We start from the raw sequence: 55,988 nt of genomic DNA on the forward strand, positions 1-55,988 counted from the left end.
GGGGGTTTGGGCTGGGCAACGAGAGCGTCTTGCATGGGAGCGCGTCCGGGCGGGGTGGCCCATGGTAGAGGATTGGCATGCCGATTCCGCGTGCAGGATGAACGGGCATTTCACCCTCGTTCGGCGGCGGCGGTGCCGCACTCACTCGCCGTAGCTGGCCGTGTTCTTGCCCTGCCGCTTGGCGTGGTACAGCGCGCGGTCGGCCAGTGCCAACCAGTCCTCGACACTGCCGCCACGCGGTGTGGCGGCAATGCCGATACTGACGCTGAACTCCACGCCCGGCGTGGCCTGCTGCGCGGCCTCCAGCAGGTGCAGGCGCACCCGCTCGGCCACGTGCATCGCATCGACGGGTGCGCAGTCGCGCAGCAGCACCACGAACTCATCGCCCCCCAGCCGCGCGGGCGTATCACCGGGCCGGGCAAAGGTGCGCAATGTCGCCGCGATATGCCGCAGTACCTCGTCACCGGCGCGGTGGCCATGCGAGTCATTGATGCGCTTGAAATCATCCACATCGAGCATCAGCAGGCAGGCAAAACCGCCCTGGCCCTGTGCCCGGTCCAGCGCCTGCTGCGCACGCAGGATCAGGAAGCCACGGTTGGCCAGCTCGACCAGCGGGTCCATCCGGCTGAGCCGCTGCAGCTGACGGTTCTGCGATTTGACCCGGCGCGCCAGCTGCCAGCTGAGAATGCTGAGGCCGATGCCATACACGAACAGGAACGGGACACTCAGCACGATCGTGCGCTGCGAGGTGACCGGCTGGTAAGGGAAGCCGAGCAACCACCAGGTGAGTGCGAAGCCCAGCAGCAGGGCCAGCGTGGCGCGCATCGCCAGGCGCACGCCACCGGCGGCGATCTTGTCGGCCACCAGCAGCGCGGCGAACAGTGCGCTGGGCACCGCGCTCAACGCCATGAAGGCGATCCAGCCACCGCCGAAGAAGGAGTCGGCCACCATGCAACGGAACTGGACGACCGCCGGCTGGCGGGAGCGCTGGGTCAGCCGCAGTGCCAGTGCCGGCCACGCCAGCGCGTTGAGCAGCAGCAGGACCCAGGCCAGCCCGCCGTCATGGCGTTCAAGCATGATCGAAGCGATGGGGATCGCCCCCAGCCCATTGCCGACGAAACGCATCCAGCCGATGCGACGTGCCGCGCCAATGCCTTCGACCGCGCCTTCCGCCGAATCGGTGAAGAATGGCATTGCCGACCCCCTTGCGCGATCGCACCTGGTGCTACGGCCCTTGCCGGGCTGCCTGCGATGAGTCTGACAGCTTTGCGTCAATTCGGGATCAAGGTTGCGCGATATCGCGCGGGCCGCTGCCGCTGCCCCTCCCGCTCCCGTGGTTACCCGGGGCGGGGCGCAGCCGTCGAGCCACGCAGCTTGAAGCTGAACTCCAGCGTCTGCTGAAGCGGCACATCGACGTGCTCGATGATGGCGAGCAGCAGGTTGACCGCACGCTCGCCAATCTCCCGCATCGGCTGCCGGATGGTCGTCAGCGGGGGCGTGAGGTAGCGGGAGGACGCCAGATCATCGAAGCCGACTACGGACAGCTCGTCCGGCACGCGGATGCCCAGGTCCCGGCAAGCGGCCAGGGTTCCCAGTGCCATCTGGTCACTGAAGCAGAACACCGCGGTCGGCGCGGCCGTGCCATCCAGCAGCGCCATCGCCGCTGCATGGCCGGATTCCACGGAAAAGTCACCCGGCACGATGCTCAGCTGGCGCAGGCGGCCACGCGCCTTGCCGGCCGCGCGGACCCCTTCCAGCCGTTGCTGGTGCAGGGGGTTGTCAGGCGGCCCGCCGACCACCGCAATCCGTTCGTGTCCCAGCCCGTACAGATGCTCCATCACCGCGCGTGCGGCGGCGGCGTTGTCGATGTGGACGCTGGGGATGCCCAGCGCGGGGTCGAACTCGCAGCCGTTGACCACCGGTGCGGCGGCGCCGCGCTGCTCGACGATCTCGCGCGCGGTCGGTGGCAGGCGATGGCCCAGCACGATCATGCCGTCGGCCTCGTTGCGCCGGAGCATCTGCGCGTAGCGCTCCTCGCGGTCGGGTTGATGCTGGGTATCGCCCAGCAGGACCGCATAGCCCACCGCCTGCGCGGCCTCCTCCGCCCCCTGCAGGATCTGCGCGAAGAACGGATTGGCGATGTCCGGGACGGTGACCAGGATCTTGCCGCTGCGCTGGGTCTTGAGCGTGCGCGCCACCGTGTTGGGCACATAGCCCAGTGCGGCGGCGGCCTGCTCGATGCGCGCGCGGGTGGCCGGCAGCACCTTGTCCGGCCGGGAAAGCGCGCGCGACACCGTACCGGCGGACACGCCGACGTGTTTTGCGATGTCGTAGATGGTGGCCATGGCGTTAGTCCTCCTGCCCGCTGTGCACTGCACAACAGGTCCTGCGTAAGCCCCTGCTAGGATAATGCAATCGATTGCATCGAGGGCGAATCACGTTGAAGACGCTCAAGGGTCCAGCGCTGTTCCTGGCGCAGTTCATCGGCGACACAGCTCCTTTTGATCGGCTGGACACGCTGGCCGGATGGGCCGCGGGTCTGGGCTATTCTGGCGTACAAGTCCCCACCTCCGCGCCCCACCTGTTCGACCTGGCGGAGGCGGCGCGCAGCCAGGCGTACTGCGACGACATTGCCGGCATGCTGGCCGGGCACGGCCTGCAGATCACCGAACTGTCGACCCACCTGCAGGGGCAGTTGGTTGCCGTCCATCCTGCCTACGACAGCCTGTTCGACGGATTCGCGCCACCGGACAAGCGCGGCAACCCGGCCGCCCGCCAGGCCTGGGCGGTGGAGCAGCTGCGGCTGGCGGCGCAGGCCAGCCAGCGCCTGGGGCTGACCGCGCATGCCACGTTCTCCGGTGCATTGGCCTGGCCCTACTTCTACCCCTGGCCGCAGCGCCCGCCGGGACTGGTGGAAGAAGCCTTCGCCGAACTCGGCCGTCGCTGGCGCCCGATCCTGGATGCGTTCGATGCCTGCGGCGTTGACCTGTGCTTCGAGATCCACCCGGGCGAGGACCTGCACGATGGTGCGACCTTCGAGCGCTTCCTCGATGAGGTCGACCACCATCCCCGCGCGAAGATCCTGTACGACCCCAGCCACCTGCTGCTGCAGCAGATGGATTACCTCGGTTTCATCGACCGCTACCACGCGCGCATCGGCATCTTCCACGTCAAGGACGCGGAACATCGCCCCAGCGCAAGCAGCGGCGTGTACGGCGGCTACCAGGACTGGATCGACCGTCCGGGCCGGTTCCGTTCACCCGGTGACGGCCAGATCGACTTCAAGGCGATCTTCTCGAAGTTCGCGCAGTACGACTTCCCCGGCTGGGCGGTACTGGAATGGGAGTGCTGCCTGAAGCACCCGGAAGACGGCGCGCGCGAGGGTGCCGCCTTCATCCGCGACCACCTCATCCGCGTGACCGAACGCGCCTTCGATGACTTCGCCGACAGTGGCACCGACGCCGCATCACTGCACCGCATGCTGGGAATCTGAGCCAAGACCGCCCCGGGAGGGCAAGCCATGACGCACGCCATGTCGCGCCTGGGCGCGATGATGTTTCTGCAGTTCTTCATCTGGGGGGCGTGGTTCGTCACCCTGGGCACCTACCTGGTGCAGGGCCCGCTGCAGGCCAGCGCGAGCCAGGTGGCGACCGCGTTCCTCAGCCAGTCGATCGGTGCCATCGTGGCGCCGTTCCTGGTCGGGCTGATCGCGGATCGCTACTTCGCGGCGCAGCGCATTCTTGCGGTACTGCATCTGGCCGGTGCCGCGCTGATGTGGCTGGCGTCCACGGCAACCAGCTTCAGCATGTTCTCTGCGTGCGTCATGGGCTACATGTTGCTGTTCATGCCGACCCTGGCACTGGCCAACAGCGTGGCCATGCGGCACATGCAATCACCCGAGAAGCAGTTCCCGCTGGTCCGCGTGGCCGGCAGCATCGGCTGGATCGTGGCGGGCGTGCTGATCGGCTGGCTGGGCTGGGAACAGGCGCATCGGCTTGAGCTGACGTTCCGGATGGCGGCGGCGGCGTCGCTGGTGCTCGGGCTGTATGCGTTCACCCTGCCGCACACACCGCCACTGGCGCAGCAGCGCGATGCCGGGCTGGGGCAGATCCTGGGGCTGGATTCGCTGCGGCTGCTGAAGTCGCGCGCCTACCTGGTGTTCTTCCTGGCCTCCATCGCCATCTGCATCCCGCTGTCGTTCTACTACAACTTCACCAATCCCTATCTCAACGACCTCGGCGTGCGCGGCGCGGCGGGCCTGCAGTCGCTGGGCCAGGTTTCCGAAGTGCTGCTGATGCTGGCCATGCCGTTCCTGTTCGTTCGGCTGGGGGTGAAAACCATGCTGGCGGTCGGCATGGCCGCCTGGGTGGTGCGCTACGCGCTGTTCGCCTTCGGCGATGCAGGTGGCGGTTTCCCGCTGCTGGTGATCGGCATCGTGCTGCACGGCATCTGCTACGACTTCTTCTTCGTCACCGGCCAGATCTACACCGATGCACATGCCGGCCCTGCCGCGCGCAGCAGCGCACAGGGGTTCATCACCCTGGCCACCTATGGCGTGGGCATGTTGATCGGCACCTTCCTGTCCGGCGCGGTGGTGGAGCACTTCACCACCGAGGCCGGTCCCGACTGGCAGCAGATCTGGCTGTTCCCGGCCGCTGTTGCGCTGGTGGTGCTGGTCGCCTTCCTGCTGCTGTTCCGCGACCGGCCGGCGGCTGCGGCCGCGCCCTCCACACCCTGAGGATCCCCGTCGATGCCCAAGCTTGGAATCGCCATCGTCGGCACCGGCATGATCGGCGCCGTGCACCGCCGCGCGGCCTTGCTCGCCGGCGCCGAGGTACGCGGCGTGGCCGCCTCGTCACCGCAGCGCGCGCATGAGGCAGCGCACTCCTGGAATGTCCCGCGCGCCTACCGGGATATCGAGGAGGTGATCGCCGATCCGCAGGTACAGGTGGTGCACGTGTGCACGCCCAACCATCTGCACCGCGCCATGGCACAGGCTGCGCTGGAAGCCGGCAAGCACGTGATCTGCGAGAAGCCGCTGGCGACGACGCTGGACGATGCGCAGGCGCTGGCGGTACTGGCCGCCTCGACCGGATTGGTTGCCACCGTCCCCTTCGTCTACCGCTACCACCCGGTGGTGCGCGAGGCCCGTGCACGCATCGCCCAGGGTGACCTGGGGCCGCTGCACCTGATCCATGGCAGTTACCTGCAGGATTGGCTGCTGGACCCGGCCAGCAACAACTGGCGCGTGGACCCGGCGCTGGGCGGCACCTCGCGCGTGTTCGCCGACATTGGTTCGCACTGGTGCGACCTGGTCGAATGGGTCAGTGGCGAGCGCTTCACCGAAGTGAACGCGGCGTTTGCCACGGTGATCGCCGAACGCAGCGCCGTCACCGGCCAGAGCTTCAGCACACCGGCAGCGAACGGCGCGACGCAGGCGGTCGCGAGCGAGGACGTGGCAACGGCGATGTTCAGGACCGGCGCCGGTACGCTGGCGTCGTTGACGGTGAGCCAGGTTTCGGCCGGACGCCGCAACCGCCTCTGGTTCGAGATCGACGGCGCCAACGCCAGCATCGCCTTCGACCAGGAGGACGCCGAGCGGCTGTGGATCGGCCTGCCCGACCAGCGCGAGGAAATCTTCGTGCGCGGGCCCGGCGCGGGCACTGCCGAACAGCGCCGGCTGTCGGTGCTGCCGGCCGGGCACGCGCAGGGCTACGCCCAGTGCTTCGAGGCGTTTGTCGCCGACACCTATCGCGCTATCGACGGCGAGCAACCGGACGGCCTGCCCACCTTCGAGGACGGCATGCGTTCGGCGCGGATCGTTGATCGTGTCATTGCATCGGCCAGGTCACGCGCCTGGACCACCATCGGTTGAATCCCGGGAGGATCTGTTGATGAAAGCCCTTGTCCGTCGAAGTGCAAGCCTCGTCCTGCTGCTCGCGGCGCTGCCCGCCTTCGCAGTCGAAGCCGCCAGCGCGCAGAAGCCGATCGCGGTGCAGATGTACACCCTGCGCAATGCCGGCTCGCTCGAGCAACAGTTGAAGATCGTCCACGATGCCGGTGTGCACGCGGTGGAAACCGTCGGCACGCAGAACGTCAGTGCCGCGGAACTGAAGCAGCTGCTGGACCGGTATTCGATCAAGGCCATTTCATCGCATGTGCCGCTGGCCGAGCTGCGCAGCAACCTGGATGGGGTGGTGACCTTCAACCGGTCGATCGGCAACACCACGCTGGTGGTGCCGTACCTGGACAGGAAGGAACGCCCGAGCGATGCCGCCGGCTGGACCGCCCTGGGACAGGAACTGGGCCGGATCGCGAAACAGGTGCGCGGCAAGGGCATGCGCCTGGCCTATCACAACCACGACTTCGAGCTGGTCGACTTCGATGGCAGGACCGGGCTGGAACTGCTGTTTGCCGCCGCCGGCCCCGACCTGCAGACCGAGCTGGACTTGGCCTGGGTCGCGCGTGCGGGCCTGGACCCGGCGGTGATGCTGGGAAAGTTCCGCGGCCACGTATTCGCGGTACACGCCAAGGACAATGCGCTCAAGGGCCAGGCCGAAGACGAAGGCGGATTCGCTGCGGTCGGCCAGGGCGTACTGGACTGGAACACGATCCTGCCTGCTGCGAGGGGCGCCGGCGTGCATTGGTACATCATCGAGCACGACCAGCCACGCGAGCCGGCCAAGGTCGTCCAGGCCGGCGCCGACTATCTGCGTGAACACCTGACCACCAATACGCCTGCCCGTGCGCGGCGCTGACGCATCAAGGAGCCCCACATGAAAATGATCCTGGCAATGGCGGTGGCCCTGGGCGGCATGAGTGTTGCGACAGCCGCCTGGTGCAAGGGCGACCCGGCTGCGGGAGCAAAGCTCTACACCGCGAACTGCGTGGCCTGCCACGGCGCCGATCGCGCGGGCATGCCGGGCGCGTTCCCGGCACTCACCGACATCGGCAAGCGCATGGCACCTGCACAGATCAAGGAAAAGATCAGCAAGGGCGGCGGCCTGATGCCGCCCTTCTCCCAGCTGTCACAGCAGGAGATAGACGATATCGCCAGCTACCTGGCGAAGTAAGCGGCCGGCGGCCACGCCAGCCGCATGCCACTACAGCTCGCGCACCCAGATGTTGCGGTAACTGACCCTGGAGTCATGCTCCTGCAGATAGAGCGGCGCACACGCATGGGGCGAATACGAGGGCGCCCCGATGTACTCGGTCTTGCCTGCCAGCACGGTGTCATCCTGCACCAGCACGCCGTTGTGCAGCACCGTGATGCGCGCGGGCGACACAAGCCCACCGCCCACCGAGAAGCGCGGTGCCTTCCAGATGATGTCGTAGGCCTGCCACTGGCCCGGCGCGCGCGAGGCATTCACCCGCGGCATGGCCTGCTTGTAGATGGAGCCCGCCTGGCCATTGGCATAGGTCGGGTTGTTGTAGCTGTCGAGCACCTGCAGTTCATACAGTTCCTGCAGGAAGATCCCGCTGTTGCCCCGGTTCTGGCCGTCGAAGCCCTTCGTGTCAATGGGCGTGCGCCACTCCACATGCAGCTGGACATCGCAGAAGCGTTGCCGGGTGCGGATGCCCTTGCTGCCCGGAACGACGGTCATGGCGCCCCCGGCAACCTTCCAGGGCACGCGTCCGCCCTGCTCCGATTCCCACGCGGAGACATCCTTGCCATCGAACAGCACGATCGCGTCGGAGGGGGCCTTGCCTGGCGGCGTGGCCACGACAGCGGGCACGGGGGTCCACACTTCGGTCTTCTTCGGGTCGCGCGCAGCGTCGGCACTGTCCTGCGCGAATGCAGATGCAGCGGCCAGCAGGCCAACAGTGATCAACGCAGGGCGGATCATCAGGGTGGTGTCCATCAGCTGGTCCCCCACGCGGGCGTACCGGGGACATAGGCGAGGTCGCCGTCGTAGCGGCCGGGCACCGCGACGTACTGCAGCACGCCGGTCGCCCCGACCTTGGAGGTGAAGAAGCCGAAGATGGCCAGCTGCTTGATCATCGTGAAGTAATGCGGCATCGCCTCGCCCTCTTCAGGCGTACCGGTCTCGGTCACGTCGGCAGAGCGCGCCTTGGCTTCGGCGTCCAGCGTTCGCAGCAACTGGGTGCGGGCTTCCGGCGCAAGCGCCACAAACCGGCCGCCGGCGCGCTTGTCGATATCGACCAGGCCTGCCCGGAACGTTGCCTGCTGCCGGGCGGTGTAGCAATCGCTGACGAAGGTCGCCATGAACAGGCCAGCGCCGGCATCCTTCGCCCCTGGCGTCCGGGTCCGCGGCAGGATGGTCTCGGCGATCTCGTCCAGCGTGCCGATGTCGGCATCGGAGAACAGGGTCTTCACCGGTGCCGCAGCGGCGTTTCCCTGCGCGAGCGCAGGCAGGCCGACCATGGCCGCGCCGGTGGCGGCAACGATCATCTTCAACAGTTCGCGGCGATCCATCAGAGGTTCCCCGCTTTCAGTTCGCGTACCGCGTGGTCGGCCGCGCGCGCGGTCAGCGCCATATAGGTCAGCGAAGGATTCACGCAGGCGCTGGAGGTCATGCAGGCACCGTCGGTCACATAGACGTTGGGCGCATCCCAGACCTGGTTGTGCGCGTTCAATACCGAGCTCTTCCGGTCACGTCCCATGCGTGCGGTCCCCATCTCGTGGATGCCCTTGCCCGGGGCATAGTCGTGGTCGTGCATCTTCACGTCCTTGACGCCAGCCGCCTCCAGCATCTCGGCAGCATCGGCGGCCATGTCCTTGCGCATCGCCAGTTCGTTGGCGCGCATGGACACGTCCATCGCCAGCACCGGCAGCCCCCATTTGTCCTTGCGGTCGTGGTCCAGGCGGATCGTATTGTCGTGGTGCGGCAGCATTTCACCGAACCCGGTCATGCCGATGCGCCAGTCGCCCGGTACGGTCAGCGCCTCCTTCAGGTCGGCACCGATGTTGAGCTCGGCGATCTCGCGCGACCAGCCGGTGCGGCTGGCACCGCCCTGGTAACCGAACCCGCGCAGGTAGCCGCGCTTGTCGGCCGCGACGTTGCGGAAGCGCGGAATGTAGAAACCGCACGGACGGCGGCCGAAGTAGTACTTGTCTTCGTAGCCCTCGACCCGGCCCGAGGCGCCCGCACCGAAATGATGGTCCATCACGTTGTGCCCCAGCTCGCCCGACGAAGAACCCAGTCCCCCCTCCCACACATCGGTCGCCGAGTTCATCAGCAGCCAGGTCGAATTGAACGACGATGCATTGAGGAAGATGACCTTGGCGGTGTACTGGTAGGTCTGCCCGGTCTCGGCATCGATCACCTCCACGCCGCGCGCACGCTTGCGATCCTTGTCGTAGAGCACTTCCTTGACGATCGAGAACGGCCGCAAGGTCAGGTTGCCGGTCTTCATCGCCGCTGGCAGCGTCGCCGCCTGGGTCGAGAAATAGGCACCGAAGGGACAGCCCAGGATGCACTTGTTGCGGTACTGGCAGTTCACGCGCCCCTGCTCGGGCATCGGCTGGGTGATGTTGGCGGTGCGCGAGTGGATCATGTGCCGCGTTCCGCCGAAGGCCTTCTTGATCCGCGCGGCCACGTCCTTCTCGACGATGTTCAACGGGATCGGCGGCAGGAACTCGCCGTCCGGCAGCACGTCCAGTCCTTCGCGCGTGCCGGCGATGCCGGCGAACCTCTCTACATGGTCGTACCACGGCGCGATGTCGGCATAGCGGATCGGCCAGTCGGTGGCGATGCCATCCTTGAGGTTCGCTTCGAAGTCCAGGTCGGAAAACCGATAGCTCTGCCGGCCCCACATCAGCGAGCGCCCGCCTACGTGGTAGCCACGGAACCAGTCGAAGCGCTTGGTTTCGATGTAGGGTGAGTCCTGCTCGTTGGCCCACATTCCTTCCAGGTTCTCGGCCAGGCCGTAGTCGCGCATCAGCACCGGGAAGGCGGCCTTCATCGCCTGCGTCGGCCGGTTGCGATGCGGGAAGTCCCACGCTTCCTTCATCGCATTGACGTAGTCCTTGACGTGCTCGATGTTGCGCCCGCGTTCCAGCATCAGGACCTTCAGGCCCTTCTCGGTCAGCTCCTTCGCTGCCCAACCGCCACTGATTCCCGAGCCAACAACAATGGCGTCGTAGTGATTATCTGCCATGGTCTCTCACCTGGGTGGATATCGTTTCAGACGTCGCAGAGGCGGATCGCCTCGCGCAATGAGGCAACGGGATCGGGCGCTGCAGGCGTGAATTCCTGCGCCAGATACCCCTTGAAACCGGTGTCGCGGATCGCGCGACAGATGGCCGGATAGTGGAGCTCCTGCTGGTCTCCAATCTCGTTCCGGCCCGGCACGCCTGCAGTGTGGTAATGCTTGAAGCAGGCGTGATGCTTGCCGATGGTGGCGATGATGTCGCCCTCCATGATCTGCATGTGGTAGATGTCGTAGAGCAGGCCGAAGTTGTCCGAGCCGAGCCGCTGGCACAGCTCCACGCCCCAGGCCGAGTGATCGCACAGGTAGTCGTGGTGATCGACCCTGGAGTTCAGTAGCTCCATCACCAGCACCACGCCGCGCTTCTCGGCATGCCCGAGGATGCGCTTGAGGCCCGCCTCGGCATTGGCCATGCCGTCCTGCGGGTCCATGCCGTTGCGATTGCCGGAGAAGCAGATGAGGTTGCGGTAACCGGCATCGGCGACCAGGTCGATGTGCCGCGTGTAGCGCTCCACCAGCGGGTCGTGGAATTCGCGGCCGGCAAAGCCCTTGGTCAGGCCCAGCTCCGCGCCATTGCACATCGAGCTGTAGACGCCGTTCGCCTTCAGCGTGGGCCAGTCTTCCGGGCCGACCAGGTCGATGGCGGCGAAGCCGATGTCCTTCACCGTCGTGCAGAGCTGGGCGACCGACAGCTGCGGGAAGGTCCAGCGTGCGACGGAGTGCTTCAGGTTGCCCTTGAGCGCTGCGGTGGCGGCGAATGCAGGCAACGCTCCCGCAGTACCCAGGGCTACGCCTCCAGCAACCGCCATGCGCAACGCATCACGCCGCGTGAGGCCCGTCGCCGGAGCCGGTCTGATCGAATGGATGGACATCCACCTGCCGGCCTCCCAACCGACATCAAACACTGAGGATTCACGGCAATGCAATCGATTGCACCATAGGGGAGGAATTTGTGTGTTTGCAAGTCGCAGTGCACGAAAATCAATGCTGCGAGGCACAACTCCGCAACCGACCTGGAAAACAAAAGCCCCGCGTGAGCGGGGCTTTCCTTCTGGCGGTGGGAGCAGGACGACGCCTGTTGGCTACAGGGTCGAAACCGTGCCGCCGTCGATCCGATACTCCGTTCCGGCAATCGACGCCGACCGGGGAGACGCCAGGAACACAATCAGATCGGCCACCTCCTGCGGTGCCGCGGGCCGTCCCACCGGGATCCCGCCGAGCCAGTCCATGACCACCTTCTTGCCTCCTTCATAGTCGGTTCCCGCTTCCGCAGCGATCCGTTCTGCAAATTCCCTGGATGCTTCTGTCTCGATCCAGCCCGGCGCTACGCTCAGCACCCGCACGCCCTTGGGGGTGACCTCTCGTGAAAGCGACTTGCTGTAGGTCGTGAGTGCCGCTTTGGCGGCGGCGTAGGCGGTGGTGGACTCCGGCAGAGGCAGCATGCGCTGGATCGAACTGACGTGGATGATCACGCCAGCGCTCTGCGCGAGCATGGATGGCAGCAAGGCACGATCCAGGCGGACCGCCGGCATCAGATTCAGGTTCAGCTCGGCAAGCCAGTGCGCATCACTGATCGCTGCGAAGCCACCGGCAGGTGTCTTTGATCCCCCCAGCACATTGACCAGGATGTCTGCGCCGCCCCATGCCTGCAGCACGGCGTGGGCGAAAATGCCGGTGCCCTCGGCCGTCGACAGATCGGCGGCTACGTAGGCGACTCCTTCCACCGGGCGTGCCGGCAGGCTGCGCGCCGACGTCATTACCCTGGCCCCGGCCTCGGCGAGGGTCCTGACCACGGCCGCCCCCACACCGGCCGTGCCGCCGGTCACCACGGCCCGCAGGCCACCGAGTTGAAGATCGAAGCTCATGCCGTGATCTCCAGCGATGCGATCAGGCCCCGTTCCAGTTCGAAACGGTAGCTCAGCAGAATCGGACTGCCGGGGAAGTTACCGCTCACGATGGCACGGACAACGTGGTGTTTCTCCTTCCGTTCGATGGCGCTCGGCACGCTGGTGGCGCTGTATTTGGCCGATGCCTCGGCCAGGAAGGCTTTGATGGCGTCGACGCCGACGAGGGTGTGCCCGTCGTCCTTCAGCACAGCCTGGGCGGCAAAACAACGCGCCAGCAGTTCAGGGTCATGTTCGGCCGCGAAGTACGCGGCAATGGGTTCTGGGAGGGTCAACGCATTCATTCCTGGCTCCTGCAGTGGTCAGGCGCTCAGGATGTGCACGCTGATCGGTTAAGTGAATGCCCTATAATCCGAATGGGTTATGTCAAGAATCTCACATAATGCGCGGATCCGAGTTCGCTGAACTGAAGGCCTTCGTGGCGGTAGTGGAACGTCAGAGCTTCGCGCGGGCGGCGGAACATCTGGGGGTATCGCCCTCGGCCCTGAGCCAGACCATCCGCCAACTGGAAGGCCGTCTCGGCACCCGCCTTCTCAATCGCACGACACGAAGCGTGGCGCCCTCGGCAAGCGGCGGGCGACTGTACGCGCGCATCGCGCCGCTGTTCCAGGAGTTGGCCGTCGCGGTCGCTGAAACCAGCGAAGCCAGCGGACGGATCAACGGGACCCTGCGAATCAATACGCTGGGCATCGCCGCGAGAACACTGATTGCCCCGCGGCTTGCCCGCTTCCACCAGGCCTACCCTGATGTCGTTGTCGACATCGTGGTCGACGACGCGCTCAGCGACATCGTCAGTGGCCGGTTTGATGCGGGCATCCGCGTGGGTGGTCAGCTCGAGAAGGACATGGTGGCCATCCGCCTCACCCCGGACCTGAACATGGTGGCCGTGGCGTCACCGGATTACCTGGCACGCCGCGGAACACCGCGAACTCCCGCGGAACTGCAGGATCACGCCTGCATCAACTGGCGGCTGCAGAGCGATGGCAGGCAGTACCGATGGGAGTTCAAGAAGCGAGGTCGCCACCTCGAGGTCGCCGTGGACGGTCCTGTCGTCACCAATCACGCTGACATCGGGATTGCGTCGGCCCTGGCCGGCCTTGGAATCGCCTATCACTTCGAACAGGATGGTGTGGGCGAACTGTTGGCACAGGGACTGCTGGTGCGGGTACTGGCGGATTGGTCGGTCTCGCGGCCCGGGCTTTTTCTCTACTACCCGAACAGGCGGCATCGCCCCGCCCTGCTGGGCGCGTTCATTGACTGCCTGCTGGACCAGGGAATGTTCGGCAATCGGTGACGAGGTCGACGAACGTCCGCATCCTGCCGCCGGGCAATGGGATCCTGCCACGTCGCCTGTAACGAGAAGGGCCCCGGGCACGCGTGCCAGGAGCCCTTGTCGGGATAAACGGAAGGTACGCTTAGAACGGAATATCGTCGTCAGCGAAGTCGTCCATCGGCGGCGCCTGCTGCGGCTGCGGGCGCTGGTTGCCGCCCTGGTTGCCGTAACCCCCGCCCTGGTTGCCGCCCTGGTTGCCATAGCCACCGCCCTGGCCGCCACGCTGGCCACCGCCGCCACCGCCATACTCCTGGCGCGGCGCCTGCTGGCGCTGCGGACGATCGCCGCCGTAGTTGCCACCACCACCGCCACCGCCTTCACCGCGGCCGCCCAGCATCTGCATTTCATCGGCGATGATGTCGGTGGAGTACTTCTCCACGCCGTCCTGGCCGGTGTACTTGTCGTAGCGCAGGCTGCCTTCGACGTAGACCGAGCTGCCCTTGCGCAGGTACTCGCCGGCGATCTCGCCGAGCTTGCCGAAGAACACCACGCGGTGCCATTCGGTGCGCTCCTGCTGGTTGCCATCCTTGTCCTTGCGGACGCTGGTGGTGGCCAGGCTGATGCGGGTGATCGCCATGCCGCCCTGGGTGTACTTCACGTCCGGGTCGTTGCCGAGATTGCCGACCAGGATGACTTTGTTGATGCCGCGCGCCATAGGTACCTTCGTCCGTTGTCCAGGGGCAGACCGCCAGTGATAGCACAGCCCCGGGCGGGGTGCAGTACGCTGAGCCGCCCCTGGTGAAATTTGGGGGAATGCGAGAACGACGCATCTTACCATTGCCGCCGCCTTCCGCCCGGTCAGGAGACCCCGACCGCACCGAAGGATCAGGCTGATTTCCTTGTCCGGCAATAACTTACCTGCGCCCAGGCCGACGCCCGGAGGGGCATTCGCGTCTGCGCATGGCATCATGCCCGGGCACCTCCCACATGCCCGCTCCGCCCACACATGACGATCAAAGGCAAAGCCACCTCCCTGGACATCGCCCACCTGGCCGGGGTCTCCCAGCCGACCGTGTCGCGGGCCCTGCGTGGCAGCCCGATGGTCAACGCCGAGACCCGTGAGCGCATCCTGCGCATTGCCCGCGAGCTGAACTACAAGGTCGACAAGAATGCCTCCAGCCTGCGCCTGCGCAATGCCGGCACGCTGGCCCTGCTGTTCTTCGAGGACCCGACCAACGACGACTCGCTGATCAACCCGTTCTTCCATTCGATGCTGGGCTCGATCACCCGCGCCTGCGCCCTGCACGGGCAGGACCTGCTGGTCTCGTTCCAGCAGCTGTCCACCGACTGGCAGGCCGATTACGAGGACAGCAACAAGGCCGACGGCATCATCCTGCTCGGCTACGGCGACTATCACGAATCGCGCGACCGCCTGCAGCGGCTGGTCGAACAGGGCACGCACTTCGTGCGCTGGGGCGCCGCCCTGCCCGGCCAGCCCGGTGTCTCGATCGGCAGCGACAACTTCCAGGGCGGGCATGACATCACCACCCACCTGCTGCAGCAGGGCTGCCGCCGCATCGCCTTCCTCGGCCATGCCTCCAGCCACTACCCCGAATTCCAGGAGCGCTACCGCGGCCACGTCGCGGCCCTGCAGGACCACGGCCTGGCCGCCGAACCGGCGCTGCAGCACGATGCGATCACCACTGAAGCCTCCGGCCAGGAAGCCTGCCAGGCCCTGTTGGCGCGCGGCGAGCCGATCGATGCGATCTGCGCGGCCAGCGACCTGATCGCCATCGGTGCGATGCGCGCCCTGCGCGAGGCCGGGCTGCGGGTGCCGCAGGACGTGGCGGTGACCGGCTTCGACGACATCCCGCTGGCCGCTTCGGTATCCCCCGCGCTGACCACGGTGCAGCAGGACACCAAGCAGGCCGGCCAGCTGCTGGTGGAACGCCTGCTGGCGCTGATCGGCCGGCAGCCGGTGGACAGCCAGAGCATCCCGGTGAAGCTGGTGGTGCGCGAATCATCCCTGCGCGGGTAAGCGCCGCTGGGCCGGCGCGCTGGCCAACGCACGACGGCGGGATTCTCCCCCCATGACCAACGGCGGATGCGCACGGAGGCGGTTGCGCGGATAACGCGCAGACATTGCCCATGGAAAGGTGTACGTCGCATGCTGAAGATCGATTCGCTGTCCAAGACGTACGCCAACGGCGTGCATGCCCTCAACAACGTCACCCTGGACATCCCGCGGGGCATGTTCGGCCTGCTCGGCCCGAACGGCGCCGGCAAGTCCTCGCTGATGCGCACGCTGTCCACCCTGCAGGAGGCCGACAGCGGCACGGTGACGCTCAGCATTCCGGGCGAGGCGCCGATCGACGTGCTGCGCGACAAGGACGCCGTGCGCCGTCGGCTGGGCTACCTGCCGCAGGATTTCGGCGTGTACCCGAAAGTCAGCGCGCTGGACCTGCTGGAGCATTTCGCAGTGCTCAAGGGCCTGACCCAACGCGCGCAGCGCCGCGAGGTGGTCGATGGGCTGCTGCAGCAGGTGAACCTGTGGGATGCCCGCAAGCGCAAGCTGGGCACCTACTCCGGCGGCATGCGCCAGCGCTTCGGCATTGCCCAGGCGCTGCTGGGCGACCCGCGGCTGGTGATCGTCGACGAGCCCACCGCCGGCCTCGACCCGGAGGAACGCAACCGCTTCCTCAACCTGCTGGCGGCGATCGGCGAGAACGTAGCGGTGATCCTGTCCACCCACATCGTCGAGGACGTGACCGACCTGTGCCCGACGATGGCGATCATGAACAAGGGCCAGGTGCTGCTGACCGGCCGCCCCAGCGAAGCGATCAACGCCCTGCAGCACCAGGTCTGGCGCAAGCAGGTCGATCCTTCGGAGCTGGCCGACCATGAAGCGCGCTACGTGGTGCTGTCGACCCGTCTGGTCGGTGGCCGCCCGGTGATCCATGTGCACAGCGCCAACGACCCCGGCGACGGCTTTGCGGCCGTGGCTCCCGACCTCGAAGACGTGTACTTCCAGCGCCTGCGCCTGCAGGCCCGTGCTCGCGCAGCAGCCTGAGCGGAGCACGCCATGATCCTCGATTTCTTCCGTTTCGAGCTGCGCGAGCAGCTGCGTTCCCCGCTGCTGTGGCTGCTGGCCGGGCTGTTCGCCCTGCTCGCCTTCGCCGCTGCGTCCAGCGACGCCGTACAGATCGGTGGTGGCAGCGGCAACGTGCACAGCAACGCGCCCACCGTGATCGCGCAGATGCTGGGCATCTTCACCCTGCTCGGCATGCTGGTCACCGCCCTGTTCGTCAGCAATGCGCTGCTGCGTGACTTCGAACTGGGCACCGCCGAGCTGATCTTCGCCAGCCCGGTGCAACGCCGCGATTACCTGGCCGGCCGCATCGCCGCCGCCCTGGCTACCGGCCTGCTGTTCTACCTGCTGGTCGCTTTCGGGCTCTGGCTGGCACCGTTCATGCCCTGGGTGGACGCCGAGCGCATGGGGCCGATCAGCTGGCAGGGCTATGCCTGGAGTTTTGCGGTCATCGTCATTCCCAACCTGTTGTTCACCACCGCGCTGCTGTCACTGCTGGCAGCGGTCACGCGTTCAATCCTGTGGGTCTACATCGGGCTGGTGGCCTACCTGGTCCTGTTCGGCGCCAGCGCGGCGGTGCTGCGCGACATCGACAACACCTGGCTGGCGGTGCTCAGCGAGCCTTTGGGCATGCGCGCCCTGTCGCGCACCATCCGCTACTGGTCCACCGCCGAGCACAACAGCGGCGTTCCCGGCCTGGCGGGCTACCTGCTGGCCAACCGTGCCCTGTGGCTGGGCGTGACGGCGCTGCTGTTCGCCGCCACGTTCGCCCTGTTCCGCACCGAGCGCAGCGGCAGCGGCCGTCGTCGCTGGGGCCGCCGGCAGGCGCAGCCGGTTGCCGACGCCGCCGCCCTCCGGCCCAACCGCACCCCGTTGCCGCGCGTGGTACCGGCATTCAGCGCGACCACCGCGTGGCAACAGTTCCTGCGCCAGGTGCGCTTCGACACGCGCGGCGTCCTGCGCAGCGTGCCGTTCATCGTGCTGCTGGTGCTGGGCCTGGCCAATTTCCTGCCCAACGCGCTGTTCCGGCAGACCCTGTACGGCACCTCGATCTGGCCGGTCACCTCGCAGATGATCATGGGCCTGCAGGGGGCCTTCAGCTGGCTGCTGGTGATCATCGTGCTGTTCTTCGCCGGTGAGCTGGTGTGGAAGGAACGCAGCGCGCGCATCAACGAAGTGACCGATGCCATGCCGGTGCCGAACTGGGTACCGCTGCTGGCCAAGTTCACCGCACTGCTGGCAGTGATCATCTGCTTCCAGGCCGCCGGTGCACTGGCGGCGATGGGCGTGCAGCTGGTCAAGGGCTACACCCACCTGGAGCCGCTGCTGTACCTGCGCAGCCTGGCGCTGGACTCGGTGATCTACATCCTGATGGGAGGCCTGGCACTGGTGCTGCAGGTGCTCACCAACAACAAGTTCGTCGGTTACGCGCTGCTGATCGTGGTGATGATCGGCCAGGGCGTGCTCGGCATGCTGGACTACACGCAGAACCTGTACACCTTCGGTGGCTGGCCCAACGCTCCCTATTCGGACATGAACGGCTACGGCCACTTCCTGCCGGGGCAGCTGGCATTCCAGGGCTACTGGGCGCTGTTCCTGCTGACCCTGATGTGCCTGGCATCGGCGCTCTGGGTGCGCGGTGTCAGCCAGGGCCTGCGCCAGCGCCTGGCCCTGGCCGGCCGCCGCCTGCGCGGCCCGACCGGCGTCTTCGCCGGACTTGCGGCATTGGCCTTCGCCGGCGTGGGCAGCTGGCTGTACTGGAGCACCAATATCCGCAACGAGTTCATCTCGCCCGACCAGCAGCTGGACCTGCAGGCCCGCTACGAGCGCGAGCTGTCGAAGTACCGCACCCAGCCGCAGCCGCGCATCGTGGCGGTGGACAACCGCGTGGACCTGTTCCCGGAATCGCAGTCGATGGTGATCGATGCGAACTGGACGGTGCGCAATACCCATGCCACGCCGATCCAGGACGTGCATGTCTCGATAGGCGATGACAAGCAGCTGGTCGACGTCGACCTGGGTGGGCAGACGCTGTCGTTGCACGATGCCGATCTCGGCTACCGCATCTACCGCCTGCAGAAGCCGCTGCAGCCGGGCGAAACCCGCAGCGTGCATTTCCGGGTGGTGCAGAAACCCAACGGCATCACCGCCGGGCTGGCGCCGAGTAACATCGTGGACAACGGCACCTTCTTCAACAGCCGCGTGCTGCCCTCGTTCGGCTACAACGAGGGCGCCGAGATCAGCGACCGCAACGAGCGGCGCAAGCGCGGCCTGGGTGAGCCGCGGCGCATGCCCAGGCTGGAGGACGACGCCGCGCGTGCCAACACGTACATTGCCAATGATGCCGACTGGCTCGACTTCCGCACCACGGTCTGCACCGCACCGGACCAGGTAGCGCTGGCCCCGGGCTACCTGCAGCGCGAGACCACGGTCAACGGCCGGCGCTGCTTCAGCTACGCCATGGACCGGCCGATGCTGAACTTCTATGCCTATCTATCGGCACGCTGGGAGGTGCGCAAGGCGAAGTACAAGGACATCCCGATCGAGGTCTACTTCGATCCGGCGCACGGCTACAACGTGGACCGGATGATCGAGGCGGTGCAGAAGTCGCTGGCCTATTACGAGGCGAACTTCACCCCGTACCAGCACCGCCAGGTACGCATCATCGAATTCCCGGGCTATGCCCGCTTCGCGCAGTCGTTCGCCAACACCATCCCCTATTCCGAGGCCATCGGTTTCATCGCCGACCTGCGCGACCCGGACAAGGTGGACTACGTGTTCTACGTGACCGCGCACGAGATCGCGCACCAGTGGTGGGCGCACCAGGTGATCGGCGCCAACGTGCAGGGTGCGACCGTGCTGTCCGAATCGCTGTCGCAGTACTCGGCCTTGATGGTGATGGAGCAGGAATACGGCCGCCAGCACATGCGCCAGTTCCTCAAGCGCGAACTGGACGGCTACCTGTCCGGCCGCGGTGGCGAAGCCATCGAGGAACAGCCGCTGGAACGCGTGGAAAACCAGCAGTACATCCACTACCAGAAGGGTTCGCTGGTGTTCTACCGCCTGCGCGAGGAAATCGGCGAGCAGGCGCTGAACCGTGCGTTGAAGCGCTTCCTGCAGGACAAGGGCTACCAGCAGCCGCCGTACACCACCTCACGCGAGCTGCTGGGCTACATCCGCGCCGAGACCCCGGCCGACCGCCAGCAGCTGGTCACCGACCTGTTCGAGAAGATCAGCTTCTACGACAACCGGGTGATGGCCGCCAGCGCCCGCAAACGTGCTGACGGCCGCTACGACGTGACCCTGGACCTGCATGCCGCCAAGCAGTACGCCGATGGCAAGGGCAGGGAGAGCGACGCGAAGATGGATGACTGGGTCGAGATCGGCGTGTTCGCCACCGGGCCGTCGGGCAAGGAACGCGACCAGAAGGTGCTGTACCTGCAGCGCCACCACATCACCAGCGCCGCGCCGAAGATCACGGTGACGGTGGATGAAAAGCCGGACGAAGCAGGCTTCGATCCCTACAACAAGCTGATCGACCGGGTGAGCGATGACAACCGGCGCAAAGTGACGATGTGAAGCAACGGGGCGCCGGCCGATGTGCCGGTGCTCCGCGCGACGCGTGCGGGCTTGGCTTGGCCTTGCTGTAGTGCCGAGCCATGCCCCGCACACCGTCCACGACAACCGCGAAGGTTCAGCGCACCGGGGCCTTCGGCCCCAGCAACGCCAGCAGCACGAAGACCACGATCGAGGCGACGGTGCCAAGCACCGCCGGCAACCCGAATGCCCACGCCGGACGGCCCTGCTGGCGCGCCCACTGGCCCAGATGCCAGGCCGCCCCCAGGTTGATCAGCCAGGCAATGGCGAACACCGGCCACAGCACCATGCCCACCGCACGCAGAACAGGCATGAACACCAGTGCGGCGACGATGGCCGCGAACAGGAAGACCAGTGCGGAGCGGGAATGGCGTGATCGTGCCGGTGCGTCGGCGGGTGATTCGCTGAATTCCATGGAGAGTGCCTCGATCCCGATGTAGTCCAAAGGGGATCACGTACGGTGCCCGAAGGGAAGCTCTCTGTAGTATCGAGCCGTGCTCGACTGATCCGGCATTGCGCGAACGGCAGCCGAGCATGGGCTTGGCTCTACATGACAATCAACCCTGGGCGAAGTCCTTCAGGATCTCGCCGACGCCGCTGGGCGAGATCTCGAAGCCCAGCGAAGTGCCCGGGTTGATCACCACGCCGTAGCCACCCGGCACGCGGCGCAGCACGTCCAGCATCCGCCAGCGGATCTGGTGTTCGGCCTGCTGGCTGTAGATGCCCACCCGCGACGGATCGGTGAACACGGCCACGTGCAGGGTGCCCTGCTTGTCGAACAGCAGCGGGTCGAAGCCGCTGCCATCGGGGGTCACCAGGCTGCCGGTCAGCAGTACCACCTCGGAGGCGACGAAGGCCTCCATGAAGGCGCGGATCGGCACCGACCCGTCCATCGCCGCCTTCAGCAGGGTTTCGATCGGGGTCTGCGGGGCGAGGTCGGTCATGGCGATACGGCGGGGCGTGAGGGGGGGCCTATTGTGCCGGATATGGTCACCCCGGTAGTGCCGGCCGCTGGCCGGCACCTGAAGGTGCCATGGATTCATGGGTTGCCGGCCAGCGGCCGGCACTACCGCCCCAGACGCACGTCCCGCGCCCGCTGGTCGGCCATCGCCTTGTCCAGCTCGGCCTGCAGCGCCGGCTGCTGCACGGCGGCATCGAGCACGTACACCTTCACCCCGTGCGCCGGCACTTCGGCCTTCAGGGAAGCATCCACCTGCAACGAACCGCCGTCCAGCGCATCACGCCAGCGGCCCGCCTGGACGTACCGCGCCACGGTGAAGGTCTTCGCACTGTCGCCCTTGTTCAGCAGCACCAGCGCGGTCTGCGCCACCTCGCCATGCTGCAGCACGCGGAAGAACACCGCCTCATCACCCTGCAGGCGCTCGTTCACCTGCAGGCCGCGCTGCAGCGCCGGAGTGGCTGCGCGCAGCCGGGCGATACGCTGCAGCGGCGCGAAGATCGGACTCTTCGGCGCAGCATCCACACGCGGCTGGCCGAAGTAAGCGCGATTGCCGGCATGCTCGGCACGGCCACGCATGAAGCCCGTCTCCGAGCCGTAATAGACCACCGGAATGCCGCGCGCGGTGAACAGCCAGTTGTGCGCATCGATGAAGCCGTTGTCACTGGCCTGCAGGCGCGGCATGTCGTGGTTGTCGTAGAAGCTCATCAGCTCGTACGGGTTGGCATACGGCCCCCCCCTCAGGTGCAGCGGCTCGGCCAGGGTTTCAAAGCCCTTGCCGGCGGTGCCGAACGCCTGCTCCAGCGCACCGCGCAACGGGAAGTCGAGCACGCTGACGTTGGCGTTGGCCGGCCAGGTGTGCTCTGCAATGCGCGCGGCATCGTAATCGAACGCTTCGCCGAACATGAACATGCCCGGGTGCTCGGCGCGGATACGCTTGACGAAGGCATGCCACCACGGGTGCGGCAACCAGCCGATGGTGTCGATGCGCAGCGCATCCACGCCCTGAGCGGCCCATTGCAGGTAAGCACCGACCAGGTAGTCCATCACCGCCGGATTGTCCTGGTTGAAGTCGGACAGCTCGGCAAGGTTGCCATCGAAGATCGAGCCGTCCTTGCTGTCGACCGGTCCAATGCTGTTGTAGAACGCGTGCAGCGGGTTGTGCTTCGGATCCAGTTCCTGCGGCGGCAGGTTCTGGTGGTCGGCGATCAGTTTTCCGTCCTTGTCGAAGATCTGCCCGAACTGCGGCTGCCGTGTCGGCATGGTCCAGGCCGGCGAACCGTGGTTGCCTACGATGTCCAGCACCACCTTCAAGCCGGCACCGTGCAGGCCCTTGGTCAGCCCGGCGAAATCCAGGTCTTTGCTGGGCAGGTGCTCATCGAGCTTGTAGAAGTTGATGCCCCAGTACCCGTGGTAGCCGGTCTTGCCGCGGTCGGTCAGCGTGCTGGTGCAGCTGATCGGCTTGCTGCCGGTAAAGGCCTCGTCCGGGTTGTCGACGATGGGCGTGATCCACACCGCGCCGAAGCCGAGGTTGCGGATGTACTGCGCATTGTCGAGCACGCCGCGGAAGTCGCCGCCGAGATAGCCGATGTTGCCGTCCACCTTGTCCGGGCATGGCACCGGAATATCGAAGGTGCGGTGCACGCCGCCCTGGTCACGGTGATCGTTGGACGGATCACCGTTGACGAAGCGGTCGGTGACCACGAAGTACACCGCATCGCTGGCGAACGGTTCGGTGGTGCCCACATAGTCCGGGCGCGGCGCGGCCGCCGCATGGCCGGCCAGCAGCATCAAGGAAACAGCAACAGACAACGCAGCACGCATCACACCACCTCCGGACGGGACGGAACCCACAACACGCACAGGCCGGCAATGAACAGGCTGCAGCCGCCCAGCACCAGCACATGCATCGGCTGGCCGCCCAGCAACGTGCGCAGGGCGAAGCCGAGTGCACTGGCCGCCACCAGCTGCGGGATCACGATGAAGAAATTGAAGATGCCCATGTACACGCCCATCTTCGATGCCGGCACGCTGTCGGACAGCATTGCATACGGCAGCGAGAGGATGGACGCCCAGGCGAAACCGACGCCGACCATCGACAGCAGCAGCCAGTGCGGGTCGCGGATGAACATCAGCGAGACCAGGCCGGCACCGCCCAGCCACAGGTTGACCAGGTGGCTCCAGCGCAGGCCGATCGCACGCACCATGAGTGGAATCAGCACCGCCGCCAACGCGGCGAACCCGTTGTAGGCGCCAAACAGCACGCCCACCCAGTTGGCGCCCTCGTTGTAGGCCGCCGACTCTGGTTCAGTCGAACCGAAGTGGGCGCCAGCCACCGCGGCGGTGGTGTAGATCCACATCGCAAACAGCGCGAACCACGAGAAGAACTGTACCCACGCCAGGCGACGCATGGTGACCGGCATCGCGCGCAGGTCGCCGACGATGGCGGCCAGCATGTGCGTGGCCGGCAGCGTACGCGCGAGCGCCAGCAGCAGGCCATAGCCGGCACACAGGCCGGCCAGCACGTACAGCATCCGGTCGCCCTGCCGCCAGGTGATCAGCAGCGCCAGCAGTACGCCCAGCCCCAGCCATCCGGCCACCTGCACCCAGGGCGCCGGGCCGCTGATCGGCGCTGCTGCGTGACGTGCCGGAGGTTCGGCGTCATCGAAACCGGCCAGCTCCGCCGGTGAGTATTCGCGGGTGCTGACCACCGTCCAGGTGATTGCCGCCAACAGCACCACCGCGCCGAAGTAGAACGCATAGCGCACGGTATCAGGCACCTCACCTGCGGCGGCCGTATTGGCGACCCCGAAGTGGGCCAGGATGAACGGCAGGAAGCTGGCGACGATGGCGCCCACGCCGATGAAGAAGCTCTGCATGGCATAACCGGCCGGACGCTGGCGCGGCGCCAGCTGGTCGCCGACGAAGGCGCGGAACGGCTCCATCGACACGTTGATCGAAGCATCGAGTACCCACAGCGTGCCGGCGGCGATCCACAACGTCGGCGAGTTCGGCATCACCAGCAGCGCCAGCGTGGTCAGCACCGCTCCGATCATGAAATAAGGACGGCGGCGCCCCCAGCGCGTCCAGGTGCGGTCGGACAGGTAACCGATCACCGGCTGCACCAGCAGGCCGGTCAGCGGCGCGGCGATCCACAGCCCGGGCACCGCGTCGATGTCCGCGCCCAGCGTCTCGAAGATGCGGCTGGCATTGGCGTTCTGCAGGGCGAAGCCGAACTGGATGCCCAGGAAGCCGAAACACATGTTCCAGATCTGCCAGAACGACAGCTGCGGCTTGGCGGTACGATTCATCGTGCGCCCTCTGCCGCGGCCACCGGCGCCACCATCAGCGCCTGCACCTGGGCCTGGTTGAGCACGCCATCGCGTCCGCCCTTGCCCCCGGTGTAGTGCGCGAAGTGCTGCAGCGCACTCATGTTGAAGCCTTCTTCAAGCGTGACCGTGCATCGGCCCTTGGGCACCGTGAATGTCGCCGAGGTCGAGTCCTGCACGGCCACGCTGTGCGGCAGGGTGACGGTGTGCCGCTGCAACGGCTGGCCCGGGCACTGCAGCACCAGCTGCTTCACCGCAGCGGTAACGCCGGTGTTGATCGGCCCGTTCGGGTTGCGGTACTGCAGGCGCAAGCGCACCTGCCCGGCCTTGGCCGAGGTGAACTGCCAGCGCTTTGCACCCTTCAGCTGCTGCTGCGGACCGATGCAGAGCATCGGGCTGTGCAGCGACTCCAGCGCCCCTTCGCGGGCGGTCAGGCTGAGGCAATGCTGCAGGCCATCGTCGCCGATGCGTGCCAGTCCGTTGTCGGCCGTGACCGCCCGACCGTCCTGCCACAGCACCTGGCCGGCGGCGACCGCGACGGTCCAGCCCTTGCCATTGCGGCGTGCCTGCGGCGCGGCCGGTGCAGCAGGTGCACGCGCGTTGGCATCGGCGGTGGTCGTGTCACTGCGCGTGGCTGCTGCGGTAGGCACCAGCTGCACGGTGGTGGTGGCACCGCGCGTGGTGACCTTGCCCGCCACCAGCAGGCCATCACCCACCTGCTTCGGCCGCTCCAGCACATAACGCTTGCCGTTGGCCTCCAGGGAGATGCGGCGTTGCTTGCCGAACAATTCGGGCACCAGCACGGCCGGCAGCTTGGGCTGCACGCGACCATCGTCCTGCACGCCGAACACCCCCTCGATCACCATCGACAGGTAGCCGGCCACCGACCACAACTGGCGTTCGGAATTGACCACCGGGCCGCTGAGCTCCCCTTCGTCCACGTGCACCGCCTGGGTCACCAGCTCGTAGTTCTCCATGTTGGAGCCGGCCAGCGCGGCACCGCGCATCAGCGAGCGGATTTCGGCAGCGATGCGCGGCGCATCATCCAGTTGCCGCGCCGCACGCAGCGAGTAGGCGCTGACAAACGGCCAGATGGCGCGGTTGTGGTAGATCGGCTGCTGCGCTTCCTGTGGCCAGACCACCGGGCTGCCGGCCGGCCCCATCGGGTAGGTGGCCAGCGCGCGACGCGCGCGCTCGGGCGGCAGCACTTCAGCCAGGATGCCCAGCGACAGGCCGAGCAGATCGATCTTGGCGTACGGCACCGGGTGTGCGGCTTCGCCGATGTAGCTCATGTACTGGCCGGTATCCTCGCGCCAGAAGCGCGTATCGATCTGCCGTGCCAACGCATCGGCCCATGCCTTGTACTCGGCCGCGCGCGCATCCCCGCGCTGGTCGGCCAGGCGTTCGGCCAGGCGCAGCGCCTGGTAGTGCAGCACGTTGGTGGACAGGGCGTAGGAATCACCGATGAAGCGCACATCCTCGCGGGTCCAGTCCGGATAGGTCTGCTCGCGCCAGTCCAGGAACGAGGTCTCGCCACGGTACAGGCCCATCTGCATGTCGAATACCATCGCGCGGTCCTGTGCCAGCGTGCCCTGCAGCGCCTGCCAGACCTGATCGGCAAATGCGCGATCGTCCAGCAGATGGCGTGCGGCCAGGAACCACACCACGCGGTCGCTGCTGATCGGCCAGCTGCCGCCGGAACCGGTGTCCTGTGCGACGAACAGGCCGGAGGTATGCCCATCGCGGGCCGCCGACAGCTTGAACTGCAACGATTGCCGGGTGCGCTGCGGATCCAGCCGCGCCAGCGCCAGATCGGCGGCGAAGCTGACATCGCGGGTCCAGACATAGGGCCAGCGCGCACCGGTCTGGAAGCATTCGCACGGCACCGGCCGGCCCTCGTCGAACGCCGGATCGCGGATCGCATCCACGCGGTCCTGGTCCAGCTCCTGCTGGGCCAGCGCGAACAACGCATCGAACATCACGCTGCCGGTCTGGCTGCGCATCGGCATGGGCGCGATGCGCACCTCGCCGCGCCCTTCCGGTGTGCGCGCATGCAGCACGAAGCTGCCCTTGGCAGCGGCTTCGGCACGCGCATGGCGGCCGTCGAATTGCAGGTCGGCCGCCTGCGCGGTCGACCCCAGCGCTGCCCCCAGGGCAGCGGTCAGGCAAATGATCTTCAGCATCGAAGCGGCGGACCGGCTTGCGCCCGTCGGCCTCCCTCCCTCTCTGCACGCGTTGTAGGTCCGCAACACCGTTGCCGGTCGGCGGGCGCGGCCCCTCCCTCAAGGTGCCTTGGTCCCATGGTAGACGCGGGGCTGTCGGCTGCGTCCAGTTGCATACGTATTCATGGCATCGCGCGGCAGCACGCCTGCCCCGCTGGCTTATGGTCCGGATCGGCCAACGGTGCCTTGGGAGGGGCCATGCCGATGTCACCCATTGCTGTACGCACGGTGTTCGCGCACCTGTTCGGCCTGGCCCTGCTGGGCGCGGCCTCGCTGGCATACGCGGCCCCGCAGGTCGCCAGTGTCGAATCACCGGGCAAGGTGCTCAAGGTCAGCCTGGTGCTGGACGGCGGCACCGCGCGTTACCGTGTCGAGCGCCTCGGCGACACCGTGGTGGAGGATTCGAAGCTCGGCTTCGCGCTGCGCGACGGCCGCCTGGATCGCGATTTCGCCCTGCTTGGCCAGCAGCGGCGCAGCGTCGATGACACCTGGGAGCAGCCGTGGGGCGAGCGCCGGCTCACCCGCAACCACTTCAACGAGCTGACCGTGCAGTTGGCTGAAACCACCGGCAGCAAGCGGCGGCTGGATGTGGTGTTCCGCGTCTACGATGATGGCCTTGGCTTCCGCTATGTGTTCCCTGAACAACCGAACCTGCGCGAAGCCATCATCGATGACGAACTGACCGAGTTCGCCATCGCGCCCGAATCAACCGCCTGGTGGATTCCTGCCGGCGAACCGATCCACTACGAATACCTGTATCAGCGCACGCCGCTGCGCGAAGTGCCGCTGGTGCATACGCCGATGACCCTGCGCAGCCGCGATGGCCTGCATCTGGCGATCCACGAGGCCGCGCTGGTGGACTATGCCGGCATGTGGCTGCGGCGCACCGAGGGGCAGCGCCTGCGCGCGCAGCTGTCGCCTTCGGCCGAAGGCTGGAAGGTACGCCGCACCCTGCCCTTCGCCACGCCGTGGCGCACGCTGCAGATCGCCGATCGTGCCGGTGGCCTGGTCGAATCGGACCTGATCCTCAACCTCAATGAACCCAACGCGCTGGGCGATGTGAGCTGGGTGAAGCCGGCCAAGTACCTGGGCGTGTGGTGGTCGATGCACCTGGACAACGAGAGCTGGGCAACCGGACCGAAGCACGCGGCCACCACCGCCAAGACCAGGAAGGTGATCGACTTCGCGGCCGCGCACGGCTTCCGCGGCGTGCTGGTGGAAGGCTGGAACCCGGGCTGGGATGGCATGTGGGTGGGCAATGGCTACGACTTCGATTTCACCCGCGCCACGCCTGATTTCGACATTGAAGCGCTGACGGCGTATGGCCTGAAGAAGGGCGTGCACCTGATCGGCCATCATGAAACCGGCTGCGCCATCGAGCACTACGAGGACCAGCTGGGTGCCGCGCTGGACCTGTATGCACGGCTGGGCGTGGACCAGTTCAAGACGGGCTACGTCTGCGACGACGGCCAGGTCGACCGCCGCAATCCGGCCGGGGGCCCACTGTGGCGCGAGTGGCACGACGGGCAGTTCATGGCCCGCCACCACCTGAAGGTGGTGCAGGAAGCCGCGCGCCGGCACCTGTCGGTCAACCCGCATGAGCCGATAAAGGATACCGGCCTGCGCCGCACCTATCCCAACTGGATCTCACGCGAAGGCGCGCGCGGCATGGAGTACAACGCCTGGGGCCAGCCACCGAACCCGCCCGAGCACGAGGTCAACCTGGTGTTCACCCGCATGCTGGCCGGGCCGATGGATTACACCCCCGGCATCCTCAGCCTGAAGGGCCGCCACGGCCAGGCCATTCCCAGCACGCTGGCCCGCCAGCTTGCCCTGTACGTGGTGCTGTACAGCCCGATCCAGATGGCCGCGGACCTGCCCGAACACTACCTGCAGCATCGCGAGGCGTTCCGTTTCATCGAGGACGTGGCGGTGGACTGGGAGCAGAGCCGCGTGCTCGATGGCGAAGTGGGTGACTACGTGACGATCGTGCGCCGCGACCGCAACAGCCGCGACTGGTTCCTCGGCAGCATCACCGACGAACACGGCCGCGTGCTGCCGGTACCGCTGGGCTTCCTGGAGCCAGGCGTGCGCTATCGCGCCGAGATCTACCGCGATGGTAAAGGCGCTGATTTCCGCAGCAACCCGTTCGCGTTCGCACGCGAAACCCGCGAGGTGACCAGTGCCGATGCACTGACGCTGGTGCTGGCACCGGGCGGTGGGCAGGCCATTCGCTTCACGCCCATCCACTGAACGTTTTCCTACCTGCGCTCCCGTAGCGCCCGAGCCCATGCTCGGGCGGCGGTGCGTAGCACCGAAACGCAGCCGAGCATGGGCTCGGCTCTACCGAACAAGGCACCTGAAAGCGATTACAACCCTGCAGACGCCATTGAATACGTATGCAGGGTGATTCCCGCGAAGAACGCGCTGCCTACCATAGCGGCGACGACAGCGGCCACCGCGTCGCACGTTCACGGCCCCGCCGGAACGCTCACAAATCGATCTGCAACATTGCCTGGGAGGGGAAAATGTTGAACCACAAGCGCAGCGCGCTGAGCATCGCGCTGGCCGTTGTCCTGGCGCCGACGCTGGCGTCGGCACAGTCCACGCAGAACACCACCACGCCGGCCGGCACCGCCGCCACCAACCTGGATACGGTGCAGGTCACCGGCATCCGCCGCGGCATCGAGAGCGCGATCGCGGTCAAGCAGGACGCCACCTCGGTGGTCGAGGCAATCTCCGCTGAAGACATCGGCAAGCTGCCCGACGTCAGCATCGCCGAATCCATCTCGCGCCTGCCCGGCCTGGCCGCCCAGCGCGTGGCCGGCCGTGCGCAGGTGATCAGCGTGCGCGGCCTGTCGCCGGACTTCGCCACCACCCTGCTCAATGGTCGCGAAGTGGTCAGCACCGGCGACAACCGCGGCGTCGAGTTCGACCAGTACCCGTCCGAGCTGGTCAACGGCGTGACGGTGTACAAGACCCCGGACGCGGCGCTGGTCGGCCAGGGCCTGTCAGGCACCATCGACATGCAGACCGCGCGCCCGCTCAGCTTCGGCGAGCGCGTGATCGCGGTCAGTGGCCGCTACCAGAAGAGCTCGCTGGGCCGCGCCGCCAACACCGATCCGTACGGCAACCGCTTCAGCGCCAGCTACATCGACCAGTTCCTGGACAAGACCCTGGGCATCGCCATCGGCTATGCGCACAGCGACATGCCGATCCAGGAAAACCAGGTCGGCCTGTACGAGCCGTGGACCACCGAGCATACCGACAAGGGCGACCGCCCGGGCGTGGGTGCCGGCACCTACTTCTCCGATGGCATCAAGGCACTGCGCCGTACCGGCAACAACAAGCGCGACGGTGTGATGGCCACGATCCAGTTCCGGCCGAACAACAGCTGGACCAGCACCTTCGACGCGTTCCACACCGAAGCCGAGCAGATCGACACCGCCAACCAGTTCGAACTCAACCTGAGCAACTACAACGGCGGCTATACGCCTGGCCTGCTGATCAGCAACCCGCAGATCAATGCCAACGGCTCCTTCACCGGTGGCACCGCCAGCGGCGTGTATCCGCTGGTGCGCGGCATGTACAACAAGCGCAAGGACAAGATCGATGCGTTCGGCTGGAACAACGAGTTCAACTTCGGCGGCGTCAAGCTGGTCGCCGACCTGAACTACTCCAAGGCCACGCGCGACGAGCTGAACCTGGAAAACAACCTGCAGCTGACCCCGATGCCGCAACTGGATACGGTCGGCGTGTCGATCCGCCAGGACGGCTTCTCGCAGATCACCCCGGGCCTGAACTACTCCAACCCCGATGCGCTGTTCCTGACCAACACGATCTACGGCTCCGGCTACGGCAAGGTGCCGCAGGTGGAAGACCGCCTGAAGGGCGGCAAGCTGGCTGCCACCATCGCCCTTCCTGATGCCATCGCCTCGTGGGCACCGGACATCGACATCGGCGTGAACTATGCCGACCGCCGCAAGGTGAAGACCCAGTCCGAAGGCAACATCCTGCTCGGCGCACAGGGCGATGCCAACATCGCCTCGGACCTGCAGTACCGTCCGGTGGACCTGGGCTTCGCCGGCCTCGGCACCATCCCGGCCTGGAACGTACCGGCCGCTGTGGGTCGTTACATGACCTTCAACCCGGTCGACAACCTGGACTACCTGATCCCCAAGTCGTGGACGGTCGAAGAGAAGATCACCACCGCCTGGGCGCGCCTGAACATCAACACCGACATCGGTGAAGTGGGCGTGCGCGGCAACATCGGCGTGCAGATGCAGCACACCGACCAGAGCTCGGATTCGCGCTACTGGGACAGCTCGCAGTCAGCCGGCAACAACGTGCAGCCGTATTCGAACGGCCGCACTTACAACGACTGGCTGCCGAGCTTGAACCTGGCCTTCATGTTCCCCCACCAGCAGACGCTGCGCTTCGCCGCCGCCAAGCAGGTCGCGCGCCCGCGCGTGGACCAGATGCGCGCCGGCCTGGAGTTCGGCGTGGATACCGGCACCGGCCGGCCGGGCGGCAGTGGTGGCAATCCGCTGCTGGATCCGTGGCGCGCCACCGCGCTGGACCTGTCCTATGAGAAGTACTTCGGCGAGAAGGCCTACGTGGCTGCCGCGATCTTCTACAAGGACCTGAAGAGCTACGTCTATACCCAATCGGTGGACAACTACGACTTCACCGCGCTGCTGGGCAGCTACGTGCCGCCGCCGGGCATGACCGCGCCGGTGCTGACCACCGGCACCTTCTCCGCGCCGCAGAACGGCAAGGGCGGCACGCTGAAGGGCCTGGAGCTGACCGCATCGTTCCCGCTGGAGATGCTGACCGACAGCCTGCGTGGCTTCGGCGTGCAGGCCAGCGCGACCTTCAACAAGAGCGACATCACCATCCTGGACCCGGAAAGCGCGTCCAGCGTCGGCAGCGACCCGATCAGCCTGCCAGGCCTGTCCAAGCGCGTGTACAACTTCACTGCCTATTACGAGCGCAGCGGTTTTGAAGCACGCGTCAGCCAGCGCCGCCGGTCGGACTTCATCGGTGAGATCGGCAACTTCAACGGCAACCGCAGCCTGCGCTATGTCGTCGGCGAAAACGTGACCGATGCGCAGGTCAGCTACACCTTCAGCGACAGCAGCGCCCTGCGTGGCCTGACCCTGCTGCTGCAGGGCAGCAACCTGACCAACGAGCCGTACCGCACCTACGCCGGCAGCAAGGACCGCCCGCTGGAGTACATCGAATGGGGCCGCACCTACATGCTGGGCGTGAACTACAAGTTCTGAGGCAGCGCCGGGCCCTGCCCGGCAGCCCCGACCCGGTAGTGCCGGCCGCTGGCCGGCAACAGAAAACAGGGAGCAGGACCGGAAACCCGCTGCGCAGGCAGCGGGTTTTCCTTTGCGCGGATGCCGGCCGCTGGTCGGCAAGGCCCACCCACAAAAAAGGGACGGGGCGCTTCGGCCCCGTCCCCGCAAGTACCGCCACCGGAGAAAACGGTCAGCTGCGTCGGGCGCAATACACCGCGCGTGGCGGCAGCTGGAGTTCATTGCCCTGCACCGTGCCCGCATCCGGGCCCGGTACCACCACCTGCTGCCAGTTGCCCGGCGGCAGCGGATGGCTCACCGCTTCGGCCGACAGGTTGAAGGCCAGCAGGAGGGTTTCATCTGCAAGCATACGCTCGAACAGCAGCACGGGCTCGGCGCTTTCAAGAAATCTGATGCTGCCATGCAGGAGGGCCGGCTGGGTATGCCGCCAGGCCAGAAACGCGCGGAACGCCGCCAGCACCGAATGCGGGTCGCGCTCCTGCACGGCGACCGCCGCGGCCCGGTGTTCGGCCGGGATCGGCAGCCAGGGCTGGCCAGTGGTGAAGCCGGCCAGCGGTGCATCGGTCCACGGCAGCGGGGTACGGCAGCCGTCACGGCCCTTGAAATTCGGCCAGAAGGTGATGCCATAGGGGTCCTGCAGGGCCTCGAACGGCACCTCGGCCTCGGCCAGGCCCAGCTCCTCGCCCTGGTACAGGCAGACCGAACCGCGCAGCGAGCACAGCATCGCCACCAGCATCCGCGCCAGGCGCGGGTCGGCGGGGTGGCCGCCCCAGCGGCTGACCGCGCGCTCCACATCGTGGTTGGACACCGCCCAGCACGGCCAGCCTTCGGTCATCGCTGCTTCCAGGCGCGAGACCGTATCGCGGATGTAGGCCGCACTGTAGTCGTCCACCAGCAGCTCGAAGCTGTAGCCCATGTGCAGGCGGCCATCGCGGGTGTACTCGGCCGTGGTGGCCAGCGAGTCTTCCGAAGAGATCTCGCCCAGGCTGACCGCCCCCGGGTATTCGTCCAGCAGCGCGCGCAGGCGCTCCAGGAACGGCAGGTTCTCCGGCTGCGTGTTGTTGTAGTAGTGGTACTGGTAGGCGTACGGGTTGTCCGGGCTGAAGCCGCGCCCCACCCGCTTGTCGGCGGGCTTGGCCGGGTTGTCACGCAACTGTGCGTCGTGGAAGCAGAAGTTGATCGCATCCAGGCGGAAGCCATCCACGCCGCGGTCGAGCCAGAAGCGCACGTTGTCCAGGGTCGCCTGCTGCACGTCCGGGTGATGGAAATTCAGGTCCGGCTGGTCGACCAGGAAGTTGTGCAGGTAGTACTGCTCACGGCGCGGCTCCCACTGCCAGGCGCAGCCGCCGAACAGCGACAGCCAGTTGTTGGGCGGGGTGCCATCCTCGCGCGGGTCGGCCCAGACGTACCAGTCGGCCTTCGGATTGCTGCGGTCCTGGCGGCTCTCACGGAACCACGCATGCTCGATCGAGGTGTGGCTCAGCACCTGGTCGATCATCACCTTCAGGCCCAGGCCGTGGGCCTTGGCCAACAGGCGGTCAAAGTCGTCCAGGCTGCCGAACAGCGGGTCGACATCGCGGTAATCGGCGATGTCGTAGCCGAAGTCGGCCATCGGCGACCTGAAGAACGGCGAGATCCAGATCGCATCCACGCCCAGCGCGGCAATGTGGTCCAGGCGCTGGATGATGCCGGGCAGATCGCCCACGCCATCGCCGTTGGCATCGAGGTAACTGCGCGGGTAGATCTGGTAGATGACGGCTCCGCGCCACCATGGATAGTGCGACATCGACAGCCCCCCTCCGGGCATGCGGGACCCGCCGGCAGCGGGCCGAAATCCTGATCCGGCAAGCTTAGCGGCGGGCTCCCGGGCATGGCGCAACCTGCATACGTATTCACGCGGAGGGCCGCGCAGGCCGGGCTGGAATTGCCGCTCGGGCCGGTTTGCGCCCGAATTCACGGCCAGCGCCTATAATCGGTGGTGAGCCTGAAAGCCTGATCGCATGACCATCACCGAAGACACCCGTCCCGCCCTGGGCCTGCCCCAGATCCAGTCGCTTGCCGCGGCCGACATGGCCGCCGTCGACGCCCTGATCCGGCGCCGGCTGTCCTCGGACGTCGTGCTGATCAACCAGATCGCTGACCACATCATTTCCGCCGGCGGCAAACGCCTGCGCCCGATGCTGGTGATGCTGGCCGGCCATGCGGTCGGCCAGGCTGGCCCGGAGCACCACCAGCTGGCGGCGATCATCGAGTTCATCCACACCTCCACCCTGCTGCACGACGACGTGGTGGACGAATCCAGCCTGCGCCGTGGCCGCAGCACCGCCAACGCACTGTGGGGCAACGCACCCAGCGTGCTGGTCGGCGACTTCCTGTACTCGCGCAGCTTCCAGCTGATGGTCGAGCTGGAGCGCATGCCGGTGATGCAGATCCTGGCTGACGCCACCAACCGCATCGCCGAGGGTGAAGTGCTGCAGCTGCTGCACGTACACAACCCGGACACCGACGAAGCCGCCTACCTGCGCGTGATCGAGCGCAAGACCGCGGTGCTGTTCGCCGCCGGCACCCGCCTGGGCGCGCTGGCCAGCGGCGTGGATGAAGCGACCCAGCAGGCCCTGTTCGACTACGGCATGCACCTGGGCTACGCGTTCCAGATCGCCGACGACGTGCTGGACTACTCGGCCAACGCCGAGGAGCTGGGCAAGAACCTGGGCGACGACCTCGCCGAGGGCAAGGCCACGCTGCCGCTGATCCACGCGATGGCCCACTCCGACGACATCACCCGCGAGCGCCTGCGCACCATCGTGCAGGACGGTGACGCCTCGGCGATGCCGGAAGTGCTGGCCGCGATCCGTGCCACCGGCGGCCTGGAGTACAGCCGCGCGCGTGCCGAGGAATATGCCGCAGCCGCCGAGCGCGCGCTCGACGGCCTGGGCGACAACGATGCCGTGGCCGCCCTGCGCGGCCTGGCCCGCTACGCGGTGCAGCGCTCGCATTGACCGGCTGAGGTGTGCCGACCAACGGTCGGCACCCACCAAACCGGCATTCCGGTGGGTGCCGAGCGTTGGTCGGCACCGAAGCATCGGTAGTGCCGGCCGCTGGCCGGCATTCCCGATGACATCCGCAGCATCATGAGGTTGCCGGCCAGCGGCCGGCACTACTACTGCACGAATCAACGTTTCTCGAAGCGTTCCTCGAAGAACTCATCCAGCGCCTTCCATGCGCGCTTCGCCGCCCGCTCGTTGTACTGGCACCCCGGCGGACTGTTGGCATCGCGCTCGGCGAAGCAGTGCACCGCACCGCTGTAGTTGGTGAACTCCCAATCGACCTTGGCCGCGTCCATTTCCTTCTGGAAGCCAGCGATGTCCTCGGCGGTCACGCTCCTGTCGTCGGCGCCGTTGAGCACCAGCACCGACGGATGGCTGCCACCGGCCTGCGCCGGCAGAGGTGAACCCAACCCACCGTGCAGGCTGACCACACCGGCCAGCGGCGCACCGGCACGGGCCAGTTCCAGCACCGTGGTGCCGCCGAAACAGAAGCCCACCGCGCCAATCCGGCCGGCATCGAGCGGCACCTTGCCCGCCTGCGCCCTGAGCACGTTCACCGCCTCCAGCGCACGTGCGCGCAGCAGCGGCCTGTCATTGCGCAGCTTGGTTGCCACCGGCCCGGCCTCGGCATCGGTCTTCGGCCGCACGCCCTTTCCGTAGACATCGGCCACCAGCACCACGTAATCATCGCCGGCCAGCTGCTTGGCCTTTTCGACCGCCGATTCGTTCACGCCCTTCCAGTTCGGCACCATCACCAGACCCGGGCGCTTGTCGTTGTCGCCGTCGTCATAGACCAGCACGCCACTGAAGGTCGTGCCCTGGTGTTTCCATTCCACCGGCTGGGTCTTCATCGCCGCCCACGCCGGCATCGCCGCCAGCCCCAGGATCACCGCCACACCGCATCGCCAACGATTCATGCGCCTGCTCCAATGAAAAGGGGACGGAGGGGATCACGTCGCAGAACACCCTCCCGTGTCGCATTCTGCCTTGGCGACGTGACGCAGGTGTGGTGGGATACGACTCAACTCTTTTCGCCCCTGATTCTGCATGAGCCTTGTTGATCGCTTCCTCTCCGGCCTGATTCCGCGTCTGCCTGCCAACGACGCTGCGCAATGGGCGCATGTCGAGGGCGCCAGCACCGATGACCTGCAGGGCCTGCGCGCGCAGTGGCCAAAGGTGCCGGACAGCCTGCTGGAACTGCTGTCGCGGGTGGATGGCACATACTTCCGCGGATATCCCGGTGGGGAGGTGTGCGTGCTGATGCTGGGTTCGGATGTCGAGGACGGCCGCTATCCCTACTACCTGAGCTCGGCCGCAGACATCTTCGAAGACCAGGACGAGTGGGACGACAGCATCCGCACTATCTACGAAGAATGGCTGGACGACGAGCCGGAGATTCTTGGCGACGGTATTGATGCAGATGTTCCGATGGACCGTCGCCTGTGCTTCTCGCACTGCACGAACAACGGCGGCACCTCGAAGCTTTACCTGGATTTCAACCCCGCACCGGGCGGTACCGTCGGCCAGGTGGTGCGCTATCTGCACGATCCGGACAGCTACATAGTCATCGCACCCAGCTTCGATGCGTACCTGCAGCAGCTGATTGATCGCGATTACGCGTTCATCCGGCATGAGGACTGAAATCCAGCCGAGCATGGGCCCGGCTCTGCAGTAGATCCACGCCATGCGTGGATAACGGCCTCACCCGCGTTCGATCCAATGCAAGGTACCCGGCTCGAACGCCAGCAGATCCGCGGCCGCCAGGCGCGCACGCGGCCAGTGACGTTCCGGCGGTTTCGGCTGCCGGGCGCCGACCGAGCCGTCGTAGTCGCGTACCAGAAGTCCGATGCGCGCCGCGCCCCCGGCCAGCAGGGCATCAATGCGCTGCAGCCACTGGCCGGCGTCGCCCAGCGCTTCATCGCGACGTACCTGCTGATCCTGTTCATGCCGCGCTCGCTGCTCGGCCAGCGCGCGGGCGATCTTGGCTTCGCTCCAGCCCTTCTTCCGCCAGCGCTCGGCATCGCCCTTCCACTCCCGCTCGGCCCGCGACGAGGCCACCGCAGTACCGCAATCGCAGTGCGCGGCGCTCAGCCACGGCTGCCAGCCGGGTCCGACCGCCGCCTGCAGACTGGGCGAATCCTGCGCGAACAGGCGCCGGCCGCTGCGCTCCATGATCGCGGCGGCTTCAACGTGCGCAAACGAGGTGGGCAGAAACAGGGTGACGAAGGTGCACATGCGGGTATCCGGGTCCGTCCGGGGATGCGCCGATGGTAACTCGCTGGGGTCAGAGCCCTTTCCTGCGGAAAGGGATCCGACCCCTTACCCGATGCCCAACCCCGGAATCGCGCTGATGCTGTCCGGATCGAACCCGGCCAGCGCGGCGAAATGACGGCCACGCGCCACGTAGTCGCGGTACGCACCAAAGCTCGGTGCACCCGGCGACAGCAGCACCACCCCGCCCTGTTCGCCCAGCGCGGCGCGCGCCAAGGCCATCGCCTCGGCGAGATCGCCCGCCGCATGCAGGCCGAAGCGACCGGCGTCGGCCAACGGCTGCAGCATCGCGTGGATGCGCGGGCCGTTGCTGCCCATGGTCACGATCTCCACCGGCGGCACATCGTGCGCCATGTGCTGCATGAAATCGGTCCAGTCCAGGCCACGGTCATGCCCTCCCACCAGCAGCGCGATGCGCTGGCCGGCGAAGCACTCCAGCGCGGCCAGGCTGGCATGCGGCGTGGTGCTGATCGAATCGTTGACGTAGGTGAGGCCATCGGCCACGCCGATGCGCTGCAGGCGGTTCGGCAGCGGACGGAAGTCCTGCACCGCCGGTGCCAGCGCTACGGCATCCAGCCCCAGCGCTTCCAGCGCGGCCAGCACCGCGCACAGGTTGCCGCGGTTGTGGCGGCCTGGCAGCGGCGTGTTGCAGGTATCAAACACGGCCTGCTCACCGCGATGCACGATGTCGCCGCGCATGTGCCAGCCCTGCGGCTGGTTGAACCAGACCACTTCGCTGTCGGGCAGCGACAGCGCGGCCAGGTGCGGATCGGCGGCGTTGAGCACAGCGATGCGCGGTGCGGCTTCAGTCACCAGCCGCAGCTTGTCTTCGATGTAACGCTGTTCGCTGCCGTGCCAGTCCAGGTGTTCCGGGAACAGGTTAAGCACCACCGCCACCTGCGGGCGGGCGCCACTGCGTGCCACCTCACCGGTCTGGTAGCTGGACAGTTCCACCGCCCAGTACTCGGGCGCGGGCTGGGGATCCAGCACTTCCAGCAGCGGCAGGCCGATGTTGCCGACCAGGCCGGTGCGATGGCCGGCGGCACGCAGCAGGTGCGCAACCAGCGCGGTGGTGGTGCTCTTGCCCTTGGTACCGGTCACGCACACGGTGTCGTGCACGATGCCATCGTCGGCCGCGTGTTCGGCGAACCAAAGCGCGGTGCCACCGATGAAGCTGGTGCCCTGCCCTGCAGCCGCCAGCGCGATCGGCTGGTACGGGCTGATGCCGGGCGATTTGATCACCACGTCGAACGCGGCCAGCGCTTCAGCGGAAGGCTCGCCACGCACGTCCAGCGCGCCCTCCGTTTCCGCACGCGCCGCCTCGACCTCGGACACCGGGCAGAACAGGCTCAATGCCAGCGTGGGCAGGCGCGCGCGCAGCACCGCAAACGCGGCGCGGCCCTCACGGCCCCAGCCCCACAGCGCGACGCGCTTTCCTTCAAGCTTCGAAATCTTCACGCACCCGTTCCCACAGCGCAGCTGGAACACGGTGCTCGCCCTGCAGCTGCAGCAGCGGTGCGAGTTCCAGTTCGGCGGCATCCAGCTGCGGCTGGATCTCGTTGCAGAAGCGCTTCACCAGCACGTCTTCCTTCCACTCCGGGCGCTGTGCCAGGGTCGCCATCGCCGCACGCGATTCGCGGCCTTCGCCCACGCACTCGAACGGCTTGTGGTCCTGGAATTCCAGCAGCGCATCGAAGCCACCGGCCTGCTCGGCATCGTCCAGCAGGTTGCGGCCGAAGATGCGCACCAGGCGCGTCTTGGGCATGAACGGGGCCAGCGCCAGGAACACGAAATGGCATTTCGGGCAGACGCCGCACCAGCGGTTCACCGGGCGCTCGCCGAGGATGTGGAAGTTGCGGTTGCAACTGGAGAAATGCGCGTCGTAGAAGTCACTCTTGGCGAACTGGCGGGCCACCGCCAGCTCGGACATCGGGCGCAGCAGCGAGTAGTACTGCAGGTCCGCCGCCACGTACTTCTGCACATGGCTACCGAAGGCCTGCTCGCAGGCCCACCCCTTGGACCACTGGTGGTTCACTTCGCCGGTGCCTGGAATCTGGCTGCCGTAGCTGGCCGAGCGCTCGTTGGAGAACACGACCTGGTCCACGCCGTGCAGCAACGCGGCCAGCACCATGATCGCCGAGTTCACCACCGTCACCGGGATATGGCCGTTCCAGGCGCCCTGGCGGTTCAACTCGAACAGTTCCGGTGCCAGCGTGCGGCCCAGGTTCAAGGTCGGCAGGCCAGTGCGCTCGGCGCACGCACGGATCAGCTGCGAGCCACCGATCCAGGTCACGGTCTCGTCCACGCCGGCACGGCGCAGCGCTTCGATGCTGACCAGCGAATCCTTGCCGCCGCCGATGGCCACCAGCGCGTGCGGCTGCAGGCCCAGCGCCGGCGCCTGCGCAGCTACGCCCTGCACCGGCAACCGGAAGCGGCCGCGCAGGTTCAGGCCGTTGCGGTAGGCAAATTCGCCCAGGCCGTTGAGGTAAATGGTCTCCACCAGCGCGGCGGTATCGGCATCGATGCTGTAGCTGTCGATGCTGACCGTATCCGGTACGCCGGCCTTGTAGTAGCTGACACCGGCGATCAGGTGCAGCAGCTGCAGCGCGCGCTGCACGGCGGCGCTACGCGCTTCGTCCAGCACGAACGGGGCGCCCGGCACGGTGATGGTTTCCACCATCTCCGGGCCGTCATCGAAGGCGTAGACCAGCCTGGCCACGCCGGTATCCGCGGCGAATTCGCAGCGGACGAAGCGGAAGCGGGAAACCTGGTGTTTGTCGAAAGCAGTCATGGTGTATCCGGTCAGGCACGGGCCCGCGCGATGGCGCGGGGCGTGTCGGTGGGCGGGTGCAGGGCGCGCGCGGTGGTCATTCGATCACGTCTTCGCGCGGCAGCATCCGCTGGTTGTAGGTGTTGGCCATCACATAGCCGTACGCGCCGGCGTCGGCGATCAGCATCACGTCGTCCGGCGCGGTCGACACCGGCAGCTTGCGGCGCTTGCCGAACACATCGCTGGATTCGCAGATCGGGCCGACCACATCGAACGCCGCTTCGGCATAACCACCCTGGCGGCTGAGATTCTCGATGTCGTGCCAGGCGTCGTACAGGGCCGGGCGCATCAGCGTGTTCATGCCGGCATCCAGGCCCACGCGGCGCACGCCGTCCTTTTCCACCACCTGGGTGGCATGGGTCAGCAGCACGCCCGATTCGGCCACCAGGTAGCGGCCCGGCTCGATCGCCAGGCGGAATGCCGGGTGCAGCGCCTTGACCTCGGCCAGGCCCTCGGCCCAGGCGTCCAGGTCGAACGGCTCGTCTTCGTCGCTGTACGGAATCGGCAGGCCGCCACCGATGTCGATGGTGTGCACGCTGCCGATGCGGCGGGCGAAGCCGGCCAGCTCATCGCACATCAGGCGCCAGTGCTGCGCGGTTTCCACGCCACTGCCCAGGTGCGCATGCAGGCCGACCACGCGGCTGCCCAGCTCGGAGGCCGCGCGCACGAACTCGTCCACGCGGGCGATCGGCAGGCCGAACTTGGACTCCTTGCCGCCGGTGCGGACCTTGGCATGGTGGCCTTCGCCACGCCCCAGGTCGACGCGCAGCCACAGCTCGCGGTTGCGGAACAGGTCCGGCCAGCGTTGCAGCGCTTCGACGTTGTCGACGGTGACGGTCACGCCAAGGGCGAACGCCGCCTCGTACTCGCTGCGCGGGCAGAAGCTGGGAGTGAACAGCACGCGCCGCGGCGACAGCTCCGGCAGGTGCTGGAACACATGCTTCAGCTCGCCGTACGAGACGCACTCCAGCCCGAAGCCCTCGGCTTCCAGCAGCTGCAGGATGGCCGGGTGGCTGTTGGCCTTGATCGCGTAGTAACGCTGGTCGATCGGCTTGATCGCGGCCAGCGCGCGGGCGCGGGCGCGCACCGTCGGCAGGTGGTAGACATAGCGCGGCGTACCGGCATCGGCCAGCTGCAGCAGGTGCGCACGCTGGCCGCGCCACCACGGCGTGCCGCGCGGGCGCACGGTGCCGGCAATCTCGCGCCAGCGCGGGCCGAACACTTCGGTTTCTTCCACCGGCATCGCACCGCTGTCGATCAGCTCGGCATGCAGGATCGGCAGCAGGCCATCGGCATCGGCCTCGTCGATGACGAAGGTCAGGTTCAGGTCGTTGGACGACTGCGAAATCATGTGCACGCGCTCGCGGCCGAAGGTGGCCCACACGTCCGACAGCTTGTGCAGCAGAGAACGCATGCCACGGCCGACCAGGGTGATCGCCGCGCACGGCACGATCACCTTCACCTTGCAGATCTGCGACAGGTCGGCCGACAGCGCGGCCAGCACATCGGTGTTGACCAGGTTCTCGGACGGGTCCAGCGACACGGTGACGTTGGTCTCGGCCGAACCGATCAGGTCCACCGACAGGCCATGCTTCTTGAACAGGTTGAACACATCGGCCAGGAAGCCGACCTGCTGCCACATGCCGATGCCTTCCATCGACACCAGCACGATGCCGTTGCGGCGGCTGATCGCCTTGACGCCTGGTACCGGTGCAGCACTGCCGTCAATGCTGGTGCCCGGCAGTTCCGGACGCTCGGTATCGAGGATGGCCATCGGCACGCCTGCATCGCGGCACGGCTTGATCGAGCGCGGATGCAGCACCTTGGCACCAGTGGTGGCGATTTCCTGCGCCTCGTAGTAGTCCAGGCGGGTCAGCAGGCGCGCGTCCGGCACATCCTTCGGGTTGGCACTGAACATGCCCGGCACATCGGTCCAGATTTCCACGCGGCTGGCGCCGAGCAGCGCGCCGAAGTACGCCGCCGAGGTATCCGAGCCACCACGGCCGAGGATGGCGGTACCGCCATCGGCATGCCGCGAGATGAAACCCTGGGTGATCAGCAGGCGGGTCGGCTGCGCGCGGAAGCGCTGCATCCACTCCGCGTCGGCACGCCACTGGCAGTTCACCGACAGGCGCTGTGACCAGTCGCTCTGGTTCGGCTGCGGCGGCATCGCGTCCAGCCACTGGCGGGCATCCATCCAGCCCATGTCCAGGCCCGAGGCGTGCAGGTAGGCCGCGCCCAGCGTGGACGACAACAGTTCGCCCTGGCCCAGCACTTCGGCCTGCCACTGCAGCGGACGGGTGGCCGCACGCGGGTCGTCGAGCAGGCCCTGCAGTGCCGCCAGGCGCTCGGCCAGTACTTCGCGGCCCAGGCCCAGTTCGGCCAGGAAGCCTTCATGGCGTTCGACCAGCGCGGCCACGCGATCACGGCTGTCCGGCGCGCCATCGGCGATCGCGGTCAGCTCGTTGGTGACCCCGGACAGCGCCGACACCACCACCAGCACGCGCGAGCCGGTCTCTTCCGCGCGTTTTTTCGCCAGCTTCCCGATCGTGTCCCAGCGGTGACGACGCGACACCGAGGTGCCGCCGAACTTCAGTACGATCCAACGATCGACAAGGGGGGAAGCTGACATGGATTGGCTATGTAGAATGTGGGGAAGCCGCCCTCGGGGGCGGAACCTTTGATTCTAAGCGCAATATCCCCGTAGATGGCCCTCCTCCGTTACCTGCAGCTCGATGTCTTCGCCTCCCGCCCCGGAACCGGGAATCCACTGGGTGCCCTGCTGGACGCCGATGCGCTCTCCGGCGAGCAGATGCAGGCCCTGGCCGCCTGGCTGAACCTGTCCGAGACGGTGTTCTTCCTGCGCCCCAGCGCGCCCGGCGCCGACTACCACATCCGCATCTTCACCCCGACCCGTGAGCTGGCCTTCGCCGGCCACCCGAGCGTCGGCGCGGCCTGGGCGGCGGTGAGCTGCGGCCTGGCCCAGCCTCGCGACGGCGCCCTGCTGCAGCAGTGCGCGGCGGGGGTGCTGCCCGTGCGGGTGAGCGGCCCGGCCGAGGCACTCCAGATCCAGCTGGCCAGCCCACCGGCGCGGCAACTGGCGACTGGCGCAGATGCGGCACCCGAAGCACTGCTGGCCCTCGCCGCCAACGGGCACGTGCCCGAACTCTGGGACAACGGCGCGCGCTGGTGGCTGCTGCCGCTGCGCGATGCCGCCGCTGTGCGCGGCCTGGCGCCGGACATGGCCGCCCTGCGCGACTGGAGCCTTGCCACCGAGGCCACCGGCGTGGCCGTATTCGCCGACGAAGCCGGTACCGACCACACCCGTGTGGTGCGCGCATTCTGCCCCGCCGATGCGGCCAGCGTGCCGGAAGATCCGGTCACCGGCAGCGCCAATGCTCTGATCGCTGCCTGGCTGCGGCAGCGCAACGCCCTGCCCGGCCGCGAGGGCCACTACGTGGCCAGCCAGGGCCGCGAAGTCGGCCGCGATGGCCACGTGCAGGTGCAGGTCGACGCGCAGGGCACGGTCTGGATCGGCGGCCAGGTGCAGCCGGTCATCGACGGCCACCTTCGCTGGTAGCGCACGAAAAAAGGGGACGGAGGGAATTAAGTCGCTTATGGCACTTGGGGCACAAGCGACTTAATTCCCTCCGTCCCCTTTTTTGTGCCCCGCGCTACGCTATGCCGCCTGTTCACTGGAGTCCTGCCCGATGTCCACCCGCCGTTTCCTGCAGCTGGATGTGTTCTCCCCGCGCGCCGGTGCCGGCAATCCGCTGGCCGTGGTGCTTGATGCCGAAGGCCTGGACGATGCCAGCATGCAGGCCATTGCGCGCTGGACGCGCCTGCCCGAGACCACCTTCGTGTTCCCGCCGCAGGTCGCAGGCGCCAGCTACCGGCTGCGCATGTTCAGCCCGCAGAAGGAGGTCCCGTTCGCCGGCCATCCCAGCGTCGGCACCGCGCATGCGGTGCTGCAGGCGGGCCTGGCCGCGCCAGTCGACGGCGTGCTCGTGCAGGACGGCATCGCCGGTGCGCTGCCGCTGCGCGTGAGCGGCGAGGGCGCGCAGCAGCGCATTGCCATCCGCACCCCGCGCGCGCAGCTGGCGGAGATCGCCGAGGCCACCGACCCGCGCCTGCAGGCGGCGCTGAAGGATTGGCCGCTGGGCTCGCTGCCGCCGGCGCGCATGCAGGGCGGGCGCAGCTGGTGGGTGGTGCAGGTGGCCGATGAAGCGGCACTGCGCGCACTGCGCCCGGACTGGGACGCGGTCGCGGCTCTGGCCGAATCCACCGACAGCATGGGCGTGTTTGCCTACGCCTTCAGCGATGGCGGCGAAGGCTTCGATCTTGCAGTACGTGCCTTCGTCGGCAATGGCCGCCGCTTCGAGGACGCCGCCTCCGGCGCGGCTAATGCCGTGCTGGCCGCGTGGCTGGACCTGCGCGATGCGCTGCCCCGAGGCCGTGCACCGTTCGAAGTCAGCCAGGGCCGCGAAGTCGGCCATGACGCGCGCCTGACCCTGCGGGTCGATGAAGACGGCGAGGTCTGGTCGGGCGGGCAGGTGCAGACGGTGATTACCGGCACCCTTGATTGGTGATCGCGCTGGCGGGTGGTAGAGCCGAAGGCAGCGGCAGGAGCCGCTGCCAACGTCGGACGCGACGGCCCGGAGGGTGGGGACCAGGAAGGCCGCCATAACGCTGGCCGGCTGCTACATGGACCCCGGCATCATGCGGTTGCCGGCCCGCGGCCGGCACTACCGTGGCTCAGCCCAGTTCGGCTTCCAGGCTGATCGGCACCGCGCTCAGCGCCTTGGACACCGGGCAGTTCTGCTTGGCGTCATCGGCAATGGCACGGAACTGTGCGGCGTCGATGCCCGGCACCACGGCCTTCACCTTCAGCCGGATCTGCGACAGCTGCGGGCCGCCCTCCAGGGACAGATCGACCTTGGCCTCGGTGTCCAGCGAGGTCGGGGTGAAGCCGGCCTCACCAAGCTTGGCCGACAGCGCCATGGTGAAACAGCCGGCGTGCGCGGCGGCGATCAGCTCCTCCGGATTGGTGCCCTTCTCGTCGCCGAAGCGGCTGTTGAAACCGTAGCGGGTCTTGTCCAGCAGCCCGCTCTGCGGCGTGCTCAGCTGTCCCTTGCCCGACTTCAGATCGCCTTCCCAGTGCGCGGTGGCGTGTCGCGAGATTCCCATGTGCTGCTCCTGCGTGGCGGTGATGAACGGCCACTCTCGCACGGGACGCGTTAGCCCTGCGTCGCTCCGCCGCATGCCGCACGTCCGCCGGACATCGGACAGCTGGTCACTTCTTCGCCAGACTGACGCGGACTTTTCCCTTGTTTTCAGTGGTTTCGCACATTCCAGCAACGGGCAGGCAGCAGCCATCGCGCACGCTGCAGCGCCCCCGCCCCCCACCGCCGGCCATGTACTGAATCGGCCTGGATATGAAAAAACATGCACTTTCCGCGCTTCGGGCTATTGGCGGCGCCCGAGAGTTGCCCTACATTGCGCTTGCCGACGGGGTTCGGCGCCGACCACACAACCAACCGTTCACGGAACAGGAAACCATGGCAAAGACCGCTAAGAAGGCTGCCCCGAAGAAGGCAGTGAAGAAAGTCGCGACGAAGGCAGCCGCCAAGCCGGCCGCTCCGAAGCCGATCAAGGAAGTGCTGACCAAGTCCGGCCTGGTTGCACACATCGCTGAAGCCTCCGGCGTCATCGCCAAGGACGTCCGCGCTGTGCTGGCCTCGCTGGAAAGCGCCGTCGCCTCCTCGGTGCACAAGAAGGGCGCTGGCTCGTTCACCCTGCCGGGCCTGCTGAAGATCACCACCGTCAATGTGCCGGCCAAGCCGAAGCGCAAGGGCATCAACCCGTTCACCAAGGAAGAGCAGTGGTTCGCTGCCAAGCCGGCCACCACCAAGCTGAAGGTGCGTCCGCTGAAGAAGCTGAAGGACGCCGCGCTGTAAGCGCGCGCCCCAACGCGGATTCCGACGGGACGGCTCTGGCCGTCCCGTTTTTTTTTTCCGCACCACACCCCGCAACACAGCGTTGCCGCGGCCCCGGCAATCCCCGTACAGGCCCGCCAGCATTGGCTGCCGGTGCTCCGCAAAGGGCGCGGAACGTACCGGGTGGAACACTGCGTGCAGCGCCGGCCGTCGCCGCCAGCCGTGGCCTTGCCTATGGTGGGCACATCCTCCACAGCTACGGCGAGCACACCCTCATGGCCAGCCCCTCCACCCGCTACCGGATCTCGGTAACCCCGATCGAAAAGGACGGGCTGCAGTGCACCGGGCGCTGCACCATCGAACTGGAACACCGCGCCGGCCGCGACCTGATGCGCCTGCTGGAAGCGGCCCCGCGTACCGCCGGCATCAGTGGCGACGAGCGCGCGACCCTGGTGATCGCCACCCAGCTGCTGCGCGACATCGTGCAACGCCACGCCGAGACCGACGGCCACGCACTGGCCGCCATCGCCGGTCAGGTCCTGCCGGCGCTGGACGCGCTGGAGCAGCTGCCCTCCTCCCGCTGATAGCGGCGCAACCGATACACTGCCGCCCTCCAGGTTGCCTCGGGGAGGAGGCGGGCATGCGCAGGATCCTGTTCCTGATCGCACCACTGGTGCTGCTGGGTTGTTCACGCCCGGCGGCACAGACGAATGATCACATCACGGCAGCGTCCGCTCCCGTCGCCGCAGCAGCGGACACCGGTACCGGCCCCGGTCCCGCAGCATTGCAGGCGAGCGATATGACGCTGCTGTCCGCCGTCGACGACGGCGCAGAGCCGCCGTCGACGATGCTCAACCGCTACGTCGCCGCACTGCTCAACCGCGACCGCGCCGCCAGCGATGCTGCCTGGACGATCCCACCCGGCGACCCGCGGCATGCAGACGACGCCGCGCTGCGGCAGCTGCAGGACCTGCGCACGCTGCGCCTGCACAGCGATACCCCGATCGCCCGAGATGACCGGCAGCCACCGCGGCTGCTTGAAGTCCCTGTGCAGATCCGTGCGGTCACCGCCAATGGCACGTTCCGCTTCGGCGGCTGGTACCGCGTGCAGCCCAGCAGCGACGGCAGCGCCTGGCAGATCCAGTCGGCACAGCTGCGTCCAACGCTGGACTGAACCGTTGCAGCGGCATGCACGCGCGATTCAGCCTGCGCGGCTACTCTTTGATCCATCCATCTGCTTCCCACCGGTCACCGACATGCGCCTGCGTTCCCTGATGACCCGCCTCGCGGCCTCCACCGTGCTGATCGCCGCTGCGATCGGTGCACAGGCGGCTCCCTCCATTTCCGGCCGCGAACTGTCGGTGGGCGCCAGCGACGTGCAGCAGTACCTCGATGGCAGCTTCCCGCGCACCCAGGACGCCCTCGGCGGCCTGATCGCCCTGACCATGAGCCACCCGCAGCTGAGCCTTCCGGCCGGCGAACGGTTGAACCTGGGCATGGACGTCGCGCTGGCCACCGCCGGCGGCAACCCGGCCCGACTGGGCACGGTGAAGCTCAGCAGCGGCCTGCGCTACGACGCGCAGACCCAGGGCTTTCACCTGCAGCAGCCGAGCGTGGATGACTTCACCCCGGCCAACCAGGGCGGCCGCCTCGACTCGCGCACCCGTGGCCTGCTCAATGCGTGGCTGAGCGACTACGCCCAGCGCGAACCGATCTACAAGCTGGACCCGGCCGTGGCCGGGGTGCTCGGCGCCCTGCAGGTGCAGTCGGCACAGGTGAAGAACGGCAAGCTGGTGGTCACTTTCAACCAGAACCTGGGCAACCTGGTACCGGCAGGCCTGCTGGGCAAATGAGGTGGTGCCGGCCGCTGGCCGGCAGCACGTCACTGCATCTGCCGGCCAGCGGCCGGCACTACCGGTAGCGCATCAGGCGGCAAGCGCTTTTACCACCGCCTCGCTGAAAGCCGGAATGTCATCCGGCTTGCGGCTGGTGATGACGTTGCCGTCGACCACCACCTCGGCATCGCGCCATGTCGCACCCGCGTTCGCCAGATCCTGCTGCAGGGAAGGCCAGGAGGTCAGCTCGCGGCCATCGGCCAGGCCGCTGTTGATCAGCAGCCACGGGCCATGGCAGATCGCCGCCACGGGCTTGCCGGCTTCATCCACTGAACGGATGAAGGCCAGTACGGCATCATCGGTGCGCAGTGTGTCCGGATTGATGACCCCGCCGGGCAGAACCACCGCATCGAAGCGTGCAGGATCGGCCTCATCCAACGGGATATCCACCGCGACGGCGTCGCCCCAGTTCTTCTCCTTCCAGCCCTTGATCGTCGCTTCCTTTGCGGGCGAGACCACGCTGACGCGCGCCCCTTCCGCTTCCAGCAAACGCTTGGGTTCGATCAGTTCAGACTGTTCGAAGCCGTGGGTGGCAAGGATGGCAATCTGCTTGCCCTTCAATCGCTCTGCCATGGAGGCACTCCGGTTGGGGGAGCCCACAGAATGGAAGAACGGCCCTTGCGCGGCGGTGACCCTGTCGTGCACGGCAGGTGGAGAGCCGCCGGGTGGTGCCGGCCGCTGGCCGGCACCTGGATTGCGCCTTGCCGGCCAGCGGCCGGCACTACCCGGTACCGATCAGCGCTTGGGCTGCAGCATCGTGCCGGTGCACTTGGGCGAGCCGCAACGGCACTCCCAGATCTTCTTCAGCTTGGCGGTGTGGCGCTCGGCCAGGGTGATGCCGTAGTTGTAGGTCAGCTCCTCGCCGGCCTTGATATCACGCAGTGCCTCGATGAACACCTTGTCGCCCCGGCTGTCGCCGTCCTCGTCCTCCTCGATCACCGCCTCGCAGTTCGGGTCGCAGCTGTGGTTTATCCAGCGCGCGTCGTTGCCCTTGTAGTTGGCGTCGATCACCCAGTCATCGTTGAGGGTGAACAGGAAGGTATGGCCACTTTCGACGTCGCCGCTGTCATCGGCATCGACATCACCGTGGCTGCGCAGCAGGCCCTTGTACTGGATCACGCGCTCGCCCTGCTTGATCGGGGCCACGGCGAACACGCCGTTGCCATGGATGGCGGACTTGCGGGCTTGGATCTTCTTCGGCATCGGCGAGGGCTGTTTGCAGCGAATGGAATGGGGATTCTCGCCCATTCCGGGTGATTGCGAAAATCACCCCGTTGGCGCAGCATTGCGCCCCGGCAACGGCCGCGGTGTGTCCTCCCGGCCTGGCCCAAGCGCCGGCTGAATGCCCGGGTTGGATGGTGGCGAATAAAAGCGTACAATTTCAGTCCGCTTTAAGAACCACTCGCATCCCCATGTTGCGCGTCACCAAACTCACCGATTACGCCACCGTCGTGCTGACCGTGCTCGCCGCCCGTCCGGGCGAAGTGCTCAGTGCCACCGAGCTGGCCGAATTCACCGGTCTGGAGCCGCCCACCGTCAGCAAGGTGCTCAAGCCACTGGCCCAGGCCGGCCTGGTCGAAGGCCTGCGTGGCGTCCGTGGCGGCTACCGCCTGACCCGCCCGGCCATCGAGATCTCGCTGTTCGAAGTGGTCGAAGCGATGGAAGGGCCACTGGCCCTGACCGAATGCAGCCACGACCACCACCAGTGCGGCATGGCGCCCAAGTGCGGCGCGCGCAGCAGCTGGCGGCTGATCAACGACGTGGTCTCCGAGGCCCTGCGCGATGTCACCCTCGCGCAGATCCTGCCCCCTCTCCCCCTTGCCGATGACGAACAGCGCCGCACCATCGCTGTCGACGTCGTCTCCTGATCCGTAGGCAGCCCCCCATGGCCACCGAAACCATCGAAAACGTCGCCCACGACGACACCCCCAACCGCGAGATCCACGAGCAGCTCGGCCGCAAGTATTCGGCCGGCTTCATCACCGAGATCGAGTCGGACTCCCTGCCGCCGGGCCTGGACGAGGACACCATCCGTGCCCTGTCGGCCAAGAAGGACGAGCCGGAGTGGATGACGCAGTGGCGCCTGGATGCCTACCGCCACTTCCTGACCCTGCCGATGCCGGACTGGGCCAAGCTGGAGATCGCGCCGATCGACCTGCAGGCGCTCAGCTACTACTCCGCGCCGAAGGGCCCGAAGTACGCCTCGCTGGATGATGTGCCGAAGGAACTGCTCGACACCTACGACAAGCTGGGCGTGCCGCTGCACGAGCGCGCCAAGCTGGCCGGCGTGGCGGTGGATGCGGTGTTCGACTCGGTATCCGTGGGCACCACCTTCCGCAAGGAACTGGCCGAGAAGGGCGTGATCTTCTGCTCGATGTCCGAGGCCATCAAGGAACACCCGGCGCTGGTGCGCCAGTACCTGGGCACCGTGGTGCCGGTCGGTGACAACTACTTCGCCGCGCTCAACTCGGCGGTGTTCTCCGATGGCAGCTTCGTGTTCATTCCCAAGGGCGTGCGCTGCCCGATGGAACTGAGCACCTATTTCCGCATCAACGCCGGCCACACCGGCCAGTTCGAGCGCACCCTGATCGTGTGCGAGGACAAGGCCTACGTCTCCTACCTGGAAGGCTGCACCGCGCCGATGCGCGATGAGAACCAGCTGCACGCCGCGGTGGTCGAGCTGGTTGCGCTGGAAGATGCGGAGATCAAGTACTCCACGGTGCAGAACTGGTACCCGGGCGACGAGAACGGCGTCGGTGGCATCTACAACTTCGTGACCAAGCGTGCCGAATGCCGTGGCGCGCGCAGCAAGGTCACCTGGACCCAGGTCGAGACCGGCTCGGCGATCACCTGGAAGTACCCGTCCTGCGTGCTGCTGGGCGACGATTCGGTCGGTGAGTTCCACTCGGTCGCGCTGACCCATCACCGCCAGCAGGCCGACACCGGCACCAAGATGATCCATGTCGGCAAGCGCACCAAGAGCAAGATCGTCAGCAAGGGCATCAGCGCCGGCCGTGGCCAGAACACCTACCGCGGCCTGGTGCGGGTGGACCGCAACGCCGAGGGCGCGCGCAACTACACCCAGTGCGACTCGCTGCTGATCGGCAAGCAGTGCGGCGCGCACACCTTCCCCTACATCGAGGTGAAGAACCCGGGCGCCACCGTCGAGCACGAGGCGACCACTTCCAAGATCTCCGATGACCAGCTGTTTTACTGCCGCGCCCGTGGCATCAGCCAGGAAGACGCGGTGTCGATGATCGTCGACGGCTTCTGCAAGCAGGTGTTCCGCGAACTGCCGATGGAGTTCGCGGTGGAAGCCAAGAAGCTGCTGGAAGTCTCGCTGGAAGGTTCGGTCGGATGAAGGCCCTGTTCGCCTTGGCCCTGCTGCTCGGCACCGCCGCGCCGGCATGGGCGGCCAGCGCCGACGCCGACGGCTGCAATCCGGAAGGCACGCAGATGGAGCTCAACGCCTGCGCCGACCGCGATTTCCGCAAGTCCGACGCCGAGCTCAACGTGGTCTACCGGCAGGTGCTGGCCAAGCTTGCCGGGCAGCCGGTGGCACTGGCCCGGCTGAAGGACGCGCAGCGCCTGTGGGTGCAGCTGCGTGATGCCGATCTGGAGGCGCGCTACCCGGTCGGCAAGGACGAGAATCCGCGCGTCCTGTACGGCTCGATGTACCCGATGCTGTATCTGCACGCCAAGTCCAGCCTGACCGATACGCGCACCGCCTACCTGCGCAGCGAATTCCTGGAGCGCAGCGAAGACGACCTGTAAGTCGCGCTGCCTGCCATCCCCCATTCGACAAGACGACCATTCCAATGCTGAAGATCGAAAATCTCCACGCCCGCATCGGCGACAAGGAAATCCTCAAGGGCCTGTCGCTGGATGTGAAGCCCGGCCAGGTGCACGCCATCATGGGCCCGAACGGCGCCGGCAAGTCCACCCTGGGCAACGTCCTGGCCGGCCGCGACGGCTACGAAGTGACCGAAGGCAGCGTGCAGTTCGACGGCGTCGACCTGCTGGAGCAGGACCCGGAAGCACGTGCCGCCGCAGGCCTGTTCCTGGCGTTTCAGTACCCGGTGGAAATCCCGGGCGTGAACAACACCTACTTCCTGCGCGCGGCACTGAACGCCCAGCGCAAGGCGCGCGGCGAAGAAGAACTCGATTCCATGCAGTTCCTCAAGCTGGTGCGGCAGAAGCTGGCCGTGCTGCACCTGAAGGACGAACTGCTGCACCGTGGCGTCAACGAAGGCTTCTCCGGTGGCGAGAAGAAGCGCAACGAGATCTTCCAGCTGGCCGTGCTGGAACCGAAGCTGGCGATCCTGGACGAAACCGATTCGGGCCTGGACATCGACGCGCTGAAGAGCGTGGCCGACGGCGTCAACGCGCTGCGCGCGGCCGACCGTTCGTTCCTGGTCATCACCCACTACCAGCGCCTGCTGGACTACATCAAGCCGGACGTCGTGCACGTGCTGGCCGATGGTCGCATCGTCAAGAGCGGCGGCCCCGAGCTGGCGCTGGAGCTGGAAGCGCACGGCTACGACTTCCTGAAGGACCGGGTCGTGCCCGAGGCGGCGGTCTGATGAGCGCCCTGCTTGACTCCATGGCCCAGGCCTTCTGTGGCAGCGATGCGCGCCGCGAAGTGCTGGATGCGGCCCTGCGCGACGGCCTGCCCGCCGCCCGCAATGAAGCCTGGAAGTACACCTCGCTGCGCCAGCTGGAACGCCGTGCGTTCGCTGCAGCGCCGCTGCAGGGCCCGGCGCTGGACGCCGCGCTGCTGGACGACATCCCGGCGCCGCGCCTGGTGTTCGTCAACGGCCGCCTGGATGCCGCGCTGAGCGATGTGCAGGCCCTGCCGTCCGGCGTGCAGCTGCAGCCGCTGTCGGCCGCGCTGGCCGCTGGCGAAGACGCCTTGCGTTTCCTTGGCCGTCGCTACGAGCGCAGCGAAGAGATCTTCGCCCGGCTCAACGCCGCGCTGGCCGATGAAGGCGTGGTGCTGCGCGTGGATGAAGGCGTGCAGGTCGAAACGCCGCTGCAACTGGTATTCGCCAGCGTCGCCGGCGAAGCCGACCTGGCCTGGCACCATCGCCACCTGATCGAACTGCGCGCCGGCGCCAGCCTGGGCGTGGTCGAGCACCGCTTCAGCGTGGGTGACTCCGCCCACCTGGACAACACCGTGCTGCATGCCCACGTCGCCCGCGATGGCGTACTCAAGCACGCCCGCGTGCAGGCCGGCAGCGCCCGCCAGACCAGCTTCCTGCGTACCGACGCGGTGCTGGCCCGCGACGCGCAGTACCACCGCGTGGACCTGGAACTGGGCGCCGCGCTCAGCCGCCACGAACTGAACGTGCGCCTGGAAGGCGACAACGCCCGGCTGACCGCCAACGGCGTGCTGCTCGGCAATGGCCGCCGCCACGTCGAGACCCGCCTGGGCATCGACCACATCGCGCGCGATACCGCCTGCGAGCTGCTGTGGCGCGGCGTTGCCGCCAACCGCAGCCGTGTGGTGTTCCATGGCGGCATCCAGATCCGCGAAGGCGCCGACGGCACCGACGCGAACCTGTCCAACAAGAACCTGCTGCTGTCGGCCGATGCCGAGATCGACACCCAGCCGACGCTGGTGATCGACGCCGATGAAGTGAAGGCCGCGCACGGCGCGACCGTCGGCCAGCTCGATGCCAATGCGCTGTTCTACCTGCGCTCGCGTGGCCTGCCCCAGGTCCAGGCGCAGGCACTGCTGAGCGCTGCGTTCTGCCATGAACCGCTGAAGATCCTGCCGGACGCGTTGCGCGAGCAGCTGGCACGCCGCCTGGACAAGGCCCTGGCCGAGGCGGGTGTGGCATGAACCTGTCCACGCCACGCCCGATCGAAGAACGCACCGGCGCCCCGGACTGGGATCGCGTCCGCCTCGACTTCCCGCTGCTGATGCGTGAAGTGCACGGCAAGCCGCTGGTCTATTTCGACAACGCCAACACCGGCCAGAAGCCGGTACAGGTGATCGGCGCGGTGGATGAGTTCTACCGCCGCTACAACGCCAACGTCAGCCGCGCGGTGCATGCACTGGGCAGCGAAGCGACCGACGCCTACGAAGGCGCACGCAACAAGCTGGCACGCTTCCTCAACGTGCGCGCCAGCGACCTGGTGCTGTGCAGCGGCACCACCTTCGCCATCAACCTGGTGGCCTACTCGTGGGCGCTGCCGCGATTGAAGGCCGGCGACGTGATCCTGATCACGCGCATGGAACACCATGCCAACATCGTGCCGTGGCAGCTGGTCGCGCAACGTACCGGCGCCACCATCCGCGTGGCCGAGATCACGCCCGATGGCGCGCTGGACCTGGATGCGCTGCGCGCGGCGATGACCCCGGAGGTCAGGCTGCTGGCGGTCACCCATGTCTCCAACGTGCTGGGCACGGTCAATCCGGTGCGCGAGATCTGCCGTGAAGCGCGCAAGCGCGGCATCATCACCGTGGTCGATGGCTCGCAGGCGGTGCCGCACCGCAAGGTCGACGTCGCCGCGATCGGCTGCGACTTCTACGCCATCACCGGCCACAAGATGTGCGGTCCGACCGGCACTGGTGCGCTGTGGGCGCGCCGCGAGCACCTGGACGCGATGCCGCCGTTCCTCGGCGGCGGCGAGATGATCAAGGAAGTCAGCTTCGACGGCACCGTGTTCAACGATGCCCCGCACAAGTTCGAAGCCGGCACCCCGAACATCGCCGGTTTCATCGGCCTGGGCGTGGCCGCCGACTACCTGCAGCAGCTCGGCCAGGAGAACGTGGAAGCCCGCGAAGCCGAACTGCTGGCGCACTTCACCGAGGAGCTGCGCCGCGTCGACGGCCTGCGCATCATCGGCGAAGCGCCGGAGAAGGCCGCCGTGGTCTCGTTCCTGATCGATGGCGCGCATGCGCACGATCTGGCCACCCTGCTCGACCTGGAAGGGGTGGCCGTGCGCTCGGGGCAGCACTGCGCACACCCGCTGCTGCAGTACTTCGGCGTCGCCGCCACCTGCCGTGCCTCGCTGGCGTTCTACAACACGCACGCCGAGATCGAGCGCTTCATGACCGCGCTGACCAAGGTACGCAAGCTGCTGGGCTGAGCCGGCACACCGGGGTCAGATCCCTTTCGCGACGCGAAAGGGATCTGACCCCACCAGTATTCCCGACAGCCGCCGCTGCGACCGCAATGCCCGCCGGATCGCGACCAGATGAACGCGGCATACCGCCCGCAGCACACCGGGGTCAGATTCCTTTCGCCACGCGAAAGGGCTCTGACCCCACCAGCATTCCCAACAGCCGCCGTTGCAACTGCAATGTCCGCCGGATCGCGACCAGATGAACGCGGCATACTGCCCGTAGCACACCGGGGTCAGATCCCTTTCGCCACGCGAAAGGGATCTGACCCCACCAGCATTCCCGACAGCCGCCGTTGCGACTGCAATGCCCGCCGGATCGCCAGCAGATCCCCCGCCGGAATACCCGCCTCGATGAACTCCACATAGCGCCTGCACCGTTCATCCGCATCAGAACCCATCAGCTCAAATGCCGAATGCGGCTCGAGCAGCGCATTGGGCCTGCCACGCGCATTGGCACGATAGCTCGACCAGCGATAGTCACCGGGATGCGCCACCTTCCCCGCCCGAACCGGGTTGAGCTCGATGTAGCGCTGGCAGGCCAGCAGATAGCGATCCGTATCCACCACCGTGGAGTGGAAGCGCCCTTCCCATAACGTGCCGGTGCGGCCCTGCCGATCATTCACCCGACGCACGTAGGTCCGGTTCACGGCCTGCATCATCCGCGACAGCCCGCCGCAGAGATCAGGCGTTGCCAGAAGATGGACGTGATTGTCCATCAGCACAAAAGCGTGGACCCGGCAGTGCTGCTGGTCTGCGTGATGACACAGCAGACGCAGGTAGGCGACGCGGTCGTCATCCGTGAAGAACACGGGCTGGCGATTGTTGCCGCGCTGGACGACATGTTGCGGATATCCGGGCGCATCGATGCGCCGTGGCCTTGGCATGGGCTGCTCCTGGTAGCAGGGGGTCAGGGCCCTTCGCTGCGCAAAGGGATCTGACCCCGAGCATCTGCCGATTCCGGGCCCGTGCCAGTCGGTCCATGGCCTGCCGTTGAGTCAGTAGATGCC

General features: G+C 67.0%; 50 protein-coding genes (1 of these 50 cut by a window edge). 25 read left to right on the forward strand and 25 right to left on the reverse strand.

The features are described from left to right. From AC5P53_RS11845 to AC5P53_RS11855, 3 genes are all read right to left on the reverse strand, one after another. Nucleotides 1–35, reverse strand: the start of a protein-coding gene (locus AC5P53_RS11845; protein WP_032961540.1) for an AI-2E family transporter. 991 nt of this gene lie to the left of the window's left edge; 35 of the gene's 1,026 nt are visible here — the first part of the coding sequence; the start codon lies at nucleotides 33–35; the stop codon falls past the left edge of the window. A 106-nt stretch (nucleotides 36–141) separates the two neighbouring features. Further along, nucleotides 142–1,194 (reverse strand): sensor domain-containing diguanylate cyclase, encoded by a 1,053-nt coding sequence (locus AC5P53_RS11850; protein WP_014646308.1) that lies wholly within the window; start codon nucleotides 1,192–1,194, stop codon nucleotides 142–144. A gap of 143 nt (nucleotides 1,195–1,337) precedes the next feature. Beyond that, nucleotides 1,338–2,345, reverse strand: coding sequence for a LacI family DNA-binding transcriptional regulator (locus tag AC5P53_RS11855; RefSeq protein WP_046429416.1), 1,008 nt, complete (start codon nucleotides 2,343–2,345; stop codon nucleotides 1,338–1,340). A 95-nt stretch (nucleotides 2,346–2,440) separates the two neighbouring features. Between AC5P53_RS11855 and AC5P53_RS11860 the strand changes: the two genes are divergently transcribed. Genes AC5P53_RS11860 through AC5P53_RS11880 form a run of 5 tightly spaced genes read left to right on the forward strand, consistent with a single transcriptional unit; the run spans nucleotide 2,441 to nucleotide 7,073 of the window. Next, nucleotides 2,441–3,493, forward strand: a complete 1,053-nt coding sequence (locus AC5P53_RS11860; RefSeq protein WP_049441133.1) for a sugar phosphate isomerase/epimerase family protein — start codon at nucleotides 2,441–2,443, stop codon at nucleotides 3,491–3,493. Between the two features lie 27 nt (nucleotides 3,494–3,520). Then, nucleotides 3,521–4,738, forward strand: a complete 1,218-nt coding sequence (locus AC5P53_RS11865; protein ID WP_014646305.1) for a nucleoside permease — start codon at nucleotides 3,521–3,523, stop codon at nucleotides 4,736–4,738. Between the two features lie 12 nt (nucleotides 4,739–4,750). Further along, nucleotides 4,751–5,875, forward strand: a complete 1,125-nt coding sequence (locus tag AC5P53_RS11870) for a Gfo/Idh/MocA family protein (protein ID WP_126411819.1) — start codon at nucleotides 4,751–4,753, stop codon at nucleotides 5,873–5,875. A 19-nt stretch (nucleotides 5,876–5,894) separates the two neighbouring features. After that, on the forward strand, nucleotides 5,895–6,758 hold the full coding sequence (locus AC5P53_RS11875) for a sugar phosphate isomerase/epimerase family protein (RefSeq protein WP_032961528.1): 864 nt from the start codon (nucleotides 5,895–5,897) through the stop codon (nucleotides 6,756–6,758). Between the two features lie 18 nt (nucleotides 6,759–6,776). After that, the gene (locus AC5P53_RS11880) at nucleotides 6,777–7,073 is read left to right on the forward strand and encodes a c-type cytochrome (RefSeq protein ID WP_032961525.1); all 297 of its coding nucleotides are present in this window, start codon (nucleotides 6,777–6,779) and stop codon (nucleotides 7,071–7,073) included. A gap of 30 nt (nucleotides 7,074–7,103) precedes the next feature. Here the strand turns inward: AC5P53_RS11880 and AC5P53_RS11885 are convergent, their stop codons facing one another. The 6 genes from AC5P53_RS11885 to AC5P53_RS11910 all read right to left on the reverse strand — a co-directional run bounded on the left by AC5P53_RS11885 (nucleotide 7,104) and on the right by AC5P53_RS11910 (nucleotide 12,361). After that, nucleotides 7,104–7,862: a 3-keto-disaccharide hydrolase gene (locus AC5P53_RS11885; protein WP_241887221.1), complete on the reverse strand. Its 759-nt coding sequence runs from the start codon at nucleotides 7,860–7,862 to the stop codon at nucleotides 7,104–7,106. Further along, nucleotides 7,862–8,437 carry a gluconate 2-dehydrogenase subunit 3 family protein gene (locus AC5P53_RS11890; protein WP_014646300.1) on the reverse strand — a complete coding sequence of 192 codons (576 nt, stop codon included), beginning with the start codon at nucleotides 8,435–8,437 and terminating at the stop codon, nucleotides 7,862–7,864. Before AC5P53_RS11890 ends, AC5P53_RS11885 begins: the two co-directional genes overlap by 1 nt. After that, complete coding sequence (locus AC5P53_RS11895) at nucleotides 8,437–10,122, reverse strand: GMC oxidoreductase (RefSeq protein ID WP_046429409.1); 1,686 nt, start codon at nucleotides 10,120–10,122, stop codon at nucleotides 8,437–8,439. Before AC5P53_RS11895 ends, AC5P53_RS11890 begins: the two co-directional genes overlap by 1 nt. A gap of 26 nt (nucleotides 10,123–10,148) precedes the next feature. Continuing rightward, a complete protein-coding gene (locus AC5P53_RS11900; protein WP_049404955.1) occupies nucleotides 10,149–11,045 on the reverse strand; it encodes a hydroxypyruvate isomerase family protein in 897 nt (298 codons plus the stop codon). Between the two features lie 210 nt (nucleotides 11,046–11,255). Next, a complete protein-coding gene (locus tag AC5P53_RS11905) occupies nucleotides 11,256–12,038 on the reverse strand; it encodes an SDR family oxidoreductase (RefSeq protein ID WP_075076561.1) in 783 nt (260 codons plus the stop codon). Further along, a complete protein-coding gene (locus tag AC5P53_RS11910) occupies nucleotides 12,035–12,361 on the reverse strand; it encodes a nuclear transport factor 2 family protein (protein WP_241887220.1) in 327 nt (108 codons plus the stop codon). Before AC5P53_RS11910 ends, AC5P53_RS11905 begins: the two co-directional genes overlap by 4 nt. Before the next feature lie 98 nt (nucleotides 12,362–12,459). Here AC5P53_RS11910 and AC5P53_RS11915 point away from each other — a divergent pair, with 98 nt between their 5' ends. Then, complete coding sequence (locus AC5P53_RS11915) at nucleotides 12,460–13,371, forward strand: LysR family transcriptional regulator (protein WP_049404958.1); 912 nt, start codon at nucleotides 12,460–12,462, stop codon at nucleotides 13,369–13,371. 121 nt (nucleotides 13,372–13,492) lie between these two features. On the opposite strand, the gene AC5P53_RS11920 is transcribed toward AC5P53_RS11915, so the two are convergent. Further along, a complete protein-coding gene (locus AC5P53_RS11920) occupies nucleotides 13,493–14,065 on the reverse strand; it encodes a single-stranded DNA-binding protein (RefSeq protein WP_043034165.1) in 573 nt (190 codons plus the stop codon). 291 nt (nucleotides 14,066–14,356) lie between these two features. Here AC5P53_RS11920 and AC5P53_RS11925 point away from each other — a divergent pair, with 291 nt between their 5' ends. The 3 genes from AC5P53_RS11925 (at nucleotide 14,357) to AC5P53_RS11935 (ending at nucleotide 20,017) form a co-directional block, all read left to right on the forward strand. Continuing rightward, nucleotides 14,357–15,388 carry a LacI family DNA-binding transcriptional regulator gene (locus AC5P53_RS11925; protein WP_014646297.1) on the forward strand — a complete coding sequence of 344 codons (1,032 nt, stop codon included), beginning with the start codon at nucleotides 14,357–14,359 and terminating at the stop codon, nucleotides 15,386–15,388. 129 nt (nucleotides 15,389–15,517) lie between these two features. After that, nucleotides 15,518–16,420, forward strand: coding sequence for an ABC transporter ATP-binding protein (locus AC5P53_RS11930; protein ID WP_046429400.1), 903 nt, complete (start codon nucleotides 15,518–15,520; stop codon nucleotides 16,418–16,420). A gap of 12 nt (nucleotides 16,421–16,432) precedes the next feature. After that, nucleotides 16,433–20,017 carry an ABC transporter permease/M1 family aminopeptidase gene (locus AC5P53_RS11935; protein WP_241887219.1) on the forward strand — a complete coding sequence of 1,195 codons (3,585 nt, stop codon included), beginning with the start codon at nucleotides 16,433–16,435 and terminating at the stop codon, nucleotides 20,015–20,017. A gap of 115 nt (nucleotides 20,018–20,132) precedes the next feature. Here AC5P53_RS11935 and AC5P53_RS11940 read toward each other — a convergent pair whose 3' ends face one another. The 5 genes from AC5P53_RS11940 to AC5P53_RS11960 all read right to left on the reverse strand — a co-directional run bounded on the left by AC5P53_RS11940 (nucleotide 20,133) and on the right by AC5P53_RS11960 (nucleotide 26,505). Next, nucleotides 20,133–20,450: a hypothetical protein gene (locus AC5P53_RS11940; protein ID WP_111205859.1), complete on the reverse strand. Its 318-nt coding sequence runs from the start codon at nucleotides 20,448–20,450 to the stop codon at nucleotides 20,133–20,135. A 142-nt stretch (nucleotides 20,451–20,592) separates the two neighbouring features. Continuing rightward, nucleotides 20,593–20,979, reverse strand: a complete 387-nt coding sequence (locus AC5P53_RS11945) for an SseB family protein (RefSeq protein ID WP_032960680.1) — start codon at nucleotides 20,977–20,979, stop codon at nucleotides 20,593–20,595. A gap of 122 nt (nucleotides 20,980–21,101) precedes the next feature. Beyond that, a complete protein-coding gene (locus AC5P53_RS11950) occupies nucleotides 21,102–22,817 on the reverse strand; it encodes an alpha-amylase family glycosyl hydrolase (protein WP_169411635.1) in 1,716 nt (571 codons plus the stop codon). Further along, nucleotides 22,817–24,304 carry an MFS transporter gene (locus AC5P53_RS11955; RefSeq protein ID WP_495227388.1) on the reverse strand — a complete coding sequence of 496 codons (1,488 nt, stop codon included), beginning with the start codon at nucleotides 24,302–24,304 and terminating at the stop codon, nucleotides 22,817–22,819. Before AC5P53_RS11955 ends, AC5P53_RS11950 begins: the two co-directional genes overlap by 1 nt. Further along, complete coding sequence (locus AC5P53_RS11960; protein ID WP_241887218.1) at nucleotides 24,301–26,505, reverse strand: Six-hairpin glycosidase-like protein; 2,205 nt, start codon at nucleotides 26,503–26,505, stop codon at nucleotides 24,301–24,303. The genes AC5P53_RS11955 and AC5P53_RS11960 overlap by 4 nt, the downstream gene beginning before the upstream one ends. A 243-nt stretch (nucleotides 26,506–26,748) precedes the next feature. Between AC5P53_RS11960 and AC5P53_RS11965 the strand changes: the two genes are divergently transcribed. Both AC5P53_RS11965 and AC5P53_RS11970 read left to right on the forward strand, forming a co-directional pair. Continuing rightward, nucleotides 26,749–28,797 (forward strand): glycoside hydrolase family 97 protein, encoded by a 2,049-nt coding sequence (locus AC5P53_RS11965; protein WP_241887217.1) that lies wholly within the window; start codon nucleotides 26,749–26,751, stop codon nucleotides 28,795–28,797. A gap of 275 nt (nucleotides 28,798–29,072) precedes the next feature. Beyond that, entirely contained in the window at nucleotides 29,073–31,829 is a 2,757-nt protein-coding gene (locus AC5P53_RS11970) for a TonB-dependent receptor (RefSeq protein ID WP_241887216.1), read from the forward strand. 211 nt (nucleotides 31,830–32,040) lie between these two features. Here the strand turns inward: AC5P53_RS11970 and AC5P53_RS11975 are convergent, their stop codons facing one another. Continuing rightward, a complete protein-coding gene (locus tag AC5P53_RS11975; RefSeq protein ID WP_032957799.1) occupies nucleotides 32,041–33,654 on the reverse strand; it encodes an alpha-glucosidase family protein in 1,614 nt (537 codons plus the stop codon). 214 nt (nucleotides 33,655–33,868) lie between these two features. Between AC5P53_RS11975 and AC5P53_RS11980 the strand changes: the two genes are divergently transcribed. Continuing rightward, the gene (locus tag AC5P53_RS11980) at nucleotides 33,869–34,867 is read left to right on the forward strand and encodes a polyprenyl synthetase family protein (RefSeq protein WP_111205828.1); all 999 of its coding nucleotides are present in this window, start codon (nucleotides 33,869–33,871) and stop codon (nucleotides 34,865–34,867) included. A gap of 173 nt (nucleotides 34,868–35,040) precedes the next feature. On the opposite strand, the gene AC5P53_RS11985 is transcribed toward AC5P53_RS11980, so the two are convergent. Then, entirely contained in the window at nucleotides 35,041–35,832 is a 792-nt protein-coding gene (locus tag AC5P53_RS11985; RefSeq protein ID WP_100449586.1) for a dienelactone hydrolase family protein, read from the reverse strand. 130 nt (nucleotides 35,833–35,962) lie between these two features. Between AC5P53_RS11985 and AC5P53_RS11990 the strand changes: the two genes are divergently transcribed. After that, nucleotides 35,963–36,556: an SMI1/KNR4 family protein gene (locus AC5P53_RS11990; RefSeq protein ID WP_241887215.1), complete on the forward strand. Its 594-nt coding sequence runs from the start codon at nucleotides 35,963–35,965 to the stop codon at nucleotides 36,554–36,556. 60 nt (nucleotides 36,557–36,616) lie between these two features. Here the strand turns inward: AC5P53_RS11990 and AC5P53_RS11995 are convergent, their stop codons facing one another. The 4 genes from AC5P53_RS11995 to AC5P53_RS12010 all read right to left on the reverse strand — a co-directional run bounded on the left by AC5P53_RS11995 (nucleotide 36,617) and on the right by AC5P53_RS12010 (nucleotide 42,648). Further along, the gene (locus AC5P53_RS11995; RefSeq protein WP_241887214.1) at nucleotides 36,617–37,150 is read right to left on the reverse strand and encodes a hypothetical protein; all 534 of its coding nucleotides are present in this window, start codon (nucleotides 37,148–37,150) and stop codon (nucleotides 36,617–36,619) included. An 84-nt stretch (nucleotides 37,151–37,234) separates the two neighbouring features. Continuing rightward, the gene (gene murD / locus AC5P53_RS12000) at nucleotides 37,235–38,644 is read right to left on the reverse strand and encodes a UDP-N-acetylmuramoyl-L-alanine--D-glutamate ligase (RefSeq protein WP_014646281.1); all 1,410 of its coding nucleotides are present in this window, start codon (nucleotides 38,642–38,644) and stop codon (nucleotides 37,235–37,237) included. Then, nucleotides 38,625–39,977 carry a UDP-N-acetyl-alpha-D-muramoyl-L-alanyl-L-glutamate epimerase gene (murL, locus tag AC5P53_RS12005; protein WP_014646280.1) on the reverse strand — a complete coding sequence of 451 codons (1,353 nt, stop codon included), beginning with the start codon at nucleotides 39,975–39,977 and terminating at the stop codon, nucleotides 38,625–38,627. The genes murD and murL overlap by 20 nt, the downstream gene beginning before the upstream one ends. Nucleotides 39,978–40,053: 76 nt before the next feature. Continuing rightward, complete coding sequence (locus tag AC5P53_RS12010; protein WP_164077021.1) at nucleotides 40,054–42,648, reverse strand: bifunctional aspartate kinase/diaminopimelate decarboxylase; 2,595 nt, start codon at nucleotides 42,646–42,648, stop codon at nucleotides 40,054–40,056. A 75-nt stretch (nucleotides 42,649–42,723) separates the two neighbouring features. Here AC5P53_RS12010 and AC5P53_RS12015 point away from each other — a divergent pair, with 75 nt between their 5' ends. Beyond that, the gene (locus AC5P53_RS12015; protein ID WP_032957809.1) at nucleotides 42,724–43,596 is read left to right on the forward strand and encodes a PhzF family phenazine biosynthesis protein; all 873 of its coding nucleotides are present in this window, start codon (nucleotides 42,724–42,726) and stop codon (nucleotides 43,594–43,596) included. 130 nt (nucleotides 43,597–43,726) lie between these two features. Then, on the forward strand, nucleotides 43,727–44,605 hold the full coding sequence (locus tag AC5P53_RS12020; protein ID WP_053496181.1) for a PhzF family phenazine biosynthesis protein: 879 nt from the start codon (nucleotides 43,727–43,729) through the stop codon (nucleotides 44,603–44,605). A gap of 166 nt (nucleotides 44,606–44,771) precedes the next feature. On the opposite strand, the gene AC5P53_RS12025 is transcribed toward AC5P53_RS12020, so the two are convergent. Next, nucleotides 44,772–45,203 carry an OsmC family protein gene (locus AC5P53_RS12025; protein WP_014646276.1) on the reverse strand — a complete coding sequence of 144 codons (432 nt, stop codon included), beginning with the start codon at nucleotides 45,201–45,203 and terminating at the stop codon, nucleotides 44,772–44,774. Nucleotides 45,204–45,574: 371 nt separating this feature from the next. Here AC5P53_RS12025 and AC5P53_RS12030 point away from each other — a divergent pair, with 371 nt between their 5' ends. The 4 genes from AC5P53_RS12030 (at nucleotide 45,575) to AC5P53_RS12045 (ending at nucleotide 47,805) form a co-directional block, all read left to right on the forward strand. Next, nucleotides 45,575–45,973 carry an HU family DNA-binding protein gene (locus AC5P53_RS12030; protein ID WP_010483539.1) on the forward strand — a complete coding sequence of 133 codons (399 nt, stop codon included), beginning with the start codon at nucleotides 45,575–45,577 and terminating at the stop codon, nucleotides 45,971–45,973. A gap of 254 nt (nucleotides 45,974–46,227) precedes the next feature. Further along, entirely contained in the window at nucleotides 46,228–46,536 is a 309-nt protein-coding gene (locus AC5P53_RS12035) for a DUF3861 family protein (RefSeq protein WP_014646275.1), read from the forward strand. A 56-nt stretch (nucleotides 46,537–46,592) separates the two neighbouring features. Further along, on the forward strand, nucleotides 46,593–47,126 hold the full coding sequence (locus AC5P53_RS12040) for a hypothetical protein (protein WP_032957813.1): 534 nt from the start codon (nucleotides 46,593–46,595) through the stop codon (nucleotides 47,124–47,126). Nucleotides 47,127–47,208: 82 nt separating this feature from the next. After that, complete coding sequence (locus tag AC5P53_RS12045; protein ID WP_014646273.1) at nucleotides 47,209–47,805, forward strand: YceB family lipoprotein; 597 nt, start codon at nucleotides 47,209–47,211, stop codon at nucleotides 47,803–47,805. Nucleotides 47,806–47,877: 72 nt separating this feature from the next. On the opposite strand, the gene AC5P53_RS12050 is transcribed toward AC5P53_RS12045, so the two are convergent. Continuing rightward, nucleotides 47,878–48,420, reverse strand: coding sequence for a type 1 glutamine amidotransferase domain-containing protein (locus tag AC5P53_RS12050; protein WP_032957815.1), 543 nt, complete (start codon nucleotides 48,418–48,420; stop codon nucleotides 47,878–47,880). A gap of 162 nt (nucleotides 48,421–48,582) precedes the next feature. Continuing rightward, nucleotides 48,583–49,050, reverse strand: coding sequence for an SET domain-containing protein (locus AC5P53_RS12055; RefSeq protein ID WP_012479369.1), 468 nt, complete (start codon nucleotides 49,048–49,050; stop codon nucleotides 48,583–48,585). A gap of 209 nt (nucleotides 49,051–49,259) precedes the next feature. Between AC5P53_RS12055 and AC5P53_RS12060 the strand changes: the two genes are divergently transcribed. The 6 genes from AC5P53_RS12060 to AC5P53_RS12085 are packed head-to-tail and all read left to right on the forward strand — an operon-like array spanning nucleotide 49,260 to nucleotide 54,945. Continuing rightward, entirely contained in the window at nucleotides 49,260–49,715 is a 456-nt protein-coding gene (locus tag AC5P53_RS12060) for an SUF system Fe-S cluster assembly regulator (protein ID WP_005408436.1), read from the forward strand. 17 nt (nucleotides 49,716–49,732) lie between these two features. Next, a complete protein-coding gene (gene sufB / locus AC5P53_RS12065) occupies nucleotides 49,733–51,208 on the forward strand; it encodes a Fe-S cluster assembly protein SufB (protein WP_014646271.1) in 1,476 nt (491 codons plus the stop codon). Further along, complete coding sequence (locus AC5P53_RS12070) at nucleotides 51,205–51,621, forward strand: lysozyme inhibitor LprI family protein (protein WP_032957816.1); 417 nt, start codon at nucleotides 51,205–51,207, stop codon at nucleotides 51,619–51,621. Before sufB ends, AC5P53_RS12070 begins: the two co-directional genes overlap by 4 nt. Nucleotides 51,622–51,665: 44 nt before the next feature. Then, nucleotides 51,666–52,430: a Fe-S cluster assembly ATPase SufC gene (gene sufC, locus AC5P53_RS12075; protein WP_032129235.1), complete on the forward strand. Its 765-nt coding sequence runs from the start codon at nucleotides 51,666–51,668 to the stop codon at nucleotides 52,428–52,430. Further along, on the forward strand, nucleotides 52,430–53,692 hold the full coding sequence (sufD, locus tag AC5P53_RS12080) for a Fe-S cluster assembly protein SufD (RefSeq protein ID WP_197557335.1): 1,263 nt from the start codon (nucleotides 52,430–52,432) through the stop codon (nucleotides 53,690–53,692). The genes sufC and sufD overlap by 1 nt, the downstream gene beginning before the upstream one ends. Then, nucleotides 53,689–54,945 (forward strand): cysteine desulfurase, encoded by a 1,257-nt coding sequence (locus AC5P53_RS12085; RefSeq protein ID WP_046429365.1) that lies wholly within the window; start codon nucleotides 53,689–53,691, stop codon nucleotides 54,943–54,945. The genes sufD and AC5P53_RS12085 overlap by 4 nt, the downstream gene beginning before the upstream one ends. Nucleotides 54,946–55,214: 269 nt before the next feature. Here AC5P53_RS12085 and AC5P53_RS12090 read toward each other — a convergent pair whose 3' ends face one another. Then, on the reverse strand, nucleotides 55,215–55,865 hold the full coding sequence (locus AC5P53_RS12090; RefSeq protein ID WP_049441080.1) for a transposase: 651 nt from the start codon (nucleotides 55,863–55,865) through the stop codon (nucleotides 55,215–55,217). Nucleotides 55,866–55,988 lie beyond the last annotated feature (123 nt).

The organism is Stenotrophomonas sp. YJH_SMC_82, from assembly GCF_059368875.1.

Excerpts from the sequence above, each read along its gene's own strand:
- AC5P53_RS11965 (WP_241887217.1), top strand. The coding sequence starts at position 26,749 with ATGTCACCCATTGCTGTACGCACGGTGTTCGCGCACCTGTTCGGCCTG.
- AC5P53_RS11915 (WP_049404958.1), top strand. The coding sequence starts at position 12,460 with ATGCGCGGATCCGAGTTCGCTGAACTGAAGGCCTTCGTGGCGGTAGTG.
- sufC (WP_032129235.1), top strand. The coding sequence starts at position 51,666 with ATGCTGAAGATCGAAAATCTCCACGCCCGCATCGGCGACAAGGAAATC.
- AC5P53_RS12015 (WP_032957809.1), top strand. The coding sequence starts at position 42,724 with ATGGCCCTCCTCCGTTACCTGCAGCTCGATGTCTTCGCCTCCCGCCCC.
- AC5P53_RS11955 (WP_495227388.1), bottom strand. The coding sequence starts at position 24,304 with ATGAATCGTACCGCCAAGCCGCAGCTGTCGTTCTGGCAGATCTGGAAC.
- AC5P53_RS11895 (WP_046429409.1), bottom strand. The coding sequence starts at position 10,122 with ATGGCAGATAATCACTACGACGCCATTGTTGTTGGCTCGGGAATCAGT.
- AC5P53_RS11875 (WP_032961528.1), top strand. The coding sequence starts at position 5,895 with ATGAAAGCCCTTGTCCGTCGAAGTGCAAGCCTCGTCCTGCTGCTCGCG.
- AC5P53_RS11945 (WP_032960680.1), bottom strand. The coding sequence starts at position 20,979 with ATGACCGACCTCGCCCCGCAGACCCCGATCGAAACCCTGCTGAAGGCG.
- AC5P53_RS12070 (WP_032957816.1), top strand. The coding sequence starts at position 51,205 with ATGAAGGCCCTGTTCGCCTTGGCCCTGCTGCTCGGCACCGCCGCGCCG.
- AC5P53_RS12090 (WP_049441080.1), bottom strand. The coding sequence starts at position 55,865 with ATGCCAAGGCCACGGCGCATCGATGCGCCCGGATATCCGCAACATGTC.
- AC5P53_RS11960 (WP_241887218.1), bottom strand. The coding sequence starts at position 26,505 with ATGCTGAAGATCATTTGCCTGACCGCTGCCCTGGGGGCAGCGCTGGGG.
- AC5P53_RS11890 (WP_014646300.1), bottom strand. The coding sequence starts at position 8,437 with ATGGATCGCCGCGAACTGTTGAAGATGATCGTTGCCGCCACCGGCGCG.
- AC5P53_RS11870 (WP_126411819.1), top strand. The coding sequence starts at position 4,751 with ATGCCCAAGCTTGGAATCGCCATCGTCGGCACCGGCATGATCGGCGCC.
- AC5P53_RS12025 (WP_014646276.1), bottom strand. The coding sequence starts at position 45,203 with ATGGGAATCTCGCGACACGCCACCGCGCACTGGGAAGGCGATCTGAAG.
- AC5P53_RS11855 (WP_046429416.1), bottom strand. The coding sequence starts at position 2,345 with ATGGCCACCATCTACGACATCGCAAAACACGTCGGCGTGTCCGCCGGT.
- sufD (WP_197557335.1), top strand. The coding sequence starts at position 52,430 with ATGAGCGCCCTGCTTGACTCCATGGCCCAGGCCTTCTGTGGCAGCGAT.
- AC5P53_RS12045 (WP_014646273.1), top strand. The coding sequence starts at position 47,209 with ATGCGCCTGCGTTCCCTGATGACCCGCCTCGCGGCCTCCACCGTGCTG.
- sufB (WP_014646271.1), top strand. The coding sequence starts at position 49,733 with ATGGCCACCGAAACCATCGAAAACGTCGCCCACGACGACACCCCCAAC.
- AC5P53_RS11925 (WP_014646297.1), top strand. The coding sequence starts at position 14,357 with ATGACGATCAAAGGCAAAGCCACCTCCCTGGACATCGCCCACCTGGCC.
- AC5P53_RS11920 (WP_043034165.1), bottom strand. The coding sequence starts at position 14,065 with ATGGCGCGCGGCATCAACAAAGTCATCCTGGTCGGCAATCTCGGCAAC.
- AC5P53_RS11940 (WP_111205859.1), bottom strand. The coding sequence starts at position 20,450 with ATGGAATTCAGCGAATCACCCGCCGACGCACCGGCACGATCACGCCAT.
- AC5P53_RS12030 (WP_010483539.1), top strand. The coding sequence starts at position 45,575 with ATGGCAAAGACCGCTAAGAAGGCTGCCCCGAAGAAGGCAGTGAAGAAA.
- AC5P53_RS11970 (WP_241887216.1), top strand. The coding sequence starts at position 29,073 with ATGTTGAACCACAAGCGCAGCGCGCTGAGCATCGCGCTGGCCGTTGTC.
- AC5P53_RS11865 (WP_014646305.1), top strand. The coding sequence starts at position 3,521 with ATGACGCACGCCATGTCGCGCCTGGGCGCGATGATGTTTCTGCAGTTC.
- AC5P53_RS11850 (WP_014646308.1), bottom strand. The coding sequence starts at position 1,194 with ATGCCATTCTTCACCGATTCGGCGGAAGGCGCGGTCGAAGGCATTGGC.
- AC5P53_RS11880 (WP_032961525.1), top strand. The coding sequence starts at position 6,777 with ATGAAAATGATCCTGGCAATGGCGGTGGCCCTGGGCGGCATGAGTGTT.
- AC5P53_RS11975 (WP_032957799.1), bottom strand. The coding sequence starts at position 33,654 with ATGTCGCACTATCCATGGTGGCGCGGAGCCGTCATCTACCAGATCTAC.
- AC5P53_RS11950 (WP_169411635.1), bottom strand. The coding sequence starts at position 22,817 with ATGCGTGCTGCGTTGTCTGTTGCTGTTTCCTTGATGCTGCTGGCCGGC.
- AC5P53_RS11910 (WP_241887220.1), bottom strand. The coding sequence starts at position 12,361 with ATGAATGCGTTGACCCTCCCAGAACCCATTGCCGCGTACTTCGCGGCC.
- AC5P53_RS11980 (WP_111205828.1), top strand. The coding sequence starts at position 33,869 with ATGACCATCACCGAAGACACCCGTCCCGCCCTGGGCCTGCCCCAGATC.
- AC5P53_RS11990 (WP_241887215.1), top strand. The coding sequence starts at position 35,963 with ATGAGCCTTGTTGATCGCTTCCTCTCCGGCCTGATTCCGCGTCTGCCT.
- AC5P53_RS12040 (WP_032957813.1), top strand. The coding sequence starts at position 46,593 with ATGCGCAGGATCCTGTTCCTGATCGCACCACTGGTGCTGCTGGGTTGT.
- AC5P53_RS12010 (WP_164077021.1), bottom strand. The coding sequence starts at position 42,648 with ATGTCAGCTTCCCCCCTTGTCGATCGTTGGATCGTACTGAAGTTCGGC.
- AC5P53_RS11900 (WP_049404955.1), bottom strand. The coding sequence starts at position 11,045 with ATGTCCATCCATTCGATCAGACCGGCTCCGGCGACGGGCCTCACGCGG.
- murL (WP_014646280.1), bottom strand. The coding sequence starts at position 39,977 with ATGACTGCTTTCGACAAACACCAGGTTTCCCGCTTCCGCTTCGTCCGC.
- AC5P53_RS11995 (WP_241887214.1), bottom strand. The coding sequence starts at position 37,150 with ATGTGCACCTTCGTCACCCTGTTTCTGCCCACCTCGTTTGCGCACGTT.
- AC5P53_RS12060 (WP_005408436.1), top strand. The coding sequence starts at position 49,260 with ATGTTGCGCGTCACCAAACTCACCGATTACGCCACCGTCGTGCTGACC.
- AC5P53_RS11935 (WP_241887219.1), top strand. The coding sequence starts at position 16,433 with ATGATCCTCGATTTCTTCCGTTTCGAGCTGCGCGAGCAGCTGCGTTCC.
- AC5P53_RS12050 (WP_032957815.1), bottom strand. The coding sequence starts at position 48,420 with ATGGCAGAGCGATTGAAGGGCAAGCAGATTGCCATCCTTGCCACCCAC.
- AC5P53_RS12085 (WP_046429365.1), top strand. The coding sequence starts at position 53,689 with ATGAACCTGTCCACGCCACGCCCGATCGAAGAACGCACCGGCGCCCCG.
- AC5P53_RS12020 (WP_053496181.1), top strand. The coding sequence starts at position 43,727 with ATGTCCACCCGCCGTTTCCTGCAGCTGGATGTGTTCTCCCCGCGCGCC.
- AC5P53_RS11930 (WP_046429400.1), top strand. The coding sequence starts at position 15,518 with ATGCTGAAGATCGATTCGCTGTCCAAGACGTACGCCAACGGCGTGCAT.
- AC5P53_RS11905 (WP_075076561.1), bottom strand. The coding sequence starts at position 12,038 with ATGAGCTTCGATCTTCAACTCGGTGGCCTGCGGGCCGTGGTGACCGGC.
- AC5P53_RS11985 (WP_100449586.1), bottom strand. The coding sequence starts at position 35,832 with ATGAATCGTTGGCGATGCGGTGTGGCGGTGATCCTGGGGCTGGCGGCG.
- AC5P53_RS12055 (WP_012479369.1), bottom strand. The coding sequence starts at position 49,050 with ATGCCGAAGAAGATCCAAGCCCGCAAGTCCGCCATCCATGGCAACGGC.
- AC5P53_RS11885 (WP_241887221.1), bottom strand. The coding sequence starts at position 7,862 with ATGGACACCACCCTGATGATCCGCCCTGCGTTGATCACTGTTGGCCTG.
- AC5P53_RS12035 (WP_014646275.1), top strand. The coding sequence starts at position 46,228 with ATGGCCAGCCCCTCCACCCGCTACCGGATCTCGGTAACCCCGATCGAA.